The sequence below is a fragment of the Streptomyces sp. VNUA24 genome (assembly GCF_029167005.1).
GTDB lineage: Bacteria > Actinomycetota > Actinomycetes > Streptomycetales > Streptomycetaceae > Streptomyces > Streptomyces scabiei.
This window is the reverse complement of the sequence record NZ_CP119143.1, coordinates 461,372-517,972: the sequence shown is the minus strand read 5'-3', so window position 1 is coordinate 517,972 and position 56,601 is coordinate 461,372. Positions and strand designations below refer to the sequence as shown.

Here is a 56,601-nt window from a genome sequence, read left to right as displayed (position 1 = left end):
GGCCTCACGTCGCATGCGGTCCAGGACCGCCGTCAGGGTGGCGGGATCCGGATGGGTGGCGACGTACCAGGCGGTCCCGCTGCCGTAGGTGTGCCGGGTGATCGCGGGGACGCCGGTCAGCGGCCCGTCGGAGTAGGTGGCGACGGCCTCCGCCCCGGTGAGGTGGAGGCGTTCCGTCCAGAGGTCGGCGGTCGCACCCGGCGGGACCTGCCCGTCCAGGCCCACCGATCGGCCGGGCAGCAGGGGAAACGGCTCGTCGCCGCGCACACCGAGGATCTCGCGGAACGCGCCCGGGTAGCCGCCGAGGCGGACATGGCAGTTCTCGTCGACCGCCCCGCTGTGGAAGCCCACGGCCAGGGTGCCGCCCCCTTCGACATAGGCGGTGAGACGGGCCGCACCCGCGTCGTCGAGGAGATGGAGACTGGGGGCGAGGACGAGCCGGTAGGAGTCGAGGCCGGGGGAGTCGGGGCGGACGAAGTCGACCGCGACACCGGCCCGCCACAGCGGGGTGTACCAGTCCCTGACCAGGTCCTGGAAGCGGAGTTCACCCGTGGGCTGGGACGGCTGTTCCAGGGCCCAACGGGCGTCCCAGTCCCAGACGACGGCGACCCGGGCGGCGTGCGCGCTGCCGCGTACCTCGCCCAGCGCCCGCAGGTCGGCGCCGAGTCGGACGACGTCCTGCCAGGTCCGGCTGTCGGTGCCCGCATGCGGCAGCATCGCCGAATGCCACTGCTCGGCGCCCGCCCTGGCCGCGCGCCACTGGAAGAAGAGGATGCCGTCGGCACCGTGGGCGACATGGGCGAGGGCGTTGCGGCGCATCTCGCCGGGCCGCTTGGCGCGGTTGACCGGCTGCCAGTTGACCGCTCCGGTCGAGTGCTCCATCAGCAGCCACGGGGCGCCCGCGAGGGAACGCATGAGGTCCCCGCTGAGGGCGATGTCGATCTCGGCTTCCGGGTCGTCGGACATCAGGTAGTGGTCGTTGGAGAGGATGTCCAGCTCGGGTGCCCAGCGCCAGTAGTCCAGCGAGTCGAAGGTGCGCAGCACCATGAAGTTGGTCGTGGCCGGCAGGTGGGGGGTCGCCTGCCGGACCACCTCGCGTTCGGCGGTGCACAGCGACAGCAGTTCGTCGGAGCAGAAGCGGCGCCAGTCGAGCCGGTGGGTGGGGTTGGGCGGTGCCGCGGTGGCCCGGGGCGGCAGGATCTCGTCCCAGGAGGAGTACCACTGGCTCCAGAAGGTGGTGCCCCAGGCGTGGTTGAGGGCGCCGAGGTCGTCGCCGTACCTCGCCCGCAGCCACTGTCGGAAGGCACCCGCGCTGGTGTCGCAGTAGCACTCGGCGTTGTGGCAGCCGTACTCGTTGTGGAGGTGCCACATGGCCGGCGCCGGATGGTCGGCGTACCGCTCGGCGACCGCCGTCGAGATGCGCAGCGCGGCCCGGCGGTAGGCGGGGCTGGAGGGGCAGAAGGTCTGGCGGCTGCCGTAGGACAGGGTGCGCCCGTCCCGGTCGACCGGCAGTGCCTCGGGGTGGGCGCGGAAGAACCAGGCGGGCGGGGGCGCCGTGGGGGTGGCGAGGTCGACGGCGACACCGTTCTCGTGGAGCAGGTCCAGGACGCGGTCCATGCGCGCGAAGTCGTACACGCCCTGGGCGGGTTCCAGCAGCGCCCAGGAGAAGATGCCGACGCTGACCATGGTCACCCCGGCCTCGCGCATCAGACGCATGTCCTCGGCCCAGACCTCCTCGGGCCACTGCTCGGGGTTGTAGTCGCCACCGTAGGCGATGCCGGGCAGGCGGAGGCGGCGTTCAGTGCTCACAGGTGAGGCTCCGGGAGACGGCGGGACGGGGAGGTGGGACGGCGGGACGGGGAGGTGAGGGGTGCCGGTCGGCCCTGGTCGACGCCCAGCCGGACGCGAAGGGCGTCTTCCTGAAGTCACCTGTGCCAGAGATAGGTGACCAGAATTCAACACGATCAAACAGGACTGATCGGTTGATGCGAGGAACAGTGAACGCTCGGGCGGTGCCCTGTCAAGGCCGTGAGCGGAGTGCGCCGACGGCGGCGGGAACTTCGCGAAACGCCGAGACGGGCGGCCGGGCCGCGCTCACCGGCCAGTCGAAGGAAGCGTCCCCCGGCTTGCGCATGTGCTGTGAACTGCGCTGATGTGTCGCGGGGGCGTCTTCCGTGCCCCCGCCCCCCGACCCGCCGTGCCCGCTCGTCGAGCCCGCTCCTCACCGTGCGAACCCGCACGTGCCGTGACGGAACCCTTGACGTGGGGTCGACGGGTGCGTAGAAATGACCGCGCGGTCAGACCGCGTGGTCATATCGTTGACCTCGACAGATACAGATGCACGACTGTGGGGGGACCTCATGACATCAGAAGCCGAGCACGGTGCGGGCTCCGCACCGCGCAGCGCGGATGTCGCCAAGCTGGCCGGCGTCTCGCGCAAGACGGTCTCGCGGGTCCTCAACAACGAGCCGTACGTCTCCGACGAGGTCCGCGCACGCGTGCTCGCCGCCACCGAGGAACTGGGCTACCGCCTGAACCACGCCGCACGGGCGCTGGCCTCCGGACGCACCCGCTCCATCGGCGTGGTCGCTCTGGGGACCGCCGGCTACGGCACCGCCTCCCTGCTCATGGGCATCGAGCAGGCCGTACGGAACGCCGGTTACGCACTCCGTGTGGTCAACACTCCGGACGGAGCCCCGAGAAGCATCGCCGGGGCCGTGGAATCGCTCCTGGAACAGGGCGTGGACGGCCTCGTCGTGTCCGAGCCCCTCGTGGAAGGAGACGTCGCCCTGCGCATCGACGTGCCGGTCCTCTTCCTCGGCGCGCCACCCGCCTTCACCGCCACCCGGACCCTGACGGTCGGCGTGGGCGCCCAGCCGCTGGCACGCGCCGCCACCGAGCACCTGCTGGACCTCGGACACCCGACCGTCCACCACCTCGCCGGCCCCCGGTACTGGTACGCCACCAAGGACCGCATCGAGGGCTGGCGGGCGGCGCTCAACGCGCGCGGCGCGTACGAGCCGCCGCTGCTGAACGGCGACTGGTCCGCGGCCTCCGGATACGCCGCCGGCCGCGCGCTGGCCGCGGACCGGTCCGTGACCGCGGTCTTCGCCGCGGGCGACGAGATGGCCATCGGCCTGATCCACGCCCTGCGAGAGGCGGGGCGCCGGGTACCGGACGACATCAGCGTCGTCGGCTTCGACGGCAACCCCGTCTTCGCCTACGTCTCGCCTCCCCTCACCACCGTCCGTCAGCCCTTCGACGCCGCGGCGAACGAAGGCATCCGCCTGCTCGTGCACGCGATCGAGAAGCCCGACATCGCTCCGCCCCCGGCGAGCGAACCACCCGTCGAACTCGTCGTCCGCGGCTCGACGGCACCACCTCCGCCGTCCCCGTCCCCGTCCCGGCCGGCACCGCCCGCGGCCGTCTGACCGGCCCGCCACCCGGTCCCGGCCCGGCGCCGTACGACTCCGACGCTCTCCTTCGCTCTCCGTCGCTCTCCTTCGCCCGCCACCGAGCCCGCCCCGGAAGCGCCGGCCCCCAAAGCCCCACCCCCCGCTCCTCCCCTCCCCTCTTCCCCTCTTCTCCGCTGGAGCCGCAACATGTCCCCTGCGCAGCGAGGCGCCAGACCCGGCGCCGCTCCGCGTCCCCGCCCCACCACCTGCCTGTTCCTGCTGCTGGCCCTGATCGTCACCGTGGCGACCCTGGTGCTGCCCGCCGCAGGCCGGGCGGACGCCCTCGCCCGGCCGTCCCAGACCATGTACACCCCGCCGTCGAACGCGCCCTCGCCCGGCTCGTTCTACCCGCGGGCGATGCGCATGCAGCACAACGGCTCGGCCAACGGCACCCTGCTCGCCACCTTCGAGCAGTACACCAGCGGAACCCCCGTCTTCCCCATCTACCGCAGCACCGACAACGGCGGTTCCTGGACGAAGATCTCCGATGTCACGGACACCCAGAACGGCTGGGGCATGCGCTGGCAGCCCGAGCTGTTCGAACTGCCCGAGGCCATGGGCGGTTTCCCGGCGGGCACCGTCCTGGCCGCCGGCGCCTCCGTCCCCGCCGACCGATCGGCCATCAAGATCGATGTCTACGCCAGCACCGACCGCGGACAGAGCTGGAGCTTCGTCAGCAACATCGCCACCGGCGGCCCGGCGTTCGACCAGAACGGCAACGGCAACACTCCCGTGTGGGAGCCGTTCTTCCTCGTCTCCGGCGGCAAACTGATCGTCTACTACTCCGACCAGCGCGACCCCGATCACGGGCAGAAACTCGTCCACCAGGTGTCCACGGACATACGCACCTGGGGTCCGGTCGTGGACGACGTGGCGATGCCCACTTTCAGCCAGCGCCCGGGCATGGCCACTGTCGTGAAGCTGCCCGACAACACCTACCTCATGACCTACGAGTACGGCGGCTCCCCGGCCGGTGACTTCGCCGTCTACTACAAGATCAGCGCCGACCCGGAGGCGTTCGGCTCCGTCACGGGCATTCCCCTGCGCGCGACGGACGGCACGGTCCCCCGCAGCACCCCCTTCGTCACCTGGCTGCCCACCGGCGGTCCGAACGGCACGCTCGCGGTCAGCGCCAACAGCGCCGACGACCTGTTCCTCAACACCCGGAACGGCGCCGCGGACAGCTGGACACGCATCAACTCCGACGTCGCGGGCGGCTACAGCCGGGGCATGCTCCCCCTCGCCGACGGACACAGTCTGCTGGTGCTCAGCGGGGGCCGCGCCCGCAGCACCGGCGTCAACCCGGTGACGTACAGCACCATCGACCTGGGCGGCGGCATCTCCGACGGCGCCACCTACACCCTCTCCAACGCCAACAGCAGTCTGAAGCTCACCATCGCCGGCGGCTCCACCGCCAACGGGACCAACGCGACCCAGCAGTCGACGACCAACGCCACGGACCAGCAGTGGCGCTTCGTCCAGCAGCCCTCTGGCTACTTCAAGATCTTCAACGTCGCCAGTGGCAAGGTGCTGGGCGTCCAGAACCAGTCCACCGCCAACGGCGCCAGGATCCTGCAGTTGGACGACAACGGCACCCTCGACCACGAATGGGCCGTCGCCCCGCACCCGGCCGGTGGCTACACCCTCACCAACCGCGTCACCGGGAAGTACCTCGAAATCCCGGACGCCTCCACCACCGTCGGCACCGTCGCGGACCAGTGGAGCACCACCACATGTGCCTGCCAGCGCTGGAACCTGACCCAGACGGCCCTGCCGCCCCTGGGCACAGGTCAGTACGCGTTCGTCAACAAGAACAGCGGCAAGTACCTGGACATCCCCAACGGCTCCACCACCACCAACACCGCGGTCGGTCAGTGGACCAACACGGCCTGCCGCTGCCAGCTGTTCACCTTCCAGTCCGCCGGCGGCGGCGCCTGGAACATCAGGAACGTCAACAGCAGCCTGAACCTGGACATCCGCTCCTCCTCCACCACCGCGGGAGCCGTCGTCGTCCAGAACACCGCCTCCGGCGCCGACTCCCAGAAGTGGACGCTCAGCGACGGTGGCAACGGCTACTACAAGCTCCGGAACGTGAACAGCACCCTGGTCGCGGGCGTCGCCCAGTCCTCCACCGCCGACGGCGCCGGCATCGTCCAGTGGAACAGCGTCGACCTCGACGACCAGCTCTGGAAGATCGTCCGCGTCAACTGACCCCGTCCGTCACCCCATCCCTCACCCCACCGGCCACCGGGCCCGCCGACCAGAGGTCGGCGGGCCCGGCCTTCGCCGCGGGCCGTGGCCGGGCGAGCCGGTGTCTACAGGCCCAGCACCTCGCCGTACTTGAAGACACCCCTGACCAGCGCGAAACCGTACGGGGTCAGCGCCTTGCCCGGCGTGTACGTCTCCACGGTGCTGCTCGGCACGAACCAGACGCCACCCGACGTGGGCCCGCCCGCGTTCTCACCGGGTGCGCTCACCGCGGTGTCCCGCAGGCCGTCGCTGTTGTAGTCGCCGACGGCCACCTGCGCGCCGAAGCGGTCACCGGCCTCGGCCGCGCCCTGCATGTTCGGGGTGCTCTGGCTGCGGGCGAGGCCGCCACGAGGTCCGTCCTTCGTACCGTTCAGGACGACGTAGCCCCCCGCGTCCTTGAGGGTGCCCACGTCCTCACCGGGCACGCCGACCACCAGTTCGGGCAGGTCGTCCCCGTTCAGGTCACCGGCGGCCAGCGCGGCGCCGAAGTCGTCGCCCTCCTCGGCGTTGCCGCCGACATCCGGGCTCGACTGGGTGAAGCACTCGCTCTCGGTGCCGAAGGCCGTGCTCTTCGAGCCCTTGAACAGGAGCACCGCACCGCCGAGCCGGTCCTGGCAATGGGTGGTGTCCGACTCGGAGTTAGGCTGTACGGGACCGACCGCGAGGTCGTCGGTGCCGTCCCGGTCGAAGTCGGCGACGGCGAGCGCACTGCCCCGGTCGGGGTCGGACCACCACTGGGCGGGCTCGGCCCGGTCGTTCCAGCGCGTGATGAAGGTGCCGGAGTCCTCCAGGGCCCGCCAGGTGGTGGCGAGGTCGTCCCGGCCGTCGCCGTCGAAGTCGCCGGTCGCCAGGTCGAGTGTGCGGCCGCCCATGCTGTACCTGCGCAGGGAGATGGCGGCGACCCGGTCGGAGGTGAGCGGGCCCGGGCGGAACCGGAGCGTGCCGTCCTCCTCGCTGTTCTCCCCGTACGCGAGGTCGGCGTCACCGTCGCCGTCGTAGTCACCCGCGGCGACGGTGCTGCCGATGCCGCTGTACTCGGTTGTGCCCCTGGCCACGGTGGTGCCCTTGATGTCCCCGTTCGAGTACTCCAGGACGGTGATGGTGCCCTCGTCCTTGTACTGGTCGGAGGTGAGCGATTCGCCGCTCGCGCCGACGGCGAGTTCGAAGTCGCCGTCGCCGTCCACGTCGACGGGTGTCACGGAGGAACCGAAGCGGTCGCCCGCCTCGGGTGTGCCGGGGATACCCGGCTCGGCCTGGCCGATTTCACCGTGGGACTGGAACGGGGCCCCCGAGGCGCCGTAGATCACGCTGACGTAGCCCGCCTTGGCCTTGCCGTTCACGGTGGAGTCCGGCATGCCGACCGCGATGTCCAGGTATCCGTCGCCGTTGAAGTCGAACCGCACCGTCGTCGCGGCCGCCGCGCTTCCGGCGAGCGGCAGGGTCAGGCCGGTTGCGGTCAGCGCCACCACGGCGGCGGTGGCGGCGAAGGTGCGTGCGCGCACGGTCAACTCCCGAGTAGAAAGGGTGAATGAGGGCCGCAGGTGATGCGCTCCCGGGGGTGTGACACACGAGGTGGACGAAGGGTTGTGTGCAGGTGGCCGCCCGGACGACACGACAGGGTGACGGCGACGAACGAGGCGCACATTCCGACCGCCGACAGGGCTGAGGCGGCCCACAGGGGGTAGCCGGACCGTAGGAGAGTCTTGCCGACACCGAGGGACGGAGTCTCATGCCGCGCATGATGGAACGGATCAAGCAGTTCGCGAGCAGCCCGCAGGGGCGTCGGGTGGCGGAGCAGGCGCGACGGGCCGCCGCAGACCCTCGCCGCCGGAGTCAGGCCAGGAGCCTGCTGGGCAAACTCCGCGGCCGTCGCTGACCGCACGTATCCCGGCTGAGTCGGCTGAGTCGGCGGAGTAGGCGGAGTAGGCGGAGTAGGCGGAGTAGGCGGAGTGGAGTCCGGTTCGGTGAAATGTCATCTGCCTTTTCCAGTGGGGAGGTTGGGCTCTGCCGGGACTGAAATCGCCCGAACGCGATCGTGAAATCGCCCGACGGTTCCTAGTCGAATACGCCCCCATGCGCTCGCCCGTACGAGTTGTCTTCGTCGCGGGTTCTCCGGTATTCGCATGCCGTAGTCGGAAGCGGAGCAGCCTTCGTGCATGGAGAATGCTGCATCTGACGGGACACCGTCGGCAGAGGGGTTACTGTCCGGACCTGAGATCGTCTTCACGGCGGACTTCGCGTCCACCCGTCAATGGGTGGCGGGGCGTTCGTGGGCCTATCCGAACGGCGGGCCGGTCAACCCCGGTGACAACAAACTGGATTACCTGACGGCCGACCCCTCCTACAGCCGCTCCGGCACGTTCCGCGCGACCCGCCGAAGGGACGGCCGGTGGAACGCGGGGCTGCTCACCACGGAGGAGAGCGAGGAGGGGTTCACCGTCCGCGCGGGGGATGTGCTGGAGGCGCGCGTCAGGCTGCCGTACGAGGCCGGAGCCTGGCCGGCGATCTGGACCTGGCGGGACGGCGACCAGGAGATCGACGTCTTCGAGTACCACCCCGACAACCCCGACCTGCTGGAACTGACCAATCACGTCCGCGGTTCCAACCTCTACTACCGTGACCCCGCCATCGGCCCGGGCGCCTGGGTCGACCTCCGCGTCGAGTTCGGCGTGCGGTCCGTGATCTGGTGGGTGAACGGCATCCGGGTGTTCGCCGACCGCCGCGGTGTGGGGCGTTCCTGGCACGCCTATCTCATCGTCAACCTGTCGGTGTGCGCGGGCCGTTATCACCCGCCGCCGAATCCCCACGTGAAGGAGATGTCGTACACGGTCCAGCGCCTCGTGGTGCGACGGCCGGCCGCGCTTCTGGAAGAACTGCCCGAGGAACCGGAAGAGGTGGCCGACGGCGTCGGGCCATAAGTCTCGAATTCCTCGCCCAATCTCTCCGGGGCACGCGGAGAAAAAGCGCGCCGGACGCGGCGACGGGGAAATGACGCCGGCCACCGGAGAAGTGCCCCGGCGGGTGCCTACCGTTGCGTAGACACCCGCCGGGGAGCCGTGAACTGCCCCGCCGGGGCCGGGGCGAGGGCGCTGTCGGTCAGGCCACGGCGTCGAAGGTCCACAGCAGGTTGTTGTTCTGCTGCCACGTCCACTGCTTGGCGGTAGACCCTCCGGGGACCATTCCGCCGCCGTCGAGGACGAGTCCCGTGCCGCGGTTGGCGATCGAGTACTGGCCCTGGCCGCGGTGGGTGATCAGCCACTGCTGGGTGTTGCCGCCGTCCCAGGACTTCTGCCGGGCCGGGTCACCGTCGGCGGTGGCGCCCCAGCCGTCGGCGACCATGCCGTTGGTGCGGTTGACGAGCCGGTAGTACCCGTTTCCGAGCTCGATCGCCTGCCACTGGAGATTCGAGTGGACCACCGCCTCCCACAGTTTCAGGTTCGATCCGGAGGCGACATTGCCACCGCTGTCCAGGGCCAGATGGTTGGTGACATTGGTCAGCCGGAAGTACTTGTCGGGCCTGAACGTCACTCTCAGGGATCTGATCGCGTCGTTGTTGCCCGTCACCCGAAGATCCCGGGTGTCGGCCGTGAACGTCCAGGCCGTGCCGGTGAAGTTGTCACCCGAGTAGCCCGTGAGCTGGAAGCCCGGCGGCAACAGGATCGAGGACGCGGTGGCGGGCGCGAGGCCGGCCGCGGAGAGCTGGGAGGAGGTGTAGCTGCCCAGCGGCAGGACGGCGCGGCCGGCATCGTAGTCGACGTTCTGGAACACCAGGGCCGAGGCCCTCACCGGCATGCCCTGGACCTCGACACACACCACGGAGTCGTCGGCGTTCGGAGCCGTGGCCGGCACGGTCACGTCGATCTGGTCGGTGACGGTGTAGGGGAGGGAGACCGAGGGGTTGTCGAGCAGGTAGACGCGGCTGATCGTGTTGTCGACCATCGGAATCCTGAGCCGGCCGTTGGTGGGCCAGGTGAAGACGTGCGCGAAGAGCTTGCCGCTCTTCCTCGTGACCTTTCCCCACGCGGGCTCGGCGGCGAACGGGCTGCCGCTGGTGCCGTGGATGCTGTCGCTGTACGTCGACATCCACGAGGCGAGGCCGTTGAGGACGGTCTGCGTTCCCGCGGTGACCGACCCGTCGCCCTTGGGGCCGATGTTCAGCAGGAGATTGCCGTCCCGGGAGACGACGGTGACGAGTTCCTGGACGATGTCCTTGAGGGACCTGTACGCGTTCTCGCTCGACGCGTTGTAACCCCACGCGCCGTTCATGGTGCTGCACCGCTCCCACGGCCGGCCCATCGGCGCGGAGGGTATCCCGAACTCCGCCACCGCGTAGTCACCGAGACCGTGGTCCCGCTTGACGCGTTCGTTGACGATGAGACCGGGCTTGCGCGCGATCAGCCAGTTGTAGAGGTCGACGCCGTCCGAATCCAGCCACCAGTCCTCCAGGGTGGGGCTGGAAGGGTTGTCGAACCAGTCACCGTCGAACCACAGCAGTGCCGGGTCGTAACGGTCCAGCAGCTCCTGGAGCTGGGCTTTCATGTCGGCGATGTAGGCGGTGCGGGCCGCCTGCGACGACATCGTGGTGAGGCCCCCCTCGTGACGGTCGGTCTGGGAGGGGTGGTTCCAGTCGAGGATCGAGTAGTACAGGCAGAACTTGATCCCGCGGCTCTCGCACTCGCTCTTGAGGTCCCGGAGCGGATCGCTCTGGATGCCGTTGTAGTCGTGCAGGTTGTAGAGCTTGGTGGCCGTGGTGTCGGTGAAGCTCGCCACGTCGGAGTTCCACATCGCGTAGCCCTCGTGGTGCTTGGCCGTGATCACGACGTACTTCATACCGGCGTTCTTGGCCAGTTCGGCGATGGTGGCGGCGTTGAACCGGGACGGATCGAAGTTCCGGGTCACCTGAGTCTGGTAGTTCGCCTTGCTCCACCGCTGGCTGTCGAACGCCCACTCGCCCTGCCCCAGTTGCGAGTAGGACCCGAAGTGGATGAACATGCCGAACCGGGCCTGATACCACCAGTCCATCTTCGAGGGGACGGCGTACGCCTCGGCGGTGGCGGGCCACAGGGCCTGCGGCAGGCCGACGGCCGCCAACCCTCCGGCAAGTGCTGCGGCCTTCATCAGTGCGCGTCTGCTGAGACGGGCTGAGGACATGGTGCGGCTCCGGGGGTGAGGGAGAGGCAGGACAAGGCGCCACGAGCACAGGGGTCGGTCGGGGTCCTGTGCTCGCGACTCAAGTGGAGACATCGGATGGATTTATAGGAGCGTCGGAGTATCTTTGTCTAGAGGTGCGACAGCGTTATCCCTATTGGAGCATGCTAGTAGTGGTCCTGCGCGGCAGTTCCGAGGGTGCTCGTCCGGCCAGCTGTCCGTACATACATAGGATCTATTTGATGATCGCTGGACTGTCGCGCCGAACACGCCGAACAGGCCGAGCACGTCGAACGCGTCGAACGCGTCGTCGAGGAGCAGGGAGAGGGCAGCATGGCGATTCAGCGGATGGACAACGTCGGCATCGTCGTCGAGGACATGGACGCGGCCATCGCGTTCTTCGTGGAACTCGGCATGCAACTCGAGGGCAGGGGACAGGTGGAGGGCACCTTCGCCGACCGCTGCACCGGGCTCGACGGCGTCCGCTGCGACATCGCGATGATGCGGACCCCGGACGGCCACAGCCGGCTCGAACTGGCGAAGTACCGCAGTCCCGCGGCGATCGCGGCCGGAGCGCGCGACAGGCCGCACAACATCGTGGGCACGCACCGCGTCATGTTCGCCGTCGACGACATCGAGGACACGGTCGCCCGCCTGCGCCCGCACGGCGCCGAACTCGTCGGCGGGATCGCCCGGTTCGAGGACAGCTACCTGCTCTGCTACCTCCGGGCCCCGGAGGGCTTCATCGTCGGACTGGCCGAGCAACTGCACTGAAGGATCAGGCGCACCCCTCCCGCTCCCGGGAGTGAGATAGGGATATGGGGTATGTATCCCTCCATGGGAGTTCATTTCGTCACAGGTGCTGGTTCGGGGATCGGTGCGGCGGTCGCGGAGGTGTTCGCCGAGCGAGGGGAGGAGCTGTGGCTGCTGGCACGGGACGAGGCGCGGGCGGCTGAGCTGCGCGACCGGTTCCCGGCGAGCAGGACGCTGGTGGCCGATCTGTCCGCGCCGGCGTCGATACGGTCCCGGCTGGCAGCCGGTGCCCTGCCCGAGCGGCTGGACTCGCTCGTGCACGTGGCCGGAGTCGTCGAGTCGGGCCGGGTGGAGGAGCTGGACGCGGCCCTCTGGCAGGACACGCTCGCGGTGAACCTCGTGGCCCCGGCCGCACTGACGGGCGTGCTGCTGCCGGCACTGCGCGAGGGCGGGGGACACGTCGTGTTCGTCAACTCGGGCGCCGGTGTGCACGCTCCGCCGCGGCTGAGCGCCTACGCGGCGTCCAAGTTCGGTCTGAAGGCGCTCGCGGAGTCGCTGCGGGCCGAGGAGTACGCGCACGGGGTCCGGGTCACCACCGTGTATCCGGGGGAGACGGACACCCCCATGCAGGTCAAACTGCACGAGCAGTTCGGTCTCCCCTACGAGCCGCAGGCCCATATGCGTGCGGAGTCCGTCGCGGCAGCCCTGGTCATGGCGCTGGATCTGCCGCAGGACGCGACGATGAGCGACGTGATGCTGCGCCCGGGGTGCTGAGTCCGTCCCCGGTGCGGCCGGGGCCGGAGCGGCCGGTCAGGGGCCGTCCGGTCCCGGCCGCACCGTCGTGCCAGTGGCCCATCAGGTCGGCGTAGAGCGGAACTTGCGCCAGGAGCGCGTCGTGCGTGCCGATGGCCGGGCGGGTTCCGTCCAGGAGCAGCACCCGGTCGGCGCGGCGGGCCACGGACAAGCGGTGCGCGACGGTGACGACGGTGCCGGGACGACGCCGGAACGCCTCCTCCACGCGTCGCTCGGCCGCCGCGTCCAGATGCCGGGTGGCCTCGTCGAGGATGACCAGCCGGGCATCGGAGAGGTGGACGCGCGCCAGGGCCACCAGCGCGCGTTCCCCGGAGGACAGCGCGGCGGGGTCGACCAGGCCGTCCAGCCCTCCGAGCCGTTCGGCCAGCGCGTCCATTCCCAGTTCCGTCATGGCGGCGGTCAGGACCGCGTCGGATGTGTCCGGCGCGAGATAGCGGAGGTTCTCGCGCAGGGTGGCGGTGACGACGTACGGGGTCTGCGGTGCCAGGACGCGGGCGCGGGCCAGAGCGTCCCGGGTGACGCGCTCCAGGGGCACGCCGCCCAGGACGACGCGTCCCCGGTCGGGCGGGAGCATGCCAGCGAGGACGTCGGCCAGGGTCGACTTGCCGATCCCGGACGGGCCGACGACCGCCAGGTGTTCGCCGTCGCCGAGGGTCAGGTCGAGGCCGTCCAGGACCGGTTCGGCGCCCGGGCCGTAGGCGAAGACGATGCCCGACAGAGCCGCCGAACCGTCCGCGGGGACAAGAGCCGGGTCCGGGTCCGGGCCGGGCGCGGGGTGGTGGGCCGCCTCGGCGAGCCGTTCGGCGGCCACGGCCAGCCTCAGCCAGGACGCGCCGAGCCCCTGCACCAGCAGACGGACGGCGGGTTCCAGGGTGGCCAGGACATAGGCGAGGATCCCCACGATCTCGCCGGCGCTCACACCGCGGGCGTGCAGGCCGGGTGCGGCGAGGACGACGAGCAGCAGCGGACTGTGCGCGCCCAGGGCGACGATCAGCCGCCGCAGCGCGGACACGGAGGCGAGGGCGTTGGAGGCGCGCAGGTGCCTGTCGACGGCGTCGAGGGCCTCGTCACGGGCGTGCTCCCGCGCCCCGCAGGCGACGATGTCCCGCAGGGCGGTGAACGTGGCGACGGTACGGCCGGCGAGGTCCTCCTCGGCGTCGAAGGCCGCGCGCTGTCTGCGGACCGTGGCGGGGGCGAGGACGGCGAACAGGGCGAGCGCGGCCAGGAGCGGCACGGCGACCAGGGGCACGGCGGCGGGCGCGAGGACGGCGGTGCCCGCGATCACGGCGGCGACCGTCAGGACGAACTGCCACAGCAGCATCAACTGGCCCGCCAGCGCGTCGCGTACGGCCTCCACCTGCCGCGTCAGGCGCGCGACGGCCACGGCCGCGCCGTCGTCCGGGGCGGCGCGGGGCGCGACGGCGCGGCGGAGGGTGCCGGTGACCACGTCCCGCAGCAGCCGGTCGCGCAACGGCTCCACGATCTCGGCCAGCCACGGGTAGCTCTGCCGGCCGGCCCAGGCGCCGCCGAGGGCGCACAGGGCGAACACGCCCAGTCCGAGGGCCGCCGTGCGGGGCCGATCCACCAGGAACCCGCGGTCGACGGCCAGCGCGAGGGCCTTGCCGCAGACGAGGGCGGGGGCGGCCGACAGGAGCGTCCACCAGGTCAGCCGGAGCGCGGCCCCACGGTCGGCCGTCAGGGCCTCGCGGATCAGGCGCACGGCCGCCCGGTGGGCCGCGGTGAGGGAGGAGGCACCGGGCCGGTCCCCGGCACGGTCCGCCGCGGGCCTACGCAGCGTTTTCGGGGGGCGTGCGGGGCGACCCGCGCGTCGTCGGTCCATGTCAGTCGTCCACGTCCTCGGCGCTGTCGAACAGAGCGCGGTAGGCGGGCAGTCGCCACAGCTCGTGATGGGGTGCGAGGGCTGCCACGCGTCCCTCGTGCAGCCAGGCCACGAGGTCGGCACGGGCCGCCGCGGCCGTGCGGCGGGTCACGACCAGCCGGGTGCGGTCGCCGTACGGGCCGTCCAGGGCGCGCAGTACCGCGGCCTCGGCGGCGGAGTCCAGGCTCGACATGGCGTCGTCCAGGACGAGCAGCCGGCCGTCGCGGGCCAGGGCGCGCGCCAGGCCCAGGCGCTGGCGCTGGCCGCCGGAGAGCGGTGCGTCGGTGAGGAGGGTGTCGTAGCCGGCGGGGAGACGACGCACGAAGGCGTCGGCCTGCGCCGCCCGGGCGGCCGCGTGGACCCGTTCCTCCGGAACGCGGTCGGCGGCCGTGCTCAGGGCGTCCAGGATCGTGCCGCCGGTCAGCTCCGGGTCGCTGAACGCGTAGGAGACGGCGGCGCGCAGGTCCGCGGGGCGGACGTCGTCCAAGGGCACGCCGTCCAGCAGCACCAGCCCCCGGTCCGGGACCCGAAGGCCGCCCGCGACCGCTGCCAGCAGGGAGGTTCCCGCACCGGAGCGTCCGACGAGCGCGACACTGTGACGTGCGGGCAGGACGAGGTCCAGTCCGTCCAGGACGGTGTCACCGGCCGGGGTGCGCACGGTGATGCCGCGCAGTTCGACGCGCCCCGGCCCCGGGGGCAGCGGGCGCAGACCCGGCGAGGGTGGGGTGAGGGCGAGCACCTCCCGGACTCGTTGGTGTCCGGCCCGGGCGCGGGCCAGGTCCAGCAGGCTCTGGGCCGTCCCGAAGCCGCCGAGGCCGAGCGTGGCGTAGCCGAGTGCGGCCACCAGGTCGCCGGGGCCGAGTGAGCCGGCGAGCAGTTCGTGGCCCGCGACGGCGATGACGGTGATCTGGGTCGCGGGGGCGAGCAGCCCCGTGGACCAGGAGACACGGCGCTGACTGTCCCACAGGGCGCGTCCGTGCCGGCCCAGTTCGGGCAGCGGCCGCAGGACCCGCTCGATCTCGCGCTCCACGGTTCCGGCCGCGGCGATGGTACGACGGCCGGCCAGCGCGTTGAGCAGATGGGTGGCGACGGCGGCCTGCGCGCTCTGGTAGCCCTCGCCCCGGCGCACGGTGCGCCGCAGATGACGCCGCAGCAGCAGCCAGCCCGCGGGTGCGGTGATCAGGAAGGCGGCGGCCAGCTCGGGGGCGAGCAGCCCCAGGGCGAGTACCGAGCCCGCGGCCATGGCGAGTTGGGCGACGGCGTAGACGGCGGCCTGGACGCTGAGCCCGGCCTCGGCGGCGCTCGCGGTGAGGCGGGCCACCAGGTCGCCGGTGGTGGTCCGCCGGGAGGGATGAGGGCCGAGGGTCATGGCGTGCCGCACCAGTGCGGCGCGCAGCCGGGCGGTCGCCTCGGCGGTGGCGCGGGGACCCGCGTACTGCGCGAGGGCCTCCGCACCCGTGAGCAGCCCCAGGACGGCCGCGACGGGCAGGATTCCCTGGCCGGCGCTCGCGGACAGGGCCCGGTCGACGGCCGCGGCCAGGGCGGCGGGCAGCGCGAGTGCGGCGGCCGAACTCGCCGCCACCGCCACGGCGAGAATGGCGGACCACCCCCAGGACCACCCCCAGGGCCGCGCCCTCGGCCGGGCGGCGCCGGGCGGGGGACCGGGCCGCCTGCGGGGCCCGCGCGCGAGGACGGCCCAGGCCGTACGATCGGAAGCCGCGTCCCGCTGCGGCCGGTGTCGTTGGTCCTGTCCCATACGAGGCTCCTGAGTGCGTGGACGGGCGGTCGTCGGGGCGGCACGAGAACGCCGGCCCGGGCTGTCCCTCAGCCCGGGCCGGCTCTGTTCAGCGGGTCAGGTCACCCCTTGTGGGGAGGGGGAACGACCCGGAGCGGTGCGGTCAGAGGCACAGCAGCGTGCTGACGGTGCTGTTGGTGCAGTTGACCACCGACAGGGAGCTGAGCACCGACAGGTACTCGACCGTCTCGTCCGGGGTCTCCAGGGCCTGCAGGTTGAGGATGGACATGGTGATCTCCTTCGGTTGGGTTGGTGCTTTCCGGCGATCGCCGGAAACTCTGGGCCGCGACGGCGGACGCCGCGGGATGCCGCGAGGGATGCGGCGGGTTGCCGCGAGAGGCGCGGCGGGTGGCCGCGAGGGATGCGGCGGTCGGAACGGCCTGGCGGTCTCAGGGGGCGGGCGCCGGCGTCGGCGGAGCCGCCAGAGGTGCGGGCGCCGTGGCCCGTCGGCCGCCGGGCCAGAAGGGCAGCGCCGGGGTGCCGGCGAGCGCCGATCCCAGGGCGAGCAGGATGCCCGCGGATCCGGTGGCGAGGTCCATCGACAGGCGCAGCAGCTGCTCGCCGGGGAAGGCCGCGTGCCCCCGGTGGGGGATGAGGTGCCAGACGAGGCGCCGGATGTGCCGCCGGACCAGCGGATCGTCGTCGGGGGCGTCGTCCCGGAGCAGGTGGAGCAGCAGGATCAGACCCGCCCGCCCGTTGAACAGGCTGGGCTGGACGATGAACTCGGGCTCGGCCGCCAGCCGTATCCGCTCCAGGCTCTGGCGCAGCCCGGCGTCGGGACGGTGACGCAGCACCGCGTGCAGGACGGCGGCGATGCCGGCGCTGCCCGTCTCCAGGTACGGCAGCACCCGGCTGCCTTCGTCGACCTGGAGCGTTCCGTCCGCGCCGACGACGCAGCGGGCGAGATCCAGGCGCAGGGCCTGTTCGGCCAGGTCGAGCAGCCCCGTGTCACCGGTGCGGTCGTACAGGCTCAGGAAGAGCAGGGCCGAACCGGAAGGGCCGTGCAGGAGCCCCGGGCGCCGGCCGGAGGCGGGCCCGTCGGGTTCGTCCATGAGGCGGGCGGCGAGACGGTCGGCGACGTCGACGGCACCGGCCAGGAGTGAGGCGTCCGAGGTGGTCGCGGCGAAGTGCAGCAGGGTCAGCCCGACTCCCGGGAGCCCACCCGCGAGGTCGCCGCCCTGACCGTCGAGCGGTTCCTTGAGGAGCCGGTCGAGGAGGTTGTGCGCCTGCCGGGCCTGACCGAGACGGTCCAGGGTGAGGGCGACGCCGTGGGCGCCGGTGTAGAGACCGGGCCGGCAGGGACGGCGTGCGACGGCTTCCAGCAGCCACTCGACGTGATCCGGAGCGACGGGGGCTCCCACGGAGTGCAGGGCCCACAGCACGCCCGCCGCGCCGTAGGCGAGGCCGAGTCCGTCGTGGGTGAACTGGCTGGGATCCCCGGGGAAGAGACGGTCCGTTCGTTCCGGGGTGGCGCTGGCCGCGATGGCCGCGGCGAGGGAGTCCCGCAGGGCGGGCCAGTCGGCGCGTTCGCCGCTGAACAGCGCCGACAGTCTGTCGAAGTCCGACGTGCCCTCCTGCGCGGGGGGTGCGGAGCGGGCCGGATGTGCCGGGGACGGCAGCGTGGGGGAGGGGGTGGGGGTGCGGGTGGGGGGCGGTGAGAGCGAGGAGGGCGGGGCGGACCGGCCGGCGTCCGTCGCCGAGGGGAGTCCGAAGCGTCTGGAGGCGGCTCTGCTCAACTGGCGGCGTTTGTCGGGGTCCAGCGCCGTGAGCTGGGTCAGCGGCATGAAGATCCACAGCCGGAGGGCGTCGAGAGCGTGGTGGTCGATCGCGTAGCCCTTGAGGTCCGCGGGGGCCGCGAAGCCGGCGGCGCCCAGGCCCGGTCTGACGAACTCGTCGGCCGGCGAGGCCAGTTCGAAGTCGATGAAACACACCCGTCCGTCGGGGCGGACGATCAGGTTGCGCGGGTGGAGGTCCCCGAAGACGACACCACGGGCATGGATGGCACGCAGTCCCTCCTCGATCTTCGCGAGGACGTCCAGTGCCTCGTCCCTGAAGCGCTCGATCTCCTCGGGAGCGGGGTCCGGATGGATGAGGGGGTAACGCTGCCCGAACCATCTGTTCAGCGGCTCACCGGATATGTACTCCTGCACCAGGAAGTGGTGTTCCCACGCGGTGTGGTAGGCGAGGGCGGCGGGGACGCAGGGCACGCCCTCCAGCCGGCGCAGGATGTCGTGCTCTCTGCCGAGGCGGGTGACGGCGTCGTCGCCGCGCTGGTCGAGCCCGGCGTCCGGGCGGGCCTCCTTGAGCACCACCTCGTCACCGCCCGAGGCGTGCCGTGCGAGGTAGATGCCGCCGCCGTTGGAGAAGTGCAGGGCCCGTTCAACGGTGTAGGGGAAGTCGGCCATGCTCGTCGTGGCCCGGTCGGCGAGCGCCTTCGCCAGCACCGCGGGGACGGGGGCCCACTCGGGCACCTCGAACACCGCGCGGCGCACGTCGGGGCGCAGCCGGCCCGACGGTTCGCGCAGGGCCAGGACGAGTTCCCCCGTCTCCGACCGGCAGAACTGCTCGGTGAAGCCCCCGTAGCGCAGGTACAGCGGCCCGTTGCGCCATCTCAGATCGCTGAGGATGTACGGACCCCGCTGGCCGGCGAGGGCCTCGTCGAGGTCGTTGAGGGAACGTTCCAGCTGAGGTTCGTCGACCGGGTAGAGGGTCATGAATTTGCCGCTGGACCCGCGGGAGGCGTACTTGGCGTTCTGCGTCTGCACCAGGGCGGGACTGCGCAGGAACTTGTAGGCCATGCGGTGCTCGACGCAGTAGGCGCCGACCACCGAGAGGATGTGCTCGGCGTTGTCCAGACAGGCCGACACGTGGATCTTCCAGCCCTGGTCGGGCAGTTCGACCCCGGCCGGCGTGCGGCCCACCCACACCTCTCTCGCGGAGCCGGTCCAGCCCGAGGGCAGGGGCTCACCGACCGCCGCGAACTCGTCCGAGGTCGCCCAGCGGACCGGCGAGTCGTAGAACGTCGCATCCGCGTACGAATACGCTTCATAGCGCATATCCATAAAACTCCCCCAAGTCGGCTAAATGCTGTTCCCGGACGAATGCAGTGCCAAAGGTGACTCCACCCCACTTCCTGTGCTGGTGGTAGGGTGACCACTTTTTGTCCCGCGATGTGAAGGTAAGGTACGGTCGACCGCCGTCGGCAGAGCGCATTCGGCGCGCACCACGGGGCGCGCGAAGCCCGAGCGCCTCGCCGCCGCACCCCTCAATTGCACCGCGCATATGCGTTCGACTTCTGTCATGGGCAAACTCTCTTGCCGGCGTTGCGATGGCACACATGTCTCCGAAGCGGGCGTGCCCCGGGCGGTACATGGAGGTCGTGACGGCGCAGGCGCACGAAGGAGGGGCAGCGGATCGTCAGCGTCGTGGTGTGCGGCGTGCCCATCTGCGCCCGAATCTCTGACTCGGCGCTTCGATCCAGCGGTAGGTCAGACAGCACAGCGGCAGCAGCGCCATGCAGAACGCCACTTCGAGAGCGATGCTGTCGTGCCGACGTCGGCCGATCGTGCTGTCGATGACCGCCAGCAGCACCGGATGCACCAGGTAGACCGAGTAGCTGATCGTGCCCAGTCCCGTCAGGACACGCGGCAGGCCACGGCCGCGTACCGCCAGTCCGGCACCGAAGGTGACCAGAGCCAGGAGGAACGCGCTGATCCAGCCGCGCCGCGTGAAATGCTCCGCGCCGCCGAACCAGTACGCACTGCCCACGGCGCAGACGGCCACGAGAACGGTGGTGCCGGCGGCGAGGCGCCAGGTGCACTGGCCGTTCTCGGCGCGGTGGACGGTGGTTCCGAGGAACATCACGGCGAGGATCACCAGACCCTCCCACGGCGGGACCGTGCCGTTGAAGGGGACGAGCGTGAGTGCCAGTACACCACCCAACACGCCGCCGAACCGGCGGAGTACGGCCGGCCCGGCACTCGCGCACCAGACGGCGACACCCATGGCGATCGAGGCGCACGCGATCACCGGGCCGGTGCCGAACACGCCCGACAGAGCGGAAGGTGGCAGTGCCACCCCGGCCGCCACGCTCACGGCGGCGAGCACGGCCAGGACGACCGCGACCGACGCGGAGCTCTGGTGAAGGCGGAGGGTGAAAAGAGCGACGGCCAGCAAGTAGAAGGCCATCTCGTAGGAGAGCGTCCACAGGACGAGCAGGAGGCTGGGAGTACCCAGCAGTTCCTGCAGCATGGTGACGTGAGCGGCCATCACACTGACCGTGCTCTGCCCGCCGAAGTCGCGGATCACCGCGACGCCGAGAGCGTCGAGGGCCAGCAGCAGGGTGACGACAACCGCCAACAGCGGATAGACACGGAAGATCCGCCCGATCCAGAACATCCGCACGCAGCCCCGGCGCTCCAGCGAACGCGGAATGATGTACCCGCTCACCAGGAAGAACACCATGATGCCGTAGCGACTGGTGTTGAAGTGGGGCATCAGTTCCCGGCGGAACTCGGGCATGAAGGTGTACGAGGAATGGTCGAACACCACGACGAGTGCGGCGATGCCGCGCAACGCGTCCGGCCAGTCCAGCCGCGACGGCCCGGACGGAGCAAGGGCGCCGAGTAATCGTCTGATCGCGGAAGGTGACGGTGCTGGTGCGGCGGTGTCCAGAGGGCGGAATCGCATGGGTGAGCAGCAATCTCTTCGGCCGGGCAGGCCCCGGTCAGGGTGCGGTGATCACCGAGTTCAGCGGCTGAGGATTTGTTCGGCAGTACCGTTCCGGCAGTTGAACAACGCTGCCGTGCACGCGGCCGAAGGGGTGAGGGTGTGGCGGGACGTCCTGAGGTGCCGGTGGACCCGGCAGCCAGTCCGGTCCAGCGATTCGCTTTCGAATTACGGGAGTTGCGAGCGGAAGCGGGCGGCATCACCTACCGCTCGCTGGCCCGGCGCGCCGGCTTCTCGGTGACCACCCTGTCGCAGGCGGCGGCCGGGGAGCGGCTGCCCACTCTGGCGGTGACCCTGGCCTATGTGGGGGCGTGCGGGGGAGACCTGACGGAGTGGGAAGCCCGCTGGAAGGAGACGGTCTCGCAGTCCGCCACCGACGGCACCGGGGACGACGACGGATTCCCTGCGCCTTACCGGGGGCTGGCACGGTTCGAGACCGGGGACAGCGGCCTGTTCTTCGGCCGGGAACAGCTCACCACCGACCTGGTCGACCTGCTGCGCCGACGGCGCTTCGCCGCGGTCTTCGGCCCCTCCGGCAGTGGCAAGTCGTCCTTGCTGCGGGCCGGCCTGATACCCGTCCTCCAGAACGCTCAGGGACGGGAACGGCGCCCGGCGGCCATCAGGATCCTGACACCGGGCGAACACCCCGCCCGCAGCCACGCACCCGTGCTCAGGCCGGTGCTCTCCTCCGACGGTGACGGCGGGACCGACACGGTCATCCTCGTCGACCAGTTCGAGGAAGTCTTCACGCTCTGCCATGACCCGGACGAGCGCGCTCGCTTCATCGATCTGCTGCTGGCGGCCCGGCAGCCCCTGAGCCGCCTGCGGGTGCTGCTGGCGGTGCGCGGCGACTTCTACGGCCGCTGCGCCGAACACCGAGACCTGGCCGACGCACTGCGCGACGCCAACCTGCTCGCCGGACCGATGAGCCCGGCCGAACTGCGGAACGCCGTCGTCAAACCGGCCACGGCCGCCGGCCTGACCGTGGAGCGCGCCCTCACCGTCCGGCTGGTCGAGGAGGTCGCCGACGCGCCGGGTGGGCTGCCGCTGCTGTCGCACGCGTTGCTGGAGACATGGCGCCGCCGCCGCGGAAAGACCCTCACCCTGACGGGCTACGAGGCGGCCGGGTGCCTCGACGGAGCGATCGCCAAGACCGCCGAGGAGGTCTACGGCCGGTTCACCCCCGCCCAAGCGGTAGCCGCCCGGCGGGTGTTGCTGCGCATGGTGGTTCCCGGCGACGGCACCGCCGACACCCGACGCCCCGTGCACCGTGCGGAACTGCCGGATACCGACGAGCACGACTCGGCAGGCATGGTGGAGGCCCTCGCCAAGGCGCGGCTGCTCACCCTCGACGGCGACACGGTGGAGCTGGCCCACGAGTCGCTGATCACGGCCTGGCCCCGGCTGAGCGGCTGGATCGAGGAGGACCGCGAACGTCTACGTGTGCTGCGGAACCTGACCGAAGGGGCGCACACCTGGCATGACCTCGCACGGGAGAAGGACGCCTTGCTCCGCGGGAGCCGGCTCGCCTCCGCCCGGGAACACTTCGACGACGCGGCGCGCGGGGAACTGACCGACCTGGAGCACGCCTTCCTCAAGGCCGGCCGCGATCACGAGCAGAGGGGGCGCCGCAGATACCGATGGGTGCTCACCGCGGTCACAGGCGCACTGTGCCTCGCCCTCGTGGCCGCCGGTCTGGCCATCGCGCAGCGGCAGAGCGCGATCACCGCGCAGCGTCTGGCCGAGTCCCGGCAACTGGCGGCCCAGTCAGGGGCGTTGCTACGGTCCGACCCCGACCTCGCCGCCCTGCTCGCCGTCCACGCCTACCGGACCAGCCCCACCCGCGAAGCCGGTGCCGCTCTGTACGCGGCCGCCGCATTGCCGTTGCGCAAACGCCTGGTCACCGGTACCGAACCCGTGATGTCCATGGCCCTCAGTCCGGACGGGCGTACTCTCGCCACGCACGGCAAGGACGGCCGCACGAGGATCTGGGACCTTCCCGGAGGCCGTCTGCGGCACTCGTTCACCGCACACGGCAGCGGAGGCGTCGCGGCGTTCGGGCGCGGCGGGCGCGTGCTCGCCGTCGCCACCGGAGACACCATCGGCGTATGGGACGCGACCACGGGCAGCAGGATCTCCACGCTGCCCGCCGCCGACGGAGCAGTCATCGGTGTGGCCTTCAGCCCTGACGGACATACCGTCGCAGCCGCCTACCCCTCGGCCGTCCGGGTGTGGGACGTGGCCACGGGACGCGTCCGGCATCACTTCACCGGGCACGACGCTCCACAAGCAGTCGTCTTCGGCGCCGACGGACGAACCCTCGCCGCAGTGGGCCAGAACGGCCTGGTGCGAGTGTGGGACACGGACACCGGCCGCACGCGTATCGTCCGCGACGGGCGGAGCGAAGGCACCACCGCGGTGGCCTTCAGCCCCGACGGCCGGACCTATGCGACGGTCCGCAACGACGGTTCGACGCAGCTGCGAGAGGTGACCACCGGCACCCTCCTGCGGACGATCAGGGACGGTGTCCAGAACTCCCGGACGGTCGTCTTCTCCCCGGACGGACGCATCCTCGCCGTCCCGGGCCCCGGAGGCACCGTACGCCGCTGGGACGCCGTCACCGGAACCGAGTTGAGCACCCTGACCACCGGTCACCGCGGCCGGGGGATCACCCACGTGGCGCTCGGCCCGGACCGCCGCGGCATGGTCACCGGCAACAGCCTGGACCCCGCCGTCCGCGTGCACGACCTGCCCGCCGACCGGCCCAGGACCACCATGGCGGGCCGGCCCGGCACCTCCGTCACCGACCTGGCATTCAGCCCGGACGCGAGGACCGTTTCCACGGTCGGCCAAGGACCCCTCGGCCGAGCGGCGGTACAGCTCTGGGATGCCGGGACCGGCGACCGCAGAGCCACTCTGCCGCTCGACGGGGGTCCAGCACGACGAGGAGGGCACCTGCCGGTCACGGTCCTGCGCCCCGCGGCCCTGGGATTCGCCCCGAACGAGGACGCCCTGGCCGTCCGAGCCGGCGAGAACGGAAAGGCGGAGGTCCGCGACGTCGCCACGGGCCGTTTGCGTCGGAGCCGTGCCGTGGGCAGCATCGACAAACCTGTCTTCAGCCCTGACGGGAGGCGCCTGGCCTTCGTCGGGAACGGTGGGGCGCTGAGGATGTGGCACCTGTCCACGGGCGTCCTGCGGACCCTGCGCACGGGCCGCAACCAGTCCGTCAGGACGGTGCTCTTCGCTCCGGACAGCCGCACCCTCGCCGTCCTGACCGTCGGGGCCGACGGAGACCGGATCACGCTCCTCGACGCGGCCACCGGGAGCGCACGGCGCACCGTCGAACCGAGCGTCCGGACCTCGCTGTCACTCGCGTTCAGTCCCGACGGACGCACCCTGGCCGCCGCGAGCAGCGGCGGGTCGGTGAAGACGTGGGACGCGCGCACCGGCAGGCTCCAGGACAGTTTCCGCGCCGACGGTGAGGTGACGTCATTGGCCTTCGGCACCCATGGACGCACGCTGGCCCTCGGCACCACGACAGGAGTGGGCCTGTGGGACCTCGCGACCGCCCAGAAGCGAGCCACTGTGCCCACGCGCCCCGTCGCAGCGGTGGCCTTCAGCCCGGGCGGGAACACCCTGGCCATCGCCACGGGCAACTCTGTCGCACTGTGGAACATCGACCTGCCCGACCCGGTGCGCGCGATGCGTATCGTCTGCGAGGCCGTCGACCGTACGCTCACCTCACAGGAACAGGCCCGATACCTCCACGACCAGTCCGCTCGCGCCGGCTGCCGACCGGCCGCACGGTGAGGCGGCCGCGTCACTCGCCGGACTCGGGCCCCGGCCCGAGTGCTGTGAGCGACACCAGCATTCGCTCCCGGACCATGTCGACCTCGAGGATCTCGGCCGTGACCTCCCGGCCGACGGGGACGGTGTGCGCACGGCGGTCGGGACGGGTCGTCGCGGTGAAGCCGCCGAGGTCGACGACGGTGACACCGCGGTCGGCGATCCCCGTCACCGTCCCGGTGACGACCTCGCCTCGGTGCAGATACTTGAGGAACGACCAACGGAGGTCGCTCGGAGTCGGATCGGTCCGCCAACGAGCGCGCAGGACACCGTCGTTGTGGCAGGACAGCGGTGAACAGCGGGCGGCGCTCACCCGTGTACAGGGACAGGGCGGCAGCGGCGCGGGCACCGGTGGATTCTGCTGCCTGCTCCGCGAACCGGGTCTCGTCGGCGATGGTGCTCGTGATCCGGCCGTCCGCGTCCTCCAGGAGGAGCTCGATGGGGCCCTCTTCAGGGAGACCAGCCAGGACGGCGGCAACGTCGGTGGACAGGTCCGGCCAGACGGCCAGCTGAGCGCGGGGGGCGAGCCGGGCGCGGACCTGGTCGAGGGTGGCGTCGGTGAGCCGGTGCCAGCGAACGGCGTTGCCGACGTAGTCCTCCTCCAGGATCGCTGCCCGGCGCTCCGCCACGCACCAGCGCAGCCGAGCCCAGAAGACGTCGTCGGCGGGCCGCTGTTCGCCCGGCTCGTCGTAGTCCGGGTCGTAGGGGGACGCGTGCAGACGCTCGGGGAACAGGCCGAGTGCGCGGGTGCGAGCCAGCGCTTCCTCGTAGGGCTGCCCTCCACTTCCAGACGGCATCACACGCCGCTGTCACGGAGCATCGCGCGGACCAGCTCCAGGCCGACGGTGAGCGAGACCTGCGCGCCGTCATGAAAGCCCGTGAGATCGGGCGGAAAGAGTCCGGCCAGTCCGTACCCCTCGACGGTCGGCTCCGCGCCGAAGCCGACATGGGTGGGTGCGATCTGCGGCTCCCGGACGGCGAGGCGGTCGATGCCGACGTGTTCGGCACATGCGGCCACCGCCTGCAGATACGCCGATTCGACAGGACCGTGATCGCTGACCGCCTCGACGGTGCCGACATAACTGCCGCGTTCATCACGGTCGGCGGGATCGTACTTGGTGATCCGGTAGACGAAAGGGAGCACGTCACAGCCCGCCGGGAGCCGACAGCACCATGGACGTCGGGTGAGGTTCGCGACCATGGTGGATCGTGGCTCGGCCGATGGCGAGCAGAGCTGCGCGGTCGGAGATGGCGGGTGCGCCGCTGTGATGCCTGCCGGCGTTGGTCATGGCTGTACCTTCACCTGTCAGGTCCTGCGCATCAGGCGAACAACGGACATGCCGACCGGTGAGGCAGGTGACCACAAGTGGCTACCGCCACAAGAACACGGCTACCGTGCGCGGATGTCCTACCGACTCCACGCCGCCATCGGCGACTTCGACCGTCTTCGCAGCTGGGCGGCAGGGGTTTCATGGGCGATGGTCGCCCCGCTCGCGCAGCGCAGGGGGCTGTTGGCCCTGCCGAGCGCGCTCGGCGGTGGTCTGGCGCGAACACTGGGTGACCTCTCGCAGGGCGGTCCGGTCGCCCATGTGGAAGCGGACTTCTGGGCCGGCGACGGGCATCAGACCGCCTCCCTGTGGCGGTCCGGCGTGCTGGAGTGGGGGCCGGTGCACACCGCGGAGTTCGGCGGCCCTCGGGAGGAGTGGCCGATCAACGCGGCGCTCGCCCGGCTCGGCGTCGAGAGGGCCGACCCTTGCGCGGCGGACCACCGCGACCTGTTCCTGGAAGTGGGACTCGGCCGGGGACGGGACGACCAGGACTGGCGGGAGGCCGCTCTGCGGGCATCCGATACGGCCGACTACGACGAGTGGTACGCGAGAGAGCGGGCCGAGCGGGAGCGCGAGGAACGGGCCGCGGCTGAGCGAGCCAGGTACGAGCGGCTGCCGGGAGTGCCCGTGGCGCTCGACGGCAAGGAGATCATCGCTCTGCTCGGTGTGCCCCAGGGGCGGACGGTGGGGGCGGCCATCCGCCTTCTCCAGCAACTCCACCTCGACCGTGGCCCGTTGTCCCGTGAGGACGCCGAATCCGCGTTGCACGCATGGGCCGCGGAGCACGGCCTGGCACCTGCCGCTAGCGACGAGGCGGGGAGTGACGACCCCACGCGCACGTGACCAGGGCCAGGCAGCGCGGCGCCGGGAGGCCCCCGTCCGTCACGGAACACCGGCACACCGGAACACCGGCACACCGGCACACCGGAACACCTCGTCGTCGCGGACGGAGACGGCACATGCCGCCGAACACGTACGTCCGTCGTCCCTGGGTGAGCGCCGTGCTCAGCCGCCGCCACAAGAGCGAACCGCCTCGTCCCAGGCACCGGGACTGAGGTGGTGGTTCCTGTGCCCCGCGGCCAGTACGTGGCGCAGTTCGGCGACGTGCCGGGCGGCGGCGGGGAGAACCAGTTCGTCGAGGAGGCCGAGCGCGGCAGCCGGCTCCAGGTCGCCGTTGACGTCGTGGAAGCTCGCCCGGAGCGCGTGGAGGAGCGACGGGTGCAGTGCGGGAAGCCGCGCGGCCGTGCGGTACGTCGGCTCCTTCTCCACCCAGCGCACCGGGCCCGAACACTCCAGCACCCGACGGGCCCGGCGGAGCAGGTGTTCCGATCGCTCGTCCACCACTCGGCCGATGTCATGGGCGAGCACCTCGGCGAAGGCCGTCGCGGACGTCGACCGGTCCTCGAACCAGTCCGCCCACAGCGAATAGGTGACAGCTTCGCTGTCCCGGTCCGCCTCCAGGCGCCGACGGTAGCCCTCCCACAGCACGTCGGCAGGCAGCGTGCCCTCCGCGCTCCCGTACGCGAACCGGATCTCGCACGTCACCCAGTACTCGTCGAGGAGGTCCAGCAGCCCGAAGGCCAGCCGCACCCGGGCGGCCGCGTCCAGGTCCGCGGAGAACACGGCGCCGGCCCAGGAGTGCGCCACCTCGCCGGCCGTGAGCGACACGTCCGGCCGCTCGTCGCTCACCCACCCGTCGCCCGCCGGGCTGACGCCCTGATCAGCGAGCCAGCGCCGCGCAGCCTCCACGCCTTCACTCTCCATCGGAGAAGTATGACAAGCCGGTTGCGGGCCGCAGCACGGCCGGGGCCCGGCTCCGCCGCCTAGGCGTCGCGTCCCCGCAGCAGCAGGCCGCCGGTCAGCAGCGCGACCCCGGCCCACGCGGCGAGCACGCCCAAGCCGGACCAAGGGCCGATGGGCAGCTCGTTCAGACGGACGGTGGCCTGCACCGCGAGCCCGGCGGGCATGGGCGCGATCTGCTGGAGGTGGCGCTGCCATTCCGGGTCGTCGACCACCTGGGCGACGACCGGGAAGAGATAGAGCAGTCCGAGCACGATCCCCATGGCGGTCGCCGCCTCGCGGACCGCTGTCGCCACGCCGAGGCCGAGCAGGGCGACGAGGACGAGGTAGAGGACCGAGCCGACGGCCGCGCGCAGCGTCGGACCGTCCGCGAGGGACAGCGGGGCATAGCCGTGCGCCTCGGTGAACCCGCTGCCGGGCAGCAGGGAGCGGACGGCGAGGAGCGAGGCCAGGACAGCGGTCGTTCCGGCGGCCAGGACGACCGTGGCGAGGACCGACGCCTTGGCGGTGAGGACGATGATCCGGTTCGGCACGGCAGTGAGCGTGGTGCGGATCATCCCGGTGCCGTACTCGGCGCTGACCGCCAGTACCGCGAGGACGGCGACGACCGCCTGCCCCACGGTGACACCGGTCAGGGCGAGCCTGACGGCGTCCTTGCCGCACCCCGCGTCCGGGCACTTCACCGCCTTGACGGTGACGCAGCCGACGGCCACGGTGAGGGTGACGGCGAGCAACAACAGCCTGCCCGTGTCTCCCGAAGTACGCAGTTTCGTCCACTCCGCACGCAGGGCGCGCCCGAAATCTCCTCGTCCCACTCGCTCCGCCGCACGCGTGGATCGTGGGCCGCTTGGGAGAGTCATACGTCCCTCCCCCGCAGCCGCATGACGGCCACACCGAAGGCGAACGCGGCGTAGCCGCACAGTACGGCGAGGCCGGCCCACGGCGGCAGCGGGTAGTAGCCGGTCGACGGCTCGTACACGCTGAGCACCTGCGCGTACCGCGGCAGCGTCTGCTGCACGGCGAAGCCCGCGGCCGGCGTCACCCGCAGCAGCCAGTCCGAGACGCCCGGGGGCAGTACTCCCGAGGCGGCGAGCAGGAAGGGCAGCACGATCGACGCGATGACCAGGGTGACCGCCGTACCGCTGCGCCGCAGCAGGGCCCCGACGGCGAGTGCGAGTACGGTGACGGCCGCGCAGAGCAGGCCGGTGCCGACCATGACGCGCACCTCCGTCACCCACGGGACGGGGAAGACATGGAAACCCCTGCCGTGCGCGCCGCGCGTCCCGACGGGAACGGTGAGCGCGGCGGCCAGCAGGCCGACGGTGAACGCGACACCGCCGGCCACCACGGCCTTCGCGCCAAGAACACGTCCCCGCAAGGGAGTTGCCGCCACGGTCGTTCGCAGCAGGCCGCTCCGGTGCTCGCCGGTGATGAACACCGTGCCCACGGCGATCAACACGATGAGCCCCGCGAAGGTGCCGACGAGGAAGTTCTCGACGGAGTAACCGCCCCCCATGACGGGCCCGCCGACGACCGGTGCGATGTCACCGGCCCCCGTCACGGTGAACCCGCCGCCGTCGGTCCGGGTGAAGCCGCCGCCGGTGCTGTCGGTGTAGCTGCCGGAGGTGCCCGCGTCGCCACCCACCTGCGTGCCCTGCCACGCCTCATGGGACCAGCGGCCGGTGAGGACGGGGCGGCCGAAGGTGCCGGTGGCCACGGCGGGACTGAACCCCGTGCCCGCCGCGGTGTCCTGCCTCGCCTCCGGTGACGTCGCGAAGAGGCCGGCCCGTACGGTCCGCGCCGGCCCTGCCAGCCGAACCCGGCCGACCTCGCTCCAGCGGGAGCCGTCGAGGGAGGCGTAACCGGTGAGCCTGTCACCGGAACGCACCAGCCGCAGCCAGCGCGGGGACTTCTCGGAGACCCTGCCGGAGGGGCCCGCCCGGTCCTGCGTGTAGGCGTACTGCATGCGCACGCCGTGACCGCCGGTGGCCAGGACCGCCGCGTACGGCGATCCCTGGGCGAGGCTCTCCTTCACGATGATCCCGGCCTTCGCCCACGGCTGGGCGCCCGGAACGGTTTTGCCGGTCCCGGTGTCGGCCACACCCGTGAGGGACCGCAGCGCGACGGTGAGGGATCCGTCCCCGGTGAGCGTCCTGTGCACGAAGAAGAAGCTGTCGTTGACCGCCACACCGCCCGGGCCCGTCGGGTACGAGGCGGAGTCGGCGCCGTGAGGACCGGGGGCGGGGGCGGCCGTGCCGAGCAGGCCGACCACGATCGTCACCAGGAGTGCCCCCGCCATGGCGAGGACCCAGCCGCGTACCGTACGGAACTTGGTCCACTCGGCGTGCAGCGTCCTGCGGAACCCATGCCGTTCGGCGTGGCTCGCGGTGGGCGGGGGAGGGAGGAGGGCCGCGGTCATGACGCGGCCCCGCCCGCCGGGATGCCCCGGTACTCCACCGCGTCCCGGGTGAGTTCCCTGTAGACCTCCTCCAGCGTCGCCCGGTGCGTGGACACCTGGGAGAACGGCACCCCGTTCCGGGCGAGCAGGGCGACGATCTCCTCGTCGGGCAGGCCGGTCACGCCGAGGGTGTCGGGGCCGTTGGCGTGAACGGCGGCGCCCGCGCCCTGCAACACCCGGGTGGCGTGCGGAGGTTCGGAGGTCCGCAGGGTGACCCGGCCGCCGGACGCCTCGGCGAGCAGCTCGGTGACAGCCGCGTCCGCGACGACCCGGCCGCGGCCGATCACCACGAGCTGGTCCGCGGTGTCCTGGAGTTCGCTCATCAGGTGGCTGGAGACCAGGACGGCGCGGCCCTGCCGGGCCAGCGAGGTCAGGAAGCCGCGCATCCATACGATGCCGTCGGGGTCGAGGCCGTTGAACGGCTCGTCCAGCATGACCGCCGGCGGGTCACCGAGCAGGGCCGCCGCGATCCCCAGGCGCTGGCGCATGCCCAGCGAGAAGCCGCCGGCCCTGCGCCGGGCCGCGGGGCCCAGGCCGGCCAGTTCGACGACCTCGTCCACCCGCCGGGCCGGCAGGCCCTGTGAATGGGCCAGCCACAGCAGGTGGTTGCGGGCGGTACGGCTCGGCTGCAGGGCGGAGGCGTCGAGAAGCGCCCCCAGACGCCGAAGCGGCCGACGCAGGGTGCGATAGGGAACCCCGCCGACCAGAGCCTGTCCCTCCTCGGCCGCGTCGAGGCCCAGGATCACCCGCATGGTGGTGGACTTGCCCGCCCCGTTCGGGCCGACGAAGCCGGTCACCCTCCCCGGGTGCACGCTGAACGTCATCCCGTCCAGGGCTAGTTGTGGTCCATAGCGTTTCCGCAGACCGACGACCTCGATCGTCGCTCTCGTGTTCACGTCGCTCATGGGCCCACCCTGCGGCAGTGCGGGTCACAGGGGCCGAACGGCCGCTGTCATCCCGCTGTTAGGTGCCTCGGCCTAGCCTGGTCATCCGGTACCTGTCCTGGTGTGACGGCGCGACGGAAGGATGCGGACGACATGCGGATGACACGGGGCCCGTTCGGAGGGCTCGCGGGCCTGGCCGCCCGGTTCGGCCTGCGCCGCGGCACGGCCCGCACCCGCTTCACCGGCTGGTACGTGACGCTGTTCCTGCTGTCGGGGACGGCACTGCTCGCCCTCGCGGCCGTCGTGGCCTCCGGCGGATCGCGCTCCAGCCGGCGTACCCTCCCGGACGGCGGCGCCGACCCGCCCGCCACGGCGGCGCAGGTCGAGGGGCGCATCAGCGCCCTGGAGCAGCAACTGGCCCAGGCACACGACCTCCAGACCCGGCAGATCCTCGTCGGCTCCGCGATCGCCCTCGGTGTCATGGCGGTGATCTCGGTCGGTCTCGGCTGGTTCGTCGCCGGCCGCGTGCTCCGCCCGCTGCGGGTGATGACCGCGGCCACCCGCAGGATCACCGCCGACAGCCTGCACGAACGGCTGGCCATCAACGGCCCCGGCGACGAGGTGAAGGACCTCGCCGACACCATCGACGACCTCCTCGGCCGTCTGGAGGACTCCTTCGACGCCCAGCGTCTCTTCGTCGCCAACGCCGCGCACGAGCTGCGCACCCCGCTCACCACGATGCGGGCCTCCCTGGACGTGGCCCTCGCCAAGCCGGGGCCGCTCCCCGAGACGACGGCCACGCTGGCCTCCCGGATGCGCACCGAACTCGACCAGGTGGACCGGCTGCTGGAGGGTTTCCTCGTTCTGGCTCGCTCCCAGCACGGCGAGTTCACCGACGCCGAGCGGCTCAGCCTCGGTCGCCTCACACGCGCCACCGTGACCGGACGGGCGGAGGACATCGCGGCCAAGGGCCTGACCGTGCGTGAGGACGGGATCGACGACGGCGCGTGGGTGCGGGGGAGTCGGATGCTGCTGCGCCGGCTGGCCGACAATGTGATCGACAACGCGATCGCGCACAACGACCCCGGCGGCTGGATCAGCGTCGCGGTACGGGCAGAGGGAGACGACACGGGCACGGTGTCCCTCGTCGTGGAGTCCAGTGGGCCGGTTCTCGACCGGCGGCGGGTGGCGGAGCTCGGCCGGCCCTTCCGCCGCCTCGGCGCGGACCGGACCGGCACCGGCCGGGGCAGCGGCCTCGGCCTCTCCATCGTCGCGGCCATCACCCGGTCCCATCACGGCTCCCTGGACCTGCGTGCCCGTCCCGACGGCGGCCTGGGCGTCACCGTCACCCTCCCTCGTACGGACGGCAGGGCGACGGCGAAGGCTCTCGACACAGAGGCGGGAGCGGTGCGTTGAGAGTCCTGGTGGTCGAGGACGCCCGCCCCCTCGCCGAGGTCGTCGCCGAAGGGCTGCGTGACCAGGGCATGGCCGTGGACATCGCCCACGACGGGCTGGAGGCCGCGGCCAAACTGGACGTCAACGCGTACGACGTCGTCGTACTCGACCGCGATCTGCCCGGCATCCACGGCGACACCCTCTGCCAGATGATCACCGATCAGGACGGTCGCGTGATGGTCCTGATGCTGACCGCCGCCGACTCACCCGGCGACCGCGTCAGCGGCCTGACGCTGGGCGCCGACGACTACCTCGCCAAGCCCTTCCACTTCCCCGAACTCGTCCTGCGTATCCGTGCCCTGGCCCGCCGCCGCCCCGCCGCCCGGTCCCGCACCCTGAGCGCGGCGGGCATCGAACTCGACCCGCTACGACGCACCGCCACCCGCGACGGACACCAACTCGACCTCTCCGTCAAGGAGTTCGCGGTGCTCGAAGCCCTGCTGAACGCGAGCCCCGCCTTCCTCAGCACGGAGCGTCTCCTCGAACAGGTCTGGGACGAGCATGCCGACCCCTTCACCAACACCGTCACGGTGACCGTCAGCCGCCTCCGCCGCAAACTCGGCGATCCCCCGGTCATCGCCACCACACCCGGCGTGGGGTACCGGATCACCGGCACCGCCGAGGAAGCGCGCTGAGCCGGCGGATGGTGGCGTGGGTGACGGTCACCGTAGCCCCACGGCACGGTCGATCGAGGCCACGACCGCCTCCGTGAACGCACGGCAGCCCGCCGTCCCGCCCATGTCCCGGGTGGCCGTGCCCTGCGCGAGGGTGGCGGCCACGCCCTCCTCGACGATCTTCGCGGCACGCACCAGGGCCCCGTCCTCGTGCCGGGTGCCCAGCCACCGCAGGAGCATGGCCGTGGACAGGATCATCGCCCCCGGGTTGGCGAGGTCCTGCCCGGCGATGTCGGGCGCGGAGCCGTGTGCGGCCTGTGCCATGGCCCGCTCCTGCGAGGCGTTCAAGGAGGGGGCGATACCCAGGGAGCCGGCCAGCTCGGCGGCGAGGTCCGAGAGGATGTCACCGAACATGTTCTCGGTGACCACGACGTCGAACTCGTGCGCCCGGCGCACCAGATGCACGGTCATGGCGTCGATGTGGAAGTCGTCCACCTCGACCTCGGGGTAGCCCTGGGCGATCTCCCGGCAGACGTCCCGGAACAGCCCGGTGGTCAGCTGGAGGACGTTGGCCTTGTGGACGACGGTGACCTTCTTGCGGCGCCGTGAGGCCAGCTCGAACGCCTCCCGCGCGATGCGCTCGCACGCCGCGCGGGTGACGATGCCCATCGCGATGGCGATGTCCGGTGTGGGCATGAACTCGCCGGTGCCGCGGTGGGTGTTGCGGTCGGCGTAGAAGCCCTCGGTGTTCTCCCGCACGATGACCAGGTCGGTGCCGGGGACGACGGCGGTGCCGCCGGGAAACGACTTGGCGGGGCGCACATTGGCGTAGAGGTCGAAGTGCTTGCGGATGGTGCCGCTGGGGTTGAGCCGGGAGCGGAACGGCTCGGGGTAGGCCGCGCTGTCGTGCGGGCCGAGAAGCCATCCGTCGGTCTCGGCGAGGGCGGCGAGGGTCGCCGTGGAGATCGCCTCACCCTGCTCCTCGATGGCCTGCAGGCCCACGGGCAGTGGTTTCCAGGTGACGCCCGGGGCGCCGCCGACGGCGGCGAGTGCCGCGTCGGCGACCAGAACCGAGGCCGGGACGATCTCGGGACCGATGCCGTCGCCGTACAGAACGCCGAGGGTGTAGCGGTGCGGGGGGTCTGCCGTCGTCACGGGACCTCTCCGCCGGGGATGGATGGTCATGCTCCTCCTTCTCGAAGGGACACGTTGCGCACCTCGGACGCGATCGTCGCAACAGTGCTCGAGACGACGCAATGCCTTGCGCAGCGGCGCGGTGCCGATGCCGATGGAGCGGGCGAGTTCACGTTGCTGGATGACCGTTCGTAGAAGCCGAGAGTGGCAGGCCAGGTGGCGAGTCGAGGGGCCAGGAGCACGGATGGTCTTCCGGAGTAGGAAGCCTTGGCCGTGGGGACGAAGAGCGACTTCGCCTACCGCCAGGACCGCGACCGGATTCTCTCCGGGATGCTGGAGCCCGGCTCAGGGAGGGCCTGGTCGACCTGGACGCCCACCGGGACGCGCGGGTCGCGCCGCTGCGGGCCGAGGAAGCGCGCGATCTCCTGGAGCTCGGCCGGTCCTTGGACCCGCTGGCCGCGTCACTGGCGGCCGAACGGCGCACCAACGCCGACATCCGCGCCCTCCGCGCCGCGGCGGACGGGCCGGCCCCGCTCCCTGCGCACCCGGGCGTCGAGCAGTTGGTGGCTCATCGCCGCTTCCACGCGGCGATCTACACGGCCTCCCACAACGACCTGCTCATCGGGACGTTGGAGTCCCTGTGGGACAAGGCCGACCGCTATCGACGCCTGGCGCTCCGTACCGACCGGGGACAGGAGGCCCGGGACCAGAAGGCCGGAGAACACGACCTGCTGGTCGAATGCGTCGCCCTCGGTGACAGGGCCGGGGCCGAGGAGATCATGCGCAGGCACATCGACACCAGCCTCGGAGCCACGGCGGTGCGGTGGCTCGGACACGCCGACTCCGCCGACTCCGCCCGCAAGGGGTGACCCGACTCCAGGTGGTTCCTCCCCGCGCGCCTCAACGCCGACGCAGGGGGTGCGGACCCGGCGTCGGTGCCGCGCCGAAGGTGTCGGCAAGGCTGGTCAGGACGGAGCCGGACCAGTGGTTGGCCCCGAACACGCTCACCGGCGCAGCGAGCACGCCGTACTCGCGTCGCAGCACCTGTGCCGGAATGGCGACGGGAAAGAAGTAGTTGCCGGGACAGGACCGGCTCGCCGCGGGGATCGCCCCGAGCACGTCCTCCGGCAGTCGTTCGAACAGTCGTCCGGCCCGTGTCGCCAGCTCCGCGACGACCTGCCGGGGCACGTCGTCGTGCTCCGTCAGCAGCCGGTCGGCGAGCTGCAGCTGTGCCGGGGCCGGCGGATCCGCCCGGAACGCGTCGGCCAGTTCGGCGTCCGCCGTACCCAGCAGGGCCACACCGAACGTGCGGGGCCACAGCCACCCCTTGGTGACCGAATGCAGCAGGATCGCACGCCCGGTGTCCAGCAGACGACGGGTGCCGGTCGCGAACGGGGTCTCCAAGTCGTAGACGCTGTCGATCACCAGGCGGCGCTGTGGAGATTCCCCCAGCCACGCGATCAGCTCGGCGCACTCGGCGTCGGACAGGTGTCGGCCGAGCGGCTTGCTGGGGTTGGCGAGCAGCAGGTACTCGGGCCGGTCGACCGCCGGCGATCTGGGCAGGGCCGGTGCCGGTAGCGTCGGATAGGAAGCGGGCTCCAGACCCGCGGCGCGGGCGAGTTCGAAGTACACCGGGTACACGTCAGCGGGCAGCCACAAGTGCCCCCGCGCGGCGCGCAGCCAGGGGAACACCACACCGAGCCCGTGCCGGACCCCTCGGCTGACCAGGGCACGGCCGGACCACTCCTCCGGCAGTCCGTAGCGCCGCAGCCAGGCTCGGGCGAGATCGCAACGGTGCACGGTACGTGTGCCGGTGGGCGGTTGCGGTCGTAGCGGGGCGAGCGCCCCGTACACGTTGGTCTCGGCGGCGTCCAGGAGCGCGGGGGAAGCGGTGAGCTGTCGCCGCCGGAAGTCCTGGAACTCCTGGAACCTCATGCCGTCGCGCCTTCCGTCACGATCTCGCTGGCCCGGTCCTCCAGGGAGGCGTAGCAGCGTCCGTCGGCCATGACGTTCCAGCTACGGGCGATCCCGTTGGCGCGTTCCCAGAGCAGGCTCGGTTCGGTGTACGCGGCGATCCGTATCCGCCGGCCGTCCCAGGTGCCGTCGTAGACCGGCGACCCCCAGGGCAGCCGGCTCGCCAGGGCGAAGCCGTGCCGCTCTGCGAACCGGGTGACGAGGGACAGCGACACCTGGTGCTCCCGGCTCCAGACGTTGGCGGTGCGGTCGAAGTAGAGCGATTCGGTGCTCGTGGACACATAGAGTTCCTTGAAGCAGACCTCCTCGACACCGAGAGCCGCGGCCCACGAGAGGTAACCGGCGAGGCCGGCCGCGTCGGCGACGCCGCCGTGCTGGAGCACGCAGATCAGTCTCGTCCGCAGCCCCGGCCAGCGGTCACGGTCCGCGCGCCAGGTGTCGACGACCGAGCTCACCGGGGTGCGCAGCATCATCAGCCGCTCGTTGACGGCGTCGTCCTGATGGTGCCGGGAGACGGCGAGCACGCTCAGTCCCGCGGTGCTCAGGGCCGCGAGGCGTTCGGCCCGGTCGGCGTGCTCGCCCTTGGCCAGCGTGTGCGCGTTGGTGATCAGGACGACCTTCGGGAAGGCCGCCGAGCAGGCCGACACCAGACGCAGTTGCTGGTCGAAGGGGATGAGTGTGGGCTCCCCGCCGCCGGTGATCACCGCACGCTCGGCACCCGCCGCACGGGCACGCTCCAGCCAGTGGGCGACCGCGTCCCACGGGACCCGTGCCGGCGGCTGGTCGCTGGAGATCGAAGCGGAGGAGAAGCAAAACGAACAACGGGCCTGGCAGGCGGAGGCGACCGGCAGCAGCGACACCGAGCGCGGTCGCGCGTCGGCGTAACGACGCCGTGCCGAGGGGTGAAGGCGCAGCGAGGCCGCCATCGCGTCCTCGACGGTGGTCGGGCGCAGCGTGAAGTCGCCGCCCTCTCGGCCGGGTTCGTCGAGTTCGTACAGGGCCGACAACCGGATGCGGGGCCGGCGCAGTTCCATGCCGAGGCCGGTCGACGCGTTCGGTACCAACTCGTCGGGGTCCACCATGGTTTCCAGCACCAGCAACCGGTCGCCCGGTATCGCCAGACGGTCGAGCAGCCGTCCCGCCTTGCCGACGCCGATCCCCAACTCCGCACGCGTCAGCAGGTGGAACCGGTCCGGATAGGTGCTCTCCGGGATCCCCGCCTTGCCGTAGGCGTACGCGTACTTGTCGAAGCCCTTCGCGAAGTTCGACAGCACGATGACGTGGAAGCGCTGGTCATTGTGGCTCATTCCGTCATCATGCATGAACGGGCATCGGACGACAGGGGCTTATTCCTGGCGGATCAGCATCCCCGGTCGTAGATCGCCCGCGGCCACGGTTCCCTGACGGCGGGCGTCCGCGCGAGCGTGTACCGGAACGCCTCCCGGGACGGGCGGAACGGGTACGACGGGTGCGGCGGCAGCGGGTCGTCCCGTTCCACGCCCGGCGGCAGACCGCCGAGCACGGGCAGCCGGGTGCGGTGCTGTGGCAAGGCGAGTTCGGTCCGGAGCGCGGCATCCATGGGGACCGGCACCGCCCCGCCGCTCGGCCGCCATACGGCTCCCGTCCGCGGGTCGCCCCACGCACTGCCCACACCACCTGGGCGAGGGCCATGCCCGCCGGGATGTCCCGGTACGCGCTCAACCGGTGCCGGAGCGCGCCCGTGGCCGGTCGAGATGGCGCCCGGTCCGGCCGCCGAATTCCTCGGCCGTGCACGTGGCCGGCAGCTCCGCCCAGTCCATGACCGGCCGCTCGGGCGGGCCGGGCAGCCGTACCACCGCCTGCGGATCGAGCCGGACGACCTGCCGGCACCCGCAGTCGTCGATCCGCGTCCCGACCGGAAGAGCGCAGCCCAGGCGGGCGAGGTTCGGGCCGTCTTTTCCCGTCGATGCCCATGTAGTAGCCCCCGGCCCGCTCCAGGATCAGCCTCGTGCCGCGTGTGTCGCCGGGTGCGGGCAGAATGGTGCGCGCTGGTCCGTCGGACAGTACGCCGAAGGGCGCGAAGCACCCCTGTTCCGCGGCCTCGTGCGGTCCGGACTCGTCCCACTGCCGCCACGGTGGCCCGCTCGGCGCGGGATCGATGGCGTATCCCGATCTCGATTCCTCGCATCCCACCAAGGGGGACGACCGGGGAGCAAGGGGGTCTCGGACGACGCCGAACACCCCGCACCCCTCGACGCACCATGGCCGCGAGGCCGTTGCTCAGCCGCTCCAGGGGCGCGCTCCCGGACCCGGCCGGGCCGTGACATCCCGGGGAGCCAGCGCGGAGTGCTCGGCGGCGCACTCCACCACCACCCGGACCGGCGCACCGCAGTCGGTATGGCTCAGGTCGAGCACGGGACCCGCCGGGTCGGCGGCATACGTCTCCCCCCACTGGCGCAGAGCGATCAGAACCGGCCACAGATCCCACCCCTTGCGCGTGAGCCGGTACTCGTGGCGGGCACGACTGCCGGGATCCCGGTAGGGGACGGTGGTGAGGATGCCCGCCGCGGTCAGTTTGCGCAGCCGGTCGCTCAGGACCGCCTCCGACAGCCCCATGTGGCGGCGGAAGTCGTCGAACCTGCGTACGCCGCTGGCGGCGTCCCGCAGGATCAGCAGACTCCACTTCTCGCCGACGACGTCGAGCGTGCGCTGCACCGGGCAGTTGTCCGTGCTCACCTCAAGCCACTCCATGCCGTCATGGTAGGGACCCTGACTTCGTCATTGACAGTCAGAGGAGGGGACGGCTAACTTCGATCTACGAAGTCAGGTGGGAATGGAAGTCGGAGGCGGGACCGTGGGGCGGATGCGGACGTACGAGTGGGAGGACCCCCAGCTCTCGGCGGCAGCCGTCGGCCGTGTCTCCGGTCTGGAGTTCCTGCGCGACGTGAAGGACGGCCGGCTGCCCGCCGCGCCCATCGCGGCCACCCTGGACATGGCCCTCGACGAGGTGGAGTTCGGCCGGGTGGTGTTCTCGCTGATGCCGGGGGAGGAGCACTACAACCCGATCGGCAGTGTGCACGGAGGAGTCTTCGCGACGCTGCTCGACTCGGCCGCGGGGTGTGCCGTGCAGTCCACACTGCCGGCCGGCATGGGCTACACCTCCCTCGACCTGACCGTGAAGTTCCTGCGGCGCATCACGGCGGACACCGGCAAGGTGCGCGCCGTCGGCACGGTCCTCAACGGCGGCCGCCGTACGGCACTGGCCGAAGCGACGCTCATCGACGGCGAGGACCGCCTCCTGGCCCACGCCACGAGCAGCTGCATGCTGATTCCGCTGCCCGCGCGGTCACAGACCTGACCACACCGGGCAGGCGTCACCACACCGGGCAGGCGTCACCACACCGGGCAGGCGTCACCACACCGGTCAGGCGTCACCACATCGGTCAGGCGTCCTCGCCGGACCGGGCGCGCCGGCCGGCACGGCGGCGCAGCAGCAGCGGCAGCGCGTACCAGCACACGCCGAACCACAGCATGACCGCGCCGACGAGCAGTTCGGCCAGCACGCCCGGGACCACGAACCGCAGGATCAGCAGAAGCGTGCAGCCGATGGTCAGGGCGAGGAGGACCATGCCGCACATCATCATGCGTGCGGCCGTCTCCACCAGATCGTCCTTCATGCGCTGACCCGACAGGAAGCGGTGCAGGGAGACGGGCGCTATCAACGCTCCGGTGGCCGCCGCGCCGAGCACCACGGTGGTGACGTAGATGCTGCGGTCCAGCGTCTCCAGCTCATGGAACAACGGCGTGAAGGCCACGCTGAGCAGGAATCCGAAGAGGATCTGCACGCCGGTCTGGGTGACCCGCGTCTCCTGCAGGATCTCGTTCCAGCGGCGGTTGACCCTCTCCCGCGCCGATTCCGGCGCTTCGGCCTCCGCAGCCGTCGGGTGGTGATGATCACGGTGGGCACAGCAGGCGGTGTCCTGTGCTGCCGCCGGTTCGGCCGGCCGCTCCGTCAGGGCCATGACGTCCTCCAGGTTCGGGGAGCGACCGTTTGCCCGCCCGGGGCGTTTTCATGCCTGCGCGGGCGGGGAGGGCCACCCCTGACATCGCGTTCGGGCGCGCAGTGGGCAGGGGTGGTGCCGTCGCTGCCTCGGCACGGGGAGGCCCTCATGGTGGGAACCGACGAGACCAGGCTGGTCGTGGTGCGGGGCAACAGCGCCTCGGGCAAGTCGTCCGTGGCGGAACAGCTCAGGGAGAGGTTCGGCCGCGGCCTGGCCCTGGTGGCCCAGGACGTCCTCCGCCGCACCGTGCTGCGCGAGCGCGACCGGCCGGGAGCCGCGAACATCGGCCTGATCGACCTGACCGCCCGCTACGCCCTGGACGCCGGCTATCACGTCGTCGTCGAGGGGATCCTGTACGCCGACCACTACGGCGACATGCTCGCGCGACTGCGCACCGACCATCGCGGCCCGACCCATGGCTACTACCTGGACGTGCCGTTCGCCGAGACGCTCGCCCGGCACGCCACCAAGCCGTTCGCCCAGGACGTCGGCGAGAAGGAACTGCGGGAGTGGTACCGGCCGGGCGATCTGCTGCCCGGCGGCGTCGAGACCGTCATCGGGACGGACAGCACCCTGCAGGAGACCGTGGAGCGCATCATGGCCGAGACCGGCTTGGCACACCTGCCTGCGGTGGACCGCTGACCTGCGCACGCCCTGCGCCGCTCCACAGCCGACCGGCTTGGCGTGGAGGCCGGTCGGCCCGACCACTGCCGGACGAGCGTGCGTGCGTGCGTGCGCCGGGCCTGGGCGACACTGGTGGGGTGATCGTCGAACGCGCGTATGCGCACCTTCCTTCGCACGACGAGGATGCCTGGCCCTGGTCGGTGCCCTGCGTACGGCAGATGCTTCACGAAGGGCTGCGGTTCACCGCGCCGGTGACCTTCCTGGTGGGTGAGAACGGTTCGGGCAAGTCGACCCTGGTCGAGGCACTGGCCGAAGGGTTCGGCCTGGACTCCTACGGCGGCTCCCACGACTGGCGTTACGCCTCCCCGCGCGGCAAGTCGGCCCTCGGCGAGCGCATGAGGTTCGACGCCGCCTCGGGGCGCGGCCGGCGCATGGCCACCAGTTGGTCGGCCCGCAAGGGGTTCTTCCTGCGTGCCGAGACCGCGCTGGACGCCCTGGACAGGGAGGGTTTCTCGCCGGACGAGGTCAGCCACGGCGAGGGCTTCCTCGCCGCGTTCCGCGGGAAGTTCCTCCACGCCGGGCTCTATGTCCTCGACGAGCCGGAGGCGGCGCTCTCCTTCTCCTCGTGCCTCGAACTCATCGGGCACATCGACCGGTTGGCCAAGCAGGGCGGCCAAGTCATCTGCGCCACGCACTCGCCCGTGCTGACCGCGCTCCCGGGAGCGGACATCATCGAGGTCGGTGACCACGGAATGCGCAGGGTCACCTGGCGGGAGCTCGACCTCGTGGATCACTGGCGCCGCTATCTCGCCGATCCGCACGCCTATCTCCGGCACATCGTCGAACCGTAGGAGGTCCGCCCTCGGTCCTCCTCGCAGGAGGCCGAGGAGGACCGCGAGCCATCTGGCAGCGCCCGCAACAGGACAGGGAGTCGGACATGTTCGCCCACGCGCAGGCATTGGCGGCCGGGAGGCGTCACTCGGTCGGACGGCGCTCGGACGGAACCGTTCTCGCCGTGGGCCACGACGCGGCCCGCGAATGCCGTGTCGAGGGGTGGAGCGACGTCGTCGCGGTGGCGGCCGGCAACGTGCACACGGCGAGGAACACGGGCAAGTCCCATACGGTGGCCCTCCGGTCGGACGGCACCGTGCTGGCGACGGGATGGAACGGCGACGGGCAGTGCGACGTCGCCGGCTGGCGGGGTGTCACGGCGGTGGCCGCGGGCTGGCGTTACACGCTCGGCCTGCTCGCGAACGGCCGCGTGCTGGCGACCGGCCGGAACACGGAAGGACAGTGCGACGTGCGGTCCTGGCGCGAGACGGTCGCTCTGTCGTGCGGTGACTGGCATGCGGTCGGTCTCCGGTCGGACGGTTCCGTGCTGGCCGCGGGCAACGACCGACGACGTCAGTGTGCCGTCGCAGGCTGGCGTGACCTCACCGCCGTCGCGGCCGGGTACTGCCATACCGTCGGCCTCCGGGCCGACGGGAGAGCGGTGGCGACCGGAGACCGGACGGCCGGCGCGTGCGAGGTCGACGCGTGGGACGACGTCGTGGGGCTCGACGCGGGCAGCCGTCACACCGTCGGGGTCACCGCGGCCGGGCGCGCCCTGGCCACGGGAGACAACAGCCATGGCCAGTGCGACGTCGGTGACTGGCGCGACATCGTCGCGGTGGCGGCCGGTTCGACGCACACCCTCGGCCTGTGTGCCGACGGAACGGTCGTGTCGACGGGAAACAACGCCGACGGACAGTGCGCGGTCGATGCCTGGTCCGGTGTCCGGCTCCCATGAGCCCACGCACCACCCCACCCGAGCTGGTCCGCGTGCTGGGCGCATCGTCCCGCCGGCCGTCCGGGCCCGAGCACCTGCCGGGATCAGTCGTGGGCGGAGTCGAGATGCCAGACCGTCGCCTTGTCCAGCTTCACCGAGCCGTTCTCGGCGAAGACCTGGACTCCCTGGCTGGCGGGGTCGGGGAAGATCTGGTCGGTTATCACCGCTTCACCGCTGCCGCCGAAGACCTCCACGGACGACCAGTCGACCAGGATCCGCAGCTTGATCTTGCCGTTCGCCGCCTTCATGGGCGCGGCCTGGACGCCGGGGAAGGTGTCGTTGAAGTCCACTGCGCCGGAGCGGGTTCGGTCGACGTACAGCTCCTGGGTCGTGGTGTCGTAGCCGATGACGGTCTCCTCGCCCGCGGTGCCGGTGCGTACCTTCAGCCCGAATCGTTCGGCGTCCCTGGGGGAGAACGTCGCCTCGATGTCGAGCGCCTTGCCGTGGGCGGCGGGACCGATCAGTGCCTGCGAGGTGTTCGTCACGACCGTGGTGGCCGCGGTCGCCGGGGGGTCCTGACGCAGGGACTTCACACTGGTCACCGGCTCGCTGGTCAGCCGGACACGGCCGTCGACGGTGCGCAGGGCCATCTGGCGGGGGATGCTCTGCGCCCCGCGCCAGGGGGTGGTGGGGGTGGCACCGGCGTAGTCCCAGTTGCTCATCCAGCCGATCATGTGCCGCTTGCTGCCCGGGGTGTTCTCCCAGGATACGGCCGCGTAGTAGTCCTTGCCGTAGTCGGCCCAGCCGGCGCGCTGCAGTACGGAGAGGACGGGGGCGTCGGCGGTGGTGAACCGGTCGGCGAGGATGTGGCCCCAGCCCCCGGTGTTGAGGTCGACGAGCTGGATCTGTGCCTTCTTGCCGCGGTAGGAGCGCATGTCGAAGGAGGCCCAGTCCAGCGTCTCGCTGTCGGATCCGGTGACGCTGCGGACGACTTGGCCGTCGACCACCAGATTGACGGCGGTCTCCTCGGTGCCGGGCCGGGCCCGGGTGTCGGACAGCGTGATCTGGTCGGCGTTGATGTGTCCCCAGCCACCGGTGTTGTCGTCGACCACTCTGATCCGTGCCGTCCTGCCGGCGAGGTCACGCACGTCCCAGGAGGCCGCCTGGAGTGCTTCGGCGTCCCTTCCGGTGGCGCTGCGGACGACCTGGCCGTCGACGAGGAGTTCGAGGGCGGTGGGGTCGGCGGATCCGGCGGGATGATTGCCGCCGCCGATGAGGAAGTTGACGTAGCGCTTGTCGATGGTGAACTCGGGCGAGGTGAGGGTGCCGGTGGTGGCATCACCGTTGCGGAACGTGTTGACGAGGCCGCCGCCCTGGAAGCCGGTGACCTGCTGCTGGCCGGGGAGGGTGCCGGTGGCCGGTGCCGGGCCGAAGGCGTCGCCGGTCGCCGTCCAGGCGCCGTAGGTGCCGCCCTCGAAGTCGGCGAGGGTCCGCCCGGCCTGGTGCGGGTGCCGGCCGCCGCCGACCTTGAAGTTCAGATACGGGCTGTCGACGGTGAATGCGGGGGAGGTGAGGGTGCCGGTGGCGGCGTCCCCGGAGTGGAAACTGTTCGCGAGGCCCTTGCCGTCGAAGCCGGTGACGGTCTGCTGCCCGTCGAGCGTCCCGGCTGCCGGTCCCGGGCCGAACGCGGTGCCCGTCGCCGTCCACGGACCGAAGCCGCTGTCCTCGAAGCCCTGCACGACGGTCCCGGCGGGCGGGGTGTAGGTGCCGTCGTCCTCGGCGGTGAACTTCGTGCCGTCGAAGTCGCCGATGAAGTACTGCGCGGCCGAACCGCCCGCGATTCCACCGGGGTTGATGTTCACGACCAGCACCCACTTGGTGTTGCCCTTGTCACCGTCGACGGGGAGGGGGAACAGGTCGGGGCATTCCCACACGCCACCCGTCGCACCTGCCGGGCCGAAGTCGCTGAGGCGGGTCCAGTCCTTGAGGTTCTTGGAGGAGTAGAACCGCACCTTGTGCTCGGCGGACAGGGACACCGTCATCAGCCAGCTCTGGGTGGGCGCGTACCACTGGACCTTGGGGTCGCGGAAGTCCTTCGAGCCGATGTCGATGACGGGGTTGCCCTGGTACCTGGTCCAGGTGCGGCCGAGGTCGGTGCTGTAGGCGAGCGCCTGTGACTGGATGCCCGTGGATTTGTCGTGCCTGGTGTAGATCGCCACCATGGGCGGGTTCTTCTTGGTGCCGAAGCCGGTGGTGTTGTTCTCGTCGACGACGGCGCTGCCGGAGAAGACCATTTCCCTGTCGTCGTGCGACAGGGCGAGCGGCAGTTCCTGCCAGTGGACGAGGTCCGTGCTCACCGCGTGACCCCAGGACATGTCGCCCCACCCGTTGCCGCTCGGGTTGTACTGGTAGAAGAGGTGGTACTCGCCCTTGTAATAGACCAGGCCGTTGGGGTCGTTCATCCAGTTCTTCTCCGGAGTGAAGTGGAACTGGGGACGGTAGGTCTCGGAGTACGGCGGCGCGTCGGCCGCGGATGCCTGGGGGGCGAGCAGGGCGGCCGACAGCGCGCAGACGGCCGCCGCGGCCGCGGTCGTCCGCAGGCGGGCTCTTCGGGTGACACGTGCAGAGCTCATGGTCTCTCCTGTGATCCGGGCTCCACGCGCCCCAGCCTGCGGCGGGCGGCCCGTGAAAAGGTGACGCCTTGGTCCGCGACTGAGATCCACACCGCCGACCAGGGATGTCAACGATGACTTGTGTCAACGATGACAGCGGGTGGCCCGATGATGAACGCCATCCGGCCGACGCGTCAACGGTTCGGACGGGATTGCCGGATGGCCCGGCACGGCCTGTGCGTCCGCCTGTCCGCCCGTCTGCGTACACGTCTGCGTGCCCGTCAGCTCGGGCGCGTCCATCGGCCGAACGGGGGCGCGGGCCGGCGTGCGAGGCTGCGGTCGGGCATCTGGGGCCGGCGTGTGGGGAGCGTGCGGGGGTGGTCGGCGCGGCGATGAGTTCGCCGGTCCCCGCAGGTCTACGTTGTGACCGCGACGACCCACTCATCGGGAGCAAGCCATGGGCCTCATCCACATCGAACTGTTCGCGACCCTCGATCTCGTCGGGCAGGCGCCCGGCGGTCCCGACGAGGACCCGGCCGGGTTCCCGTTCGGCGGCTGGCAGGCACCCCTGCTGGACGAGGTCACCGGGGCGCAGGTGGGTACCGCGTACGAGGACACGGACGCCCTCCTGCTCGGCCGACGGACGTACGACATCTTCGCCGGGTACTGGCCGCACCAGAAGGGCGGCGAGGACGGGGAGATCGCCGACCTCTTCAACCGGGTACCGAAGTACGTGGCCTCGCGCGGCAAGCCCGATCTGTCGTGGGCGGGGTCCACACAGCTGGGCCCGGATCTCGCCGCCGCGGTGCGGGAGATCCGGGACCGGCACGAGCACGTGAAGGTCGTCGGGAGCCTGGACCTGGTGCAGAGCCTCCTGCGCGAGAAGCTCTTCGACCGCCTCGACCTGTGGGTGCACCCGATCGTGCTCGGAGTCGGGAAGAAGGTGTTCGACGGCGGTGAGGTGCCCACGAACCTCACGCTCCTCGAACCTCCGGCAGCCGGCACCAAGGGCACCGTGTACCTCCGCTACGGACTCGCCGGCGGCACGCCCGCCACGGGGGACATGAGCGCACCTGATCGCGGCGTCGGGAGCGGCGACTGAGGCCGCCCCGCAGACCCCCGTCGCGTACGAGAGCCCCGAGCCCGCGCCTGAGCCCGAGCCCGCGCCTGAGCCTGAGCCCGAGCCTGGGTTGGAGCTCAGAAGGCGTGGCGGAACCACGCCCGCGTCTGGTCCGTGGCCACGGTGGTGCCGCCGCAGATCGGGACGGTCCCGTTCTCGGCGGTCACCAGGTAGTGCTCGCCGACCTGGAAGGAGACGGCCTCCGAGTTGGCGGCGTCTTGGGTGAGGCGGACCGTGGTGGTGGAGCGGTCGGCGGGGGCGCGGTACCAGTGGTCGACCTCAAGGCTCACGGAGTCGCCCTTCTTGGTGGTTACGGTGCCCTCGAAGGCGAGTTCGTTCCGGCGCAGGCTCTCGAAGGTGGGTGCGGCGCACTTCACCGCCTCCCCGCCGGCCTGCAGACGCAGGGTCACGGCGAGGTGGGGCTTGTCCTGGGTGTCGCCGTCCGCGCCCTGTTCGGGGCCCCAGGCGATCCCGCCTCCCACCAGCAGCAGTGCCGTGAAGGCCAGGGCCGGGACGAGGAGGCGGCGCGGCGCTGTCTTCTCGGTCGTGACCGTCGTAGGGGTAGTCGTGTTCATCGTGGCCTCCACAAGACGGGGGACGTCGGGTCGCGGAGCCTTCGAGAGCACTGCCGGGTCCGTGGCCTTCAGCTGGGCCAGCAACTCGTCGTCGTTCACCGACTGCTCCTTCCTTTTCCGGTGCCGGCGCCGGATTGGTTTCCGGTTCGGTTTCCGGTTCGGATTCCGGTTCCTTCGTCCGTCTCGTGTCCGGGGCGCGGCCCGGTCTTTCGCTCCAGTCGTGCCGCCAGTTTCTTCTTGGCCCGGTGCAGCCGGATGCTCACCGCGTTCGCGCTCAGCCCGGTGACCTCGGCGATCCGGCTCGGTGTCAGCTCCTCGTACGCCCACAGCAGAACGATCTCCCGGTCCAGCGGCCGGAGTTGGGCGAGGGCCGCGTGCAGCTCGGAGTGGTCGTCACCGGACCGCGGCACCCCGGTCGCGGTGCTCGCCGTGTTCGCCGTGCTCGCCGTCCACGTCAGGCGTTCCAGGAGGGAGCGTCTGCGGCGCTCCGCGCGGCGGGCGTTGGCCAGGCAGCCACGGGCCACGCCGTAGCACCAGGGCAGTACGGCGTCGGGGTCAGGGACGCGTCCCGCCGGTGCCTCCGGTTCCGGTTCCAGGCCCGGTACGTCCTCGATCCGCCGCCACAGAACGAGCAGCGTGTCCGAGAGGACGTCGTCGACCTGGTCGGGGTCTGCCCGGCGCAGCAGGTAGCGGTGCAGGGGTTCGGTCACGACCTGCGCCAGCGCCTCGAAGCGGGCCCGCTCGGCCCGCTGATCCCGGGCTGCCCTCTTTTCCTTCATGGATTCCACGCCCTGCCCTGTCCGGCACAGGGGGAATCCTTTCACCCGCGTTCGAACGGCACGGATGCCTCATCCGGCGAGCAGGGCCTGCATCCACTGGTCTTCGCGTTGTTCGATGTACTCGGCGTCGTTGCGCCAGGCGTCGCCGTGGCCCTCAGCCCACAGCCTCGCCCAGGGGTGAACTCCTCGGGCTGCCTGGTCGCGCAGGAAGTCGTGCATGGAACGCGTACGGCGCCCCAGCACAGGGACCAACCGACGACGCTCGGACTCAGACAGACCGTAGGCGTCGGCGAAGACGCGCAGTCGGGCTGCCGCGTCCGGACTCTGCCAGTCCGGATGCGCGGACAGTGGGATGAAGCCGTGCATGGCATAGGCGACATCCCATAGACGCGAGCCGGGGCCGGCGGCGTCCCAGTCGATGAAGGCCCACGGCTCCTCGGCTGCGACCACGAGGTTCCAGGGGGCCAGGTCGTTGTGGGCGATGATGTCACTGCCGTCAGCGGGGATCAGTGTCTGCCACCGTGCGTCGGGCGGCGGCGTGAAGCCCTGCACGGCGTCGTGGAAGTCCCGGATCAGCCGTGCAACGCGCTCCAGTTGCCGAGCGGGTTCCATCAGCGAGAATCTGTCGGGCCAGACCACGTGCCCCGGCATGAAGGTCAGGACCTCGCGCCCCTGATCGTCAAGGCCGAGTGGGCGAGGCGCCGCGTCGAATCCCGCCTCGTGCAGGTGGGTGAGCAGGGCATGCACAGCGGGAGTCCATGGTCCGGCCGGCCGGCGGACTGTGTCCCCGACGCGAACGACACCAGCGCTGACGTTGCCGCCGGACAAGGGCTCTTCATCATCGTGCCGCATCGGACGAGTGTGTCGGATCAGCCCGTCATGATTCACGCCATTAACGGGGGGAGCATCTTTCTGGGTGACAGCCGTCAGGGGCGGCTGCCTCGCATCCTCCCGGCCGAGGGGAGGGGCGACTTGGCCGCGCCCGCGACATCCACCTGGCCGATCGCGACCAGCACGCGGTCCAGGACGTCCTGGACGTCGCCGAGGGCCGAGATCGTGGTCACCGGGCCCCTGGCCCGGTAGTGGTCGATGACCGGCGCCGTCTCGCTGCGGTACACCTCCAGTCGCAGACGTACCGTGCTCTCATGGTCGTCATCGCGCTGGTACAGCTCACCGCCACAAACGTCGCAAACTCCCGTCACCGTAGGAGGGTTGTACTCGACGTGGAAGAGGTGTGCGCGGTCCTGACGGCACAACCGACGGCCGGCGATACGCCTGACCACCTGCGCCTCGGGAATCTCCAGGGCGAGCACGGCGTCCAGCCTCGACCCCGAGTCGGCCAGGATGCCGTCGAGCGCCTCCGCCTGGGCAAGGTTGCGAGGGAAGCCGTCCAGCAGGAAGCCGCGCTCGATGTCCGGCCGGGCCAGGCGCTCTTTGATCATTCCGACCGTGACGTCGTCCGGAGCCAGTCGGCCGGCGCGCAGGTGCGTGTGGGCGCTCTGTCCGAGCGCGGTGCCCTGGTCGATGTGCTCGCGGAACAGATCACCGGTGGAGATGTGCTGGATCGACAGACGCCCGGCAAGGAGCACTGCCTGCGTGCCCTTACCGGCTCCGGGCGGCCCGATCAGGAGGAGACGCATCGATGAGACATCCCTTCGTCATTCGCAGGCATCGGATCATCTCTGCGACCAGGATCGCCCCGCATCGATGTCGTTGGTTGTGTTGGTTGGATACCCACAGTCCGGCGTCGGCCTTGCGTCCCGCTTGTGCGTCAGTCCCACGAATTGAACAGCAACCCGCCCAATGTGGTGATGCCGTACGAGCGAACCTGACGCCATTCGCCAGGTGTGAGGACCGACGTGTCGATGGCCGAGAGCGGGAGGGTGAGCTGCGCGTGATCAAGCACGGTAAACACTTGGTCTGCGAAGGATCGGGCCCATGGCGGCGGTGAGAGGAACTGGTCGGTGTACCAGTCCCGGCGTTCTTGAGCGAACGCTATCCAGGGGTGGTTTGCGTGGCAAAGGATGACGCATTCGGCTGTACCTACGATCACGGACGAGGTGTGAAACGTACGAGGACAGGCTCGTTCCTCTGTCTCGCCCACATGGCCTCGGGCCGCCCGCGCGGCTGCGAACAGCGCCGCCCGGAACATCCGCCGGTCGGTTTCCGGTAGCGGCCCGTCCCTCGGCAGGAACATGCCCGTGGCGCCTCGCGGCAGTGTGAACGCTGCGTCCTTGTGCACAGTCATGAAGCCATGTCTCCGCTCTCCTGACCTGCCCAACGGTCCGTCGCCTTCGGGTTGCAACGTGGCTTGAAGAGGTTCGACCTGTGGGCCAGGCCGAGCTGGCGAAAAAGGCGGACTCATGCAGGCCGGCGGTTCAATGGCGGCATTCCCGAACCGGTGTAGCGCCCTTGCGTCGTGCTCTGGCCGGGGCGCCATCCGTCGGAATTGCTGAAGCTCTCCCACGACATGCTCGTGGGCTGGTTGTGCTGTGCACCGGTCAGGGCCTCGTACGCATTCCCGGCGAGGTAGAGGAGAGACTCGAATTCCATCCCGGTCGGGAAACGCGAGGGATCCGTGAGCACCTCCTCGTAGAACTCCCTTCCGTTCGCCACCACGACACAGCGTGCGTACAGGAAGTCGTCGGCGGAGATGTAATGGTCTCCGTTGTCCGGGTCCGCCTCTCCCCGGTAGCACCACCGAGCGTGCTCTCGCGTATCGAGTGCGAAGAGTTTGGAGGCGAGCAGATCCTCGAACGCGACGATCTCTTCCGGCGCCAGCCGCTGGAGCGCGTGCGAGGCAGGTGCGAGGACCGCCTTGTCATCGCCGGTCTGATCCCAGTCGAACGAAGCGATGATCGCCCAGAAACGTACGTCGTCCATGAACGGGATCCTTCCACAGGACCAAAGCAGACTCGGGTCGGCACCGAATTCGTATGATCTCGCGGTGAGGATCTGGACCGAGCACCCTGCACAGGCGGACGTCGAGGCTGTCGTTCGCCGCTACTTCGGTCTGCTCCGAGCGGGAAGGATCCCTGAGGCCGAGCAGATCATCGATCACTCCCCGGTCCGCCATGTGCTCAAGGCGCTGTGGACCGGATCCGTCGCAGCAGCCGTCGATGGGGGCGAGGCGAGCAGAAGCCCTGCTGACGGCGCGTGGGAGCGGGATCTGTCCTGGCTCGGCGAACTGGAACTCGCGGACTTCCGCTGGGGTCACACCGGCAGCCATGTCTACGTCGAGATCACCTACCGCGCGCAGGTGATCGAGGTGGCCCTGGGCTTCTGGGTCAGGCCCACCGACGCCGGCTGGGTCATCACGGGACCGGCCACGTACTGGTAGGGCACGCACAGCGCAGCGCGCCCCGGCTGTGTCGGCTTGCCCTTCCCGCCGGTGGTCGTCCTGGCGCATGCGCGGAAGACCTCCAGCCCGGCGGTGACGGACGACGGCAGGCGCGCCACCGAGCGTGCGCGCGCCTGCCGCATGGTGGCCTGTCAGCCCTTCGGTGCCACGCGGAGAAGGTTCCCGTCAGGATCGGCCGCGAGGAAGGTCAGCCCGAACCCCAGGTCATGAGGCTCGCGCAGGACCGTGATGCCCTTGGACTGCCACTGCTTGAAGATGGCGTTGAGCTCGTCCGGTCCACCGTCGATGGCCAGGCACACCTCGCCGGTGCGCGGGACGTCCGGAGACAGATCCTCGAACTGACCCGACCACAGCCCGAGTTCAGCGCCCGGCCCGAGGTCGAAGGTGATGTATCCCGGAGTCGCGAACGAGGGGCTCTTGCCGAGGAGGTCGCCGTAGAAGCGAGCCGCGGCGGGAGCGTCGTTCACGTAGACGATGGATACGACGGATGTGGTCATGGTTGTTCCTTCTCGCAGGTGGTGTGTACGCATCCACCAGCCTGGCCGGGATATGCGCCGCACCATGTCGCAATTACTGGAAAAATTCGGGGAGTGACCCCAGACCGCTTCTTCTCCCTGATGCTGCTCCTCGCATCGAGGGACGCCGTGACCACACAGGAACTCGCCTCGGCGCTCGGGGTGTCCCTGCGCACCATCACCCGGGATTTGAACTGGCTCCGCGACGCCGGTCTGCCGGTGACCGCACAACGGGGCCGCCTCGGAGGCGTGACCATGCTGCCCGGGTCCGGTGTCGATCTCACGCGGCTCACGCCGGGCGAGCGTGATCATCTGTCGCTCATCGGGCTGGACGAGAAGCAGCGTGCGGAGCTCGACGCCTCGGCCGAGAGCAGGCGCGCGCTCTCCAAGATCGCCGCTGCGCAGTCACGTCGGGCCGATGAACTCCTGCCGCTCACCGACGTGGTGCACGTGGACAGCCGGCCCTGGCTCCAGGCGTATACGTCCGGCCCGACGCCGGCTTCGCTGATCGGCGCGGTGCGGCGAGGCCGCCGGCTACGGATCGCGTACGACAGCCCACGCGAGCCAGGGCCGGGCCCACGCGACCAGGTCGTGGATCCCTACGGGCTGCTCGCGAAGGCCGGCACCTGGTACCTCGTCGCCGACCGCGCCCGAACGCCACGGATGTACCGACTCGAACGGATCACGACGTGGGACGAAGTCGACCAGCCACGACGGATCCGCGAGAGCCAGACCCTGGCCACCGTCGCTGCGGCGCTCCTTGCCCAGTGGGAACGCAATCACGCGGTAGAGGTCAGCGCCACCATCGACCGGACGCAGTTCGAGCGAGCGCAACGCATCTTCGGCCAACGACTCGTCCCGGACGCCCAGGAAAAATCCGCCACCGGCCACAAGGTGACGATCCGCTTCCTGAGTCTGGGGGACGTGCGGACGCTGTTGCCGTTCGGGAGCACCATCACCGTCCACGGCCCCGCCGAAGTCAGGGCTCATCTCAGCGACCTCGCGACCCAACTCGCCGCCCACTATGCGCCGTCACCGGCCTCCTGACCGCGACAGCCAGGAACCGCTAACGGGACCTGTCCCTGCCGCTGCCTGTTTCCCGGCGGCTCGGTCCGGCCGCGTAGGCCAGGGGAGGTGCGATCGCCTGCGCGTCCGCTCCCTCGCCGACCCACAGGGCGATGAACAGCGCGGCGGTCGCCTCAAGGAGACCCGCACGTTCGAGACCGCCGGCGGCCAGGGGTTCACATCCCATGTCCCGCACCAACTCGGCTACACGCTTCAGGGCCGTCTCATCGTTCCCGCTGATGGGCACGGCGAGCGGTCGCCCGTCGAAGACGGGCGGCCGCATGCGCCACACGTCCTCGTGGCAGAGGTTGAAAGCCTTGACCACATGGGCGCCCGGAGCCGCCGCGGCCAGGTGCTGCGCGGCCGAGGGGCCTCCTTCCGTCAAGAGCCGGAAGCCCGGACCGATCGGATTGGAGCAGTCGATCAGCACCTTTCCCTCCAGCGCCACATTCAGGTCCCGCGCCACCTCCGCACCCACCCCGAAGGGCAGCGCGGCCAGCACCACCTGACCGGCCGCGGCCGCCGCGCGCAGACCGGCCGCCGTGGCGCCGCCTCCGATGCGCGTCGCCAGCCGCTCCGCCTTGTGTGCGTCCCGTCCCCCGATGATCACCTCGTGACCGGCCCGCACCCAGGGGGTGGCGAGCGCTTCGGCCATGTTGCCCGTGCCCAGTACGCCGATTCTCATCACGTGGACCCTCTCCCTTGCCTGCGGTGACTCCCCGCGGCGACTACCTGCGTCGACTACCTGCCTCGACCGTTTTCATCGACGCTAGAAGGGGGTTCAGGCACCATGTGGTAAGTGACCGACGACGCCTTCCTCGCCGACTGCCGCGCCCGCCTCGGCTTTGACCTGCTGTCCAACACCTGGAACGCCGTGGTGCTCTGGGCACTGCGCGACGGCCCCCGGCGCCCGGTCGAACTGACGGAGCGGATCGGGGGCATCAGCTCCAAGGTCCTCACCGAGACCCTGCGGCGACTGCAGGTCAACGGACTGGTGGCCCGGCAGGTACGCCCAGACGCACCGTCACGCGTCGAGTATCAACTCACCGATCTGGGACGCACCTTGCTCGCGCCCATCGGCGCCGTCGGCGTATGGGCCTTCGAGAACGGCGACGACGTCATGGCCGCACAGGAAGCAGCGTGCACGCCCGGCACGCCCACATCGGAGTCCCCTCCCACGTGCTGAACCATGACAACGGAGTGGGCGGCAATGGCTGTCGCGTGGCCGGGATGTGTCCCTGTCGTGCGGGACGCAAGAGCCTCTTGCCTAGAGCACACTCCACGCGACTAGCGTGCAGTCCATGGAGTACACGCAGCTCGGACGCACGGGTCTCAAGGTCAGCCGGCTGGTCCTCGGTACGATGAACTTCGGTCCGCAGACGTACGAAGCGGACAGTCACGTGATCATGGACGCCGCGCTGGACGCGGGCATCAACTTCTTCGACACGGCGAACGTGTACGGCTGGGGTGACGACAAGGGCCGTACCGAGAGCATCATCGGCAACTGGTTCGCGAAGGGCGGCGACCGCCGCGACAAGGTGGTCCTCGCCACCAAGGTGTACGGCAACATGGGCACGGAGGACGCTGCCTGGCCCAACCACGACAAGCTGTCCGCGCTGAACATCCGGCGGGCCGTGGACACCAGCCTCAAGCGGCTGCGGACGGACCACATCGATCTCTACCAGTTCCACCACGTCGACCGGGACACCCCCTTCGACGAGATCTGGCAGGCCGTCGACGTCCTCGTCCAGCAGGGGAAGATCCTCTACGCGGGCTCGTCCAACTTCCCGGGCTACAAGATCGCTCAGGCCAACGAGACCGCCGCCCGCCGCGGCGGCACCATAGGTCTGGTGAGCGAGCAGTGCCTCTACAACCTCTACGAGCGCCGCGCCGAGATGGAGGTCATCCCGGCCGCCCAGGAGTACGGGCTCGGGGTCATCCCCTGGTCACCGCTGCACGGCGGTGCGCTCGGCGGCGTGCTGAAGAAGATGGTCGAGGGCGGCCGGCGCAGCGAGGGGCGCGACGCGGGTGCCATGTCGGGCCCCGAGGTCCGCGCGAAGATCCAGGCGTACGAGGACCTGCTCGACAAGCACGGCCTGGAGCCCGGCGAGGCCGCCCTGGCCTGGCTCCTCACCCGCCCCGGCGTCACGGGCCCGATCGTCGGCCCTCGTACGGCCGAGCAGCTCGCATCCGCTGTGCGTGCCGTCGAGTTGGAACTGAGCCAGGAGGTGCTGGACGGGCTGGACGAGATCTTCCCGGGACCGGGGCCCTCTCCGGAGGCCTTCGCCTGGTAGGTGTCGCGTCTGCGGTGTCGCGTCCGCGGTGACGCGGATCGCGGTCGCTCGCGGTCGCCGCCCCAGGGCCCCGTCACGGGCCCTGGGGACGGCCGCGCCCGCCCGGCTCGACCCCTGGGCATGGGGCAGGGGGCTACGCCGTGGCCACGGCCTGGATGGTGGTGCCCAAGGTGTCCGCCACGTCCTTCCAGTCGACGAGGGGCATCGTCAGGGGTGGCAGGAGCTTCAGCACATGCCCGGACCCCGAGGTCTCGGCGATGACGCCGGTGCGGAACAACGCCTCCCGGACCCGCTCGGCCGTCCCGGACGCGGGGAACCTCAGTCCGCTCATCGCACCCTTGCCGACGACTTCGGCCGTACCCACCGGGAGGGCGTCGGTGATGCTCGCCAGACTGGTGCGGATCGCGGCGCTCAGCTCGGCCACGTGATCGGTGAAGTGCGGGTCGGCCCAGTGGTCCAGCGCCGCCGAGCCCGCCACGAAGGCCAGGTTGTGGCCACGGAACGTGCCGTTGTGCTCGCCGGGAGCCCAACGGTCGAGCTCGCGCCGGATCGACAGGGCCGCCATCGGCAGCCCCATGCCACTGAGGGACTTCGACAGACAGACCAGGTCGGGACGGAGCCCGGGGGCGTCCTCGAAGCTGAAGAAGGTACCGGTGCGTCCGCAACCCGCCTGGATGTCGTCCACGATGACCAACGTGCCGCTCGTGTCCGCGAGTTCGCGGAGCCGGGCCAGCCACTCACGGGGAGCGGTGTGCAGCCCGCCCTCTCCCTGGACCGTCTCCAGGAGGACCGCGGCGGGCGGGGGTGCCGTCGCACCGGGGCCGAGGGCGTCTTCGAGGGCGGCGAACGGATCGGGCTCGGCCGCGTCGCCGTACGGCAGGATCGTGACGTCGGTCAGGGGTACGCCCGCCGCGCCGCGCAGCAGCGGGGAGGTGGTGGCGGCGAGGGCGCCGAGGGACGCGCCGTGGAAGCCTCCGGTGAAAGCGATCACCTCGGTGCGCCCGGTGACCTTGCGGGCCAGCTTCAGTGCGGCCTCGACGGCGAGGGTGCCGGCCGGTCCCGGGAACTGGACGACATGGTCGCCGAGGCCGCGCGGCTCCAGGACGAGGCGGGTGAACCGCTCCAGGAAGTCGGCCTTGGCCGTGGTGTGGAGATCCAGCGACTGCACAGGTCCGCCGGCCGTGAGGTAGGCGGTCACCCGGTCGACGATCTCGGGCGGGTTGTGGCCGTAGTTGAGCGAGCCGGCTCCGCACAGCAGGTCCACGTAGCGGCGTCCCGAGGTGTCCCACAGATGGTGTCCGGCGGCTCGTTCGAAGACCACCGGGAAGTCGCGGCAGTAGCTGCGTACGGTCGACTCGTGGCGCTCGAACACCGCGAGGGGTGCCCGGCCGGTCTCGGTCATGTCAGCACGTACCTTTCCTGTCAACGGTTCTCGTAACACGTCGCGGGCCGACGTCACTTGGGGTGTCACTTCGCCAGCACCGTGCCGTCACCGGGACGGTGGTCGCGGGAGCGACGCAGGTCGCTGAAGGCG

Annotated in this window: 50 protein-coding genes (2 of these 50 only partly in view); 19 read left to right on the top strand and 31 right to left on the bottom strand. The window is 70.9% G+C overall.

Going from position 1 to position 56,601, the window contains the following annotated elements; translation table 11 throughout:
• On the bottom strand, positions 1-1,809 hold the 5' portion of the coding sequence (locus tag PYR72_RS02085) for a beta-galactosidase (RefSeq protein ID WP_275453552.1). The gene continues 258 nt to the left of window position 1, outside the view; only the first 1,809 of its 2,067 coding nucleotides appear in the window; it begins with the start codon at positions 1,807-1,809; its stop codon lies off the left edge, out of view.
• 551 nt (positions 1,810-2,360) lie between these two features.
• Between PYR72_RS02085 and PYR72_RS02080 the strand changes: the two genes are divergently transcribed.
• Both PYR72_RS02080 and PYR72_RS02075 read left to right on the top strand, forming a co-directional pair.
• A complete protein-coding gene (locus tag PYR72_RS02080; protein WP_275453551.1) occupies positions 2,361-3,431 on the top strand; it encodes a LacI family DNA-binding transcriptional regulator in 1,071 nt (356 codons plus the stop codon).
• Between the two features lie 171 nt (positions 3,432-3,602).
• A complete protein-coding gene (locus PYR72_RS02075; RefSeq protein ID WP_275453550.1) occupies positions 3,603-5,666 on the top strand; it encodes an RICIN domain-containing protein in 2,064 nt (687 codons plus the stop codon).
• A gap of 104 nt (positions 5,667-5,770) precedes the next feature.
• Here the strand turns inward: PYR72_RS02075 and PYR72_RS02070 are convergent, their stop codons facing one another.
• On the bottom strand, positions 5,771-7,207 hold the full coding sequence (locus tag PYR72_RS02070; RefSeq protein WP_275453549.1) for an FG-GAP and VCBS repeat-containing protein: 1,437 nt from the start codon (positions 7,205-7,207) through the stop codon (positions 5,771-5,773).
• A gap of 654 nt (positions 7,208-7,861) precedes the next feature.
• Here PYR72_RS02070 and PYR72_RS02065 point away from each other — a divergent pair.
• Positions 7,862-8,623 (top strand): family 16 glycosylhydrolase, encoded by a 762-nt coding sequence (locus PYR72_RS02065; RefSeq protein ID WP_275453548.1) that lies wholly within the window; start codon positions 7,862-7,864, stop codon positions 8,621-8,623.
• A gap of 178 nt (positions 8,624-8,801) precedes the next feature.
• On the opposite strand, the gene PYR72_RS02060 is transcribed toward PYR72_RS02065, so the two are convergent.
• Complete coding sequence (locus PYR72_RS02060; RefSeq protein ID WP_275453547.1) at positions 8,802-10,856, bottom strand: alpha-L-fucosidase; 2,055 nt, start codon at positions 10,854-10,856, stop codon at positions 8,802-8,804.
• Positions 10,857-11,186: 330 nt separating this feature from the next.
• Here PYR72_RS02060 and PYR72_RS02055 point away from each other — a divergent pair, with 330 nt between their 5' ends.
• Complete coding sequence (locus PYR72_RS02055) at positions 11,187-11,627, top strand: VOC family protein (protein WP_275453546.1); 441 nt, start codon at positions 11,187-11,189, stop codon at positions 11,625-11,627.
• 63 nt (positions 11,628-11,690) lie between these two features.
• The gene (locus PYR72_RS02050) at positions 11,691-12,380 is read left to right on the top strand and encodes an SDR family oxidoreductase (protein ID WP_275453545.1); all 690 of its coding nucleotides are present in this window, start codon (positions 11,691-11,693) and stop codon (positions 12,378-12,380) included.
• Here PYR72_RS02050 and PYR72_RS02045 read toward each other — a convergent pair.
• The 5 genes from PYR72_RS02045 to PYR72_RS02025 all read right to left on the bottom strand — a co-directional run bounded on the left by PYR72_RS02045 (position 12,316) and on the right by PYR72_RS02025 (position 20,782).
• Positions 12,316-14,139, bottom strand: coding sequence for an ABC transporter ATP-binding protein (locus PYR72_RS02045; protein ID WP_275453544.1), 1,824 nt, complete (start codon positions 14,137-14,139; stop codon positions 12,316-12,318). The genes PYR72_RS02050 and PYR72_RS02045 overlap by 65 nt on opposite strands.
• Positions 14,140-14,260: 121 nt before the next feature.
• Entirely contained in the window at positions 14,261-16,054 is a 1,794-nt protein-coding gene (locus PYR72_RS02040) for an ABC transporter ATP-binding protein (RefSeq protein WP_275453543.1), read from the bottom strand.
• A 142-nt stretch (positions 16,055-16,196) separates the two neighbouring features.
• Positions 16,197-16,322 (bottom strand): SapB/AmfS family lanthipeptide, encoded by a 126-nt coding sequence (locus tag PYR72_RS02035; RefSeq protein WP_012998309.1) that lies wholly within the window; start codon positions 16,320-16,322, stop codon positions 16,197-16,199.
• A 160-nt stretch (positions 16,323-16,482) separates the two neighbouring features.
• Complete coding sequence (gene lanKC / locus PYR72_RS02030) at positions 16,483-19,149, bottom strand: class III lanthionine synthetase LanKC (RefSeq protein WP_275453542.1); 2,667 nt, start codon at positions 19,147-19,149, stop codon at positions 16,483-16,485.
• Between the two features lie 361 nt (positions 19,150-19,510).
• Positions 19,511-20,782, bottom strand: a complete 1,272-nt coding sequence (locus PYR72_RS02025; RefSeq protein ID WP_275453541.1) for an acyltransferase — start codon at positions 20,780-20,782, stop codon at positions 19,511-19,513.
• 216 nt (positions 20,783-20,998) lie between these two features.
• On the opposite strand from PYR72_RS02025, the gene PYR72_RS02020 reads away from it, so the two are divergent.
• Entirely contained in the window at positions 20,999-24,631 is a 3,633-nt protein-coding gene (locus PYR72_RS02020; RefSeq protein WP_275453540.1) for a hypothetical protein, read from the top strand.
• A 10-nt stretch (positions 24,632-24,641) separates the two neighbouring features.
• Here the strand turns inward: PYR72_RS02020 and PYR72_RS02015 are convergent, their stop codons facing one another.
• Positions 24,642-24,980, bottom strand: coding sequence for a hypothetical protein (locus tag PYR72_RS02015; RefSeq protein WP_275453539.1), 339 nt, complete (start codon positions 24,978-24,980; stop codon positions 24,642-24,644).
• 483 nt (positions 24,981-25,463) lie between these two features.
• Complete coding sequence (locus PYR72_RS02010; RefSeq protein ID WP_275453538.1) at positions 25,464-25,811, bottom strand: hypothetical protein; 348 nt, start codon at positions 25,809-25,811, stop codon at positions 25,464-25,466.
• A gap of 259 nt (positions 25,812-26,070) precedes the next feature.
• Here PYR72_RS02010 and PYR72_RS02005 point away from each other — a divergent pair, with 259 nt between their 5' ends.
• The gene (locus PYR72_RS02005; RefSeq protein ID WP_275453537.1) at positions 26,071-26,838 is read left to right on the top strand and encodes a hypothetical protein; all 768 of its coding nucleotides are present in this window, start codon (positions 26,071-26,073) and stop codon (positions 26,836-26,838) included.
• Positions 26,839-27,000: 162 nt separating this feature from the next.
• Here PYR72_RS02005 and PYR72_RS02000 read toward each other — a convergent pair whose 3' ends face one another.
• The 4 genes from PYR72_RS02000 to PYR72_RS01985 are packed head-to-tail and all read right to left on the bottom strand — an operon-like array spanning position 27,001 to position 31,158.
• On the bottom strand, positions 27,001-27,759 hold the full coding sequence (locus PYR72_RS02000) for a hypothetical protein (protein ID WP_275453536.1): 759 nt from the start codon (positions 27,757-27,759) through the stop codon (positions 27,001-27,003).
• Between the two features lie 59 nt (positions 27,760-27,818).
• Positions 27,819-28,610 (bottom strand): ABC transporter permease subunit, encoded by a 792-nt coding sequence (locus tag PYR72_RS01995; protein ID WP_275453535.1) that lies wholly within the window; start codon positions 28,608-28,610, stop codon positions 27,819-27,821.
• Positions 28,611-28,651: 41 nt separating this feature from the next.
• On the bottom strand, positions 28,652-30,214 hold the full coding sequence (locus PYR72_RS01990; protein WP_275453534.1) for a hypothetical protein: 1,563 nt from the start codon (positions 30,212-30,214) through the stop codon (positions 28,652-28,654).
• Positions 30,211-31,158: an ATP-binding cassette domain-containing protein gene (locus PYR72_RS01985; protein ID WP_275453533.1), complete on the bottom strand. Its 948-nt coding sequence runs from the start codon at positions 31,156-31,158 to the stop codon at positions 30,211-30,213. The genes PYR72_RS01990 and PYR72_RS01985 overlap by 4 nt, the downstream gene beginning before the upstream one ends.
• Positions 31,159-31,290: 132 nt before the next feature.
• Between PYR72_RS01985 and PYR72_RS01980 the strand changes: the two genes are divergently transcribed.
• Together PYR72_RS01980 and PYR72_RS01975 are read left to right on the top strand one after the other, a co-directional pair.
• On the top strand, positions 31,291-32,553 hold the full coding sequence (locus PYR72_RS01980; protein WP_275453532.1) for a HAMP domain-containing sensor histidine kinase: 1,263 nt from the start codon (positions 31,291-31,293) through the stop codon (positions 32,551-32,553).
• Positions 32,550-33,227 (top strand): response regulator transcription factor, encoded by a 678-nt coding sequence (locus PYR72_RS01975; protein ID WP_275453531.1) that lies wholly within the window; start codon positions 32,550-32,552, stop codon positions 33,225-33,227. Before PYR72_RS01980 ends, PYR72_RS01975 begins: the two co-directional genes overlap by 4 nt.
• A 27-nt stretch (positions 33,228-33,254) precedes the next feature.
• Here the strand turns inward: PYR72_RS01975 and PYR72_RS01970 are convergent, their stop codons facing one another.
• On the bottom strand, positions 33,255-34,361 hold the full coding sequence (locus tag PYR72_RS01970) for an isocitrate/isopropylmalate dehydrogenase family protein (RefSeq protein WP_275453530.1): 1,107 nt from the start codon (positions 34,359-34,361) through the stop codon (positions 33,255-33,257).
• Between the two features lie 422 nt (positions 34,362-34,783).
• On the opposite strand from PYR72_RS01970, the gene PYR72_RS01965 reads away from it, so the two are divergent.
• A complete protein-coding gene (locus PYR72_RS01965) occupies positions 34,784-35,209 on the top strand; it encodes an FCD domain-containing protein (protein WP_275453529.1) in 426 nt (141 codons plus the stop codon).
• 31 nt (positions 35,210-35,240) lie between these two features.
• On the opposite strand, the gene PYR72_RS01960 is transcribed toward PYR72_RS01965, so the two are convergent.
• The 4 genes from PYR72_RS01960 to PYR72_RS01945 all read right to left on the bottom strand — a co-directional run bounded on the left by PYR72_RS01960 (position 35,241) and on the right by PYR72_RS01945 (position 39,044).
• Positions 35,241-36,275 (bottom strand): aminotransferase class I/II-fold pyridoxal phosphate-dependent enzyme, encoded by a 1,035-nt coding sequence (locus PYR72_RS01960; RefSeq protein ID WP_275453528.1) that lies wholly within the window; start codon positions 36,273-36,275, stop codon positions 35,241-35,243.
• A complete protein-coding gene (locus PYR72_RS01955) occupies positions 36,272-37,621 on the bottom strand; it encodes a radical SAM protein (protein ID WP_275453527.1) in 1,350 nt (449 codons plus the stop codon). Before PYR72_RS01955 ends, PYR72_RS01960 begins: the two co-directional genes overlap by 4 nt.
• A 53-nt stretch (positions 37,622-37,674) precedes the next feature.
• Positions 37,675-37,893, bottom strand: a complete 219-nt coding sequence (locus PYR72_RS01950) for a hypothetical protein (RefSeq protein ID WP_275453526.1) — start codon at positions 37,891-37,893, stop codon at positions 37,675-37,677.
• 680 nt (positions 37,894-38,573) lie between these two features.
• Positions 38,574-39,044, bottom strand: coding sequence for a helix-turn-helix domain-containing protein (locus tag PYR72_RS01945; RefSeq protein WP_275453525.1), 471 nt, complete (start codon positions 39,042-39,044; stop codon positions 38,574-38,576).
• 103 nt (positions 39,045-39,147) lie between these two features.
• Between PYR72_RS01945 and PYR72_RS01940 the strand changes: the two genes are divergently transcribed.
• Positions 39,148-39,651: a PaaI family thioesterase gene (locus PYR72_RS01940; RefSeq protein ID WP_275460316.1), complete on the top strand. Its 504-nt coding sequence runs from the start codon at positions 39,148-39,150 to the stop codon at positions 39,649-39,651.
• Positions 39,652-39,736: 85 nt separating this feature from the next.
• Here the strand turns inward: PYR72_RS01940 and PYR72_RS01935 are convergent, their stop codons facing one another.
• Positions 39,737-40,315, bottom strand: coding sequence for a DUF6328 family protein (locus tag PYR72_RS01935; RefSeq protein ID WP_275453524.1), 579 nt, complete (start codon positions 40,313-40,315; stop codon positions 39,737-39,739).
• A 147-nt stretch (positions 40,316-40,462) separates the two neighbouring features.
• Here PYR72_RS01935 and PYR72_RS01930 point away from each other — a divergent pair, with 147 nt between their 5' ends.
• The 3 genes from PYR72_RS01930 (at position 40,463) to PYR72_RS01920 (ending at position 42,767) form a co-directional block, all read left to right on the top strand.
• Positions 40,463-40,996, top strand: a complete 534-nt coding sequence (locus tag PYR72_RS01930) for an AAA family ATPase (protein ID WP_275453523.1) — start codon at positions 40,463-40,465, stop codon at positions 40,994-40,996.
• A 119-nt stretch (positions 40,997-41,115) separates the two neighbouring features.
• Positions 41,116-41,829: an AAA family ATPase gene (locus tag PYR72_RS01925; RefSeq protein WP_275453522.1), complete on the top strand. Its 714-nt coding sequence runs from the start codon at positions 41,116-41,118 to the stop codon at positions 41,827-41,829.
• 86 nt (positions 41,830-41,915) lie between these two features.
• The gene (locus PYR72_RS01920; RefSeq protein ID WP_275453521.1) at positions 41,916-42,767 is read left to right on the top strand and encodes a chromosome condensation regulator; all 852 of its coding nucleotides are present in this window, start codon (positions 41,916-41,918) and stop codon (positions 42,765-42,767) included.
• An 83-nt stretch (positions 42,768-42,850) separates the two neighbouring features.
• Here PYR72_RS01920 and PYR72_RS01915 read toward each other — a convergent pair whose 3' ends face one another.
• On the bottom strand, positions 42,851-45,379 hold the full coding sequence (locus tag PYR72_RS01915) for a GH32 C-terminal domain-containing protein (protein WP_275453520.1): 2,529 nt from the start codon (positions 45,377-45,379) through the stop codon (positions 42,851-42,853).
• Between the two features lie 436 nt (positions 45,380-45,815).
• Here PYR72_RS01915 and PYR72_RS01910 point away from each other — a divergent pair, with 436 nt between their 5' ends.
• A complete protein-coding gene (locus PYR72_RS01910) occupies positions 45,816-46,460 on the top strand; it encodes a dihydrofolate reductase family protein (RefSeq protein WP_275453519.1) in 645 nt (214 codons plus the stop codon).
• Positions 46,461-46,555: 95 nt separating this feature from the next.
• Here the strand turns inward: PYR72_RS01910 and PYR72_RS01905 are convergent, their stop codons facing one another.
• From PYR72_RS01905 to PYR72_RS01880, 6 genes are all read right to left on the bottom strand, one after another.
• Positions 46,556-47,152: a hypothetical protein gene (locus PYR72_RS01905; protein WP_275453518.1), complete on the bottom strand. Its 597-nt coding sequence runs from the start codon at positions 47,150-47,152 to the stop codon at positions 46,556-46,558.
• Positions 47,149-47,832, bottom strand: coding sequence for a sigma-70 family RNA polymerase sigma factor (locus tag PYR72_RS01900; RefSeq protein ID WP_275453517.1), 684 nt, complete (start codon positions 47,830-47,832; stop codon positions 47,149-47,151). The genes PYR72_RS01905 and PYR72_RS01900 overlap by 4 nt, the downstream gene beginning before the upstream one ends.
• Positions 47,833-47,901: 69 nt before the next feature.
• On the bottom strand, positions 47,902-48,684 hold the full coding sequence (locus tag PYR72_RS01895; RefSeq protein WP_275453516.1) for a phosphotransferase: 783 nt from the start codon (positions 48,682-48,684) through the stop codon (positions 47,902-47,904).
• Between the two features lie 74 nt (positions 48,685-48,758).
• Positions 48,759-49,472 (bottom strand): adenylate kinase, encoded by a 714-nt coding sequence (locus tag PYR72_RS01890; protein WP_275453515.1) that lies wholly within the window; start codon positions 49,470-49,472, stop codon positions 48,759-48,761.
• Positions 49,473-49,603: 131 nt separating this feature from the next.
• Positions 49,604-50,080, bottom strand: a complete 477-nt coding sequence (locus tag PYR72_RS01885) for a hypothetical protein (protein WP_275453514.1) — start codon at positions 50,078-50,080, stop codon at positions 49,604-49,606.
• Positions 50,081-50,193: 113 nt separating this feature from the next.
• A complete protein-coding gene (locus PYR72_RS01880) occupies positions 50,194-50,715 on the bottom strand; it encodes a DUF4240 domain-containing protein (RefSeq protein WP_275453513.1) in 522 nt (173 codons plus the stop codon).
• Positions 50,716-50,779: 64 nt separating this feature from the next.
• Between PYR72_RS01880 and PYR72_RS01875 the strand changes: the two genes are divergently transcribed.
• A complete protein-coding gene (locus tag PYR72_RS01875) occupies positions 50,780-51,172 on the top strand; it encodes a hypothetical protein (RefSeq protein WP_275453512.1) in 393 nt (130 codons plus the stop codon).
• 152 nt (positions 51,173-51,324) lie between these two features.
• Here PYR72_RS01875 and PYR72_RS01870 read toward each other — a convergent pair whose 3' ends face one another.
• The gene (locus tag PYR72_RS01870; protein WP_275453511.1) at positions 51,325-51,690 is read right to left on the bottom strand and encodes a VOC family protein; all 366 of its coding nucleotides are present in this window, start codon (positions 51,688-51,690) and stop codon (positions 51,325-51,327) included.
• Positions 51,691-51,783: 93 nt separating this feature from the next.
• On the opposite strand from PYR72_RS01870, the gene PYR72_RS01865 reads away from it, so the two are divergent.
• Positions 51,784-52,755 carry a WYL domain-containing protein gene (locus PYR72_RS01865; protein WP_275453510.1) on the top strand — a complete coding sequence of 324 codons (972 nt, stop codon included), beginning with the start codon at positions 51,784-51,786 and terminating at the stop codon, positions 52,753-52,755.
• A 19-nt stretch (positions 52,756-52,774) separates the two neighbouring features.
• Here the strand turns inward: PYR72_RS01865 and PYR72_RS01860 are convergent, their stop codons facing one another.
• Positions 52,775-53,458 (bottom strand): NAD(P)-binding domain-containing protein, encoded by a 684-nt coding sequence (locus PYR72_RS01860; RefSeq protein WP_275453509.1) that lies wholly within the window; start codon positions 53,456-53,458, stop codon positions 52,775-52,777.
• Positions 53,459-53,572: 114 nt separating this feature from the next.
• On the opposite strand from PYR72_RS01860, the gene PYR72_RS01855 reads away from it, so the two are divergent.
• The gene (locus PYR72_RS01855) at positions 53,573-53,959 is read left to right on the top strand and encodes a helix-turn-helix domain-containing protein (RefSeq protein WP_275453508.1); all 387 of its coding nucleotides are present in this window, start codon (positions 53,573-53,575) and stop codon (positions 53,957-53,959) included.
• Positions 53,960-54,074: 115 nt separating this feature from the next.
• Complete coding sequence (locus PYR72_RS01850) at positions 54,075-55,067, top strand: aldo/keto reductase (RefSeq protein ID WP_275453507.1); 993 nt, start codon at positions 54,075-54,077, stop codon at positions 55,065-55,067.
• Positions 55,068-55,200: 133 nt separating this feature from the next.
• On the opposite strand, the gene PYR72_RS01845 is transcribed toward PYR72_RS01850, so the two are convergent.
• Entirely contained in the window at positions 55,201-56,469 is a 1,269-nt protein-coding gene (locus PYR72_RS01845) for a diaminobutyrate--2-oxoglutarate transaminase (protein ID WP_275453506.1), read from the bottom strand.
• A 65-nt stretch (positions 56,470-56,534) separates the two neighbouring features.
• Positions 56,535-56,601 carry the 3' end of a TauD/TfdA family dioxygenase gene (locus tag PYR72_RS01840; protein WP_275453505.1) on the bottom strand. The gene runs 935 nt beyond the window's last position, so only the last 67 of its 1,002 coding nucleotides appear in the window; its start codon lies off the right edge, out of view; the stop codon is at positions 56,535-56,537.

Excerpts from the sequence above, each read along its gene's own strand:
- PYR72_RS02080 (WP_275453551.1), top strand. The coding sequence starts at position 2,361 with ATGACATCAGAAGCCGAGCACGGTGCGGGCTCCGCACCGCGCAGCGCG.
- PYR72_RS02075 (WP_275453550.1), top strand. The coding sequence starts at position 3,603 with ATGTCCCCTGCGCAGCGAGGCGCCAGACCCGGCGCCGCTCCGCGTCCC.
- PYR72_RS02065 (WP_275453548.1), top strand. The coding sequence starts at position 7,862 with ATGGAGAATGCTGCATCTGACGGGACACCGTCGGCAGAGGGGTTACTG.
- PYR72_RS02060 (WP_275453547.1), bottom strand. The coding sequence starts at position 10,856 with ATGTCCTCAGCCCGTCTCAGCAGACGCGCACTGATGAAGGCCGCAGCA.
- PYR72_RS02055 (WP_275453546.1), top strand. The coding sequence starts at position 11,187 with ATGGCGATTCAGCGGATGGACAACGTCGGCATCGTCGTCGAGGACATG.
- PYR72_RS02050 (WP_275453545.1), top strand. The coding sequence starts at position 11,691 with ATGGGAGTTCATTTCGTCACAGGTGCTGGTTCGGGGATCGGTGCGGCG.
- PYR72_RS02040 (WP_275453543.1), bottom strand. The coding sequence starts at position 16,054 with ATGGGACAGGACCAACGACACCGGCCGCAGCGGGACGCGGCTTCCGAT.
- PYR72_RS02035 (WP_012998309.1), bottom strand. The coding sequence starts at position 16,322 with ATGTCCATCCTCAACCTGCAGGCCCTGGAGACCCCGGACGAGACGGTC.
- lanKC (WP_275453542.1), bottom strand. The coding sequence starts at position 19,149 with ATGCGCTATGAAGCGTATTCGTACGCGGATGCGACGTTCTACGACTCG.
- PYR72_RS02025 (WP_275453541.1), bottom strand. The coding sequence starts at position 20,782 with ATGCGATTCCGCCCTCTGGACACCGCCGCACCAGCACCGTCACCTTCC.
- PYR72_RS02005 (WP_275453537.1), top strand. The coding sequence starts at position 26,071 with ATGTCCTACCGACTCCACGCCGCCATCGGCGACTTCGACCGTCTTCGC.
- PYR72_RS02000 (WP_275453536.1), bottom strand. The coding sequence starts at position 27,759 with ATGGAGAGTGAAGGCGTGGAGGCTGCGCGGCGCTGGCTCGCTGATCAG.
- PYR72_RS01990 (WP_275453534.1), bottom strand. The coding sequence starts at position 30,214 with ATGACCGCGGCCCTCCTCCCTCCCCCGCCCACCGCGAGCCACGCCGAA.
- PYR72_RS01985 (WP_275453533.1), bottom strand. The coding sequence starts at position 31,158 with ATGAGCGACGTGAACACGAGAGCGACGATCGAGGTCGTCGGTCTGCGG.
- PYR72_RS01980 (WP_275453532.1), top strand. The coding sequence starts at position 31,291 with ATGCGGATGACACGGGGCCCGTTCGGAGGGCTCGCGGGCCTGGCCGCC.
- PYR72_RS01960 (WP_275453528.1), bottom strand. The coding sequence starts at position 36,275 with ATGAGGTTCCAGGAGTTCCAGGACTTCCGGCGGCGACAGCTCACCGCT.
- PYR72_RS01955 (WP_275453527.1), bottom strand. The coding sequence starts at position 37,621 with ATGAGCCACAATGACCAGCGCTTCCACGTCATCGTGCTGTCGAACTTC.
- PYR72_RS01950 (WP_275453526.1), bottom strand. The coding sequence starts at position 37,893 with ATGGATGCCGCGCTCCGGACCGAACTCGCCTTGCCACAGCACCGCACC.
- PYR72_RS01945 (WP_275453525.1), bottom strand. The coding sequence starts at position 39,044 with ATGGAGTGGCTTGAGGTGAGCACGGACAACTGCCCGGTGCAGCGCACG.
- PYR72_RS01935 (WP_275453524.1), bottom strand. The coding sequence starts at position 40,315 with ATGGCCCTGACGGAGCGGCCGGCCGAACCGGCGGCAGCACAGGACACC.
- PYR72_RS01930 (WP_275453523.1), top strand. The coding sequence starts at position 40,463 with ATGGTGGGAACCGACGAGACCAGGCTGGTCGTGGTGCGGGGCAACAGC.
- PYR72_RS01920 (WP_275453521.1), top strand. The coding sequence starts at position 41,916 with ATGTTCGCCCACGCGCAGGCATTGGCGGCCGGGAGGCGTCACTCGGTC.
- PYR72_RS01915 (WP_275453520.1), bottom strand. The coding sequence starts at position 45,379 with ATGAGCTCTGCACGTGTCACCCGAAGAGCCCGCCTGCGGACGACCGCG.
- PYR72_RS01910 (WP_275453519.1), top strand. The coding sequence starts at position 45,816 with ATGGGCCTCATCCACATCGAACTGTTCGCGACCCTCGATCTCGTCGGG.
- PYR72_RS01900 (WP_275453517.1), bottom strand. The coding sequence starts at position 47,832 with ATGAAGGAAAAGAGGGCAGCCCGGGATCAGCGGGCCGAGCGGGCCCGC.
- PYR72_RS01895 (WP_275453516.1), bottom strand. The coding sequence starts at position 48,684 with ATGCGGCACGATGATGAAGAGCCCTTGTCCGGCGGCAACGTCAGCGCT.
- PYR72_RS01890 (WP_275453515.1), bottom strand. The coding sequence starts at position 49,472 with ATGCGTCTCCTCCTGATCGGGCCGCCCGGAGCCGGTAAGGGCACGCAG.
- PYR72_RS01885 (WP_275453514.1), bottom strand. The coding sequence starts at position 50,080 with ATGACTGTGCACAAGGACGCAGCGTTCACACTGCCGCGAGGCGCCACG.
- PYR72_RS01880 (WP_275453513.1), bottom strand. The coding sequence starts at position 50,715 with ATGGACGACGTACGTTTCTGGGCGATCATCGCTTCGTTCGACTGGGAT.
- PYR72_RS01870 (WP_275453511.1), bottom strand. The coding sequence starts at position 51,690 with ATGACCACATCCGTCGTATCCATCGTCTACGTGAACGACGCTCCCGCC.
- PYR72_RS01860 (WP_275453509.1), bottom strand. The coding sequence starts at position 53,458 with ATGAGAATCGGCGTACTGGGCACGGGCAACATGGCCGAAGCGCTCGCC.
- PYR72_RS01850 (WP_275453507.1), top strand. The coding sequence starts at position 54,075 with ATGGAGTACACGCAGCTCGGACGCACGGGTCTCAAGGTCAGCCGGCTG.
- PYR72_RS01845 (WP_275453506.1), bottom strand. The coding sequence starts at position 56,469 with ATGACCGAGACCGGCCGGGCACCCCTCGCGGTGTTCGAGCGCCACGAG.